Below are 56,768 nucleotides of genomic sequence, written 5' to 3' on the forward strand. Positions count from 1 at the left end.
TCGACCAACATGCCGTCCTTTTCCATGGCATGATCTGCCAGGACCACACCCGGCAAGGCCAGCGCTACCGCAGAGATCAGGGCCATCCAGCTCAGCGTATGTCGTGTCATTGGATATACCTCTTGTTGTTTTGAGATATTGAAGCGTAGTCCAGTAACAACATGTTGCTGCCAGGTCCCCAGGCTGTCACACGACTGCAATAATTCCGTTATCTAATGCGGCGCAAGACACTTCAATGACAGGAGCTTTGAGCATGGTTGGCAGAAACATTCTGATCGTCGATGACGAAGCGCCCATTCGCGAGATGATCGCCGTGGCATTGGAAATGGCCGGCTATGACTGCCTCGAGGCGGAGAACTCGCAACAGGCCCATGCGATCATCGTTGATCGCAAACCGGACCTGATCCTGCTCGACTGGATGCTGCCCGGCACGTCGGGTATCGAGTTGGCCAGGCGCCTGAAGCGTGATGAGCTGACCGGCGATATCCCGATCATCATGCTCACGGCCAAGGGCGAGGAAGACAACAAGATCCAGGGCCTGGAAGTGGGTGCAGACGATTACATCACCAAACCCTTTTCGCCTCGCGAACTGGTCGCCCGTCTCAAGGCCGTACTGCGCCGTGCAGGCCCCAGCGACGGCGAAGCACCGATCGAGGTCGGCGGGCTGTTGCTCGACCCGATCAGCCACCGGGTTACGATAGACGGCAGGCCCGCCGAAATGGGGCCGACCGAATATCGTCTGCTGCAGTTTTTCATGACCCACCAGGAGCGCGCCTACACCCGTGGCCAGTTGCTCGATCAGGTCTGGGGCGGCAACGTCTATGTCGAGGAGCGCACGGTGGACGTGCATATCCGCCGCCTGCGCAAGGCGCTCGGCGAGGCCTATGAGAACCTCGTGCAAACCGTGCGCGGCACCGGTTATCGCTTTTCCACCAAAAGCTGATCGGCCGCTACTGGCCATGCAATCGAAAGGACGCGTTGTTAATTGAACCAGAACTGGCACGGCACCCTGATTCGCCACATGCTGATTCTACTCACGGCCTGCCTGGTGGTGGGGCTGATCAGTGGCTATTACGGCTGGAGCCTGGCCATCGGCCTGGGCATTTATCTGGCCTGGACCCTCAAGCAACTCCTGCGCCTGCATGAATGGCTCAGGCTGCACAAGCCGGACGATGCACCACCCGATGGCTATGGCCTGTGGGGTGATGTGTTCGACAGCATCTACCACCTGCAGCGGCGCGACCAGCGCGTGCGTGGCCGTCTGCAAGCCGTCATCGATCGCGTCCAGGAGTCCACGGCGGCGCTGAAAGACGCTGTGATCATGCTCGACAGCGACGGCAACCTGGAATGGTGGAACCGCGCCGCAGAGACCCTGCTCGGCTTGAAAACTCCGCAGGACAGCGGCCAACCGGTGACCAACCTGGTGCGCCATCCTCGCTTCAAGGAGTATTTCGAGCAGGAGAACTACCTCGAGCCGCTGGAAATCCCCTCGCCGATCAACAACCACCTGCGCGTGCAGTTGCACATCACCCGCTATGGCAACAACGAACACCTGATGCTGGTGCGTGACGTCACGCGCATTCATCAGCTCGAACAGATGCGCAAGGATTTCGTCGCCAACGTCTCTCACGAACTGCGCACGCCGCTGACGGTGATCGCCGGCTATCTGGAGACCTTGCTCGACAATGTCGAAGACGTGAACCCCCGCTGGGTTCGTGCGCTGCAACAGATGCAACAGCAAGGCGGACGCATGCAGACGCTGCTCAATGACCTGTTGCTGTTGGCCAAGCTCGAAGCCACCGACTATCCCTCGGACAACCAGCCCGTCTCGGTCGATGCCCTGCTGCAGTCAATCAGGAGCGATGCCCAGGCCCTGTCCGGGCAACGCAACCAGCGCATCACGCTGGAAGCCGATGCCAACATCCGGCTCAAGGGCAGCGAAACCGAGCTACGCAGCGCTTTTTCCAACCTGATCTTCAATGCGGTCAAATACACCCCCGCCGAGGGCCAGATCCGCGTCCGCTGGTGGGCAGACGAACAGGGGGCTCACCTGAGCGTGCAGGACTCGGGCATCGGTATCGACGCCAAGCACTTGCCGCGCCTGACCGAACGTTTCTACCGGGTCGACTCCAGCCGTGCGTCGAATACCGGCGGTACCGGCCTGGGCCTGGCCATCGTCAAACATGTCCTGCTTCGCCATCGCGCTCATCTGGAAGTCAGCAGCGTTCTGGGCCACGGCAGCACCTTCACCTGCCATTTCGCACCGGTGCAAATCGCTGCGCACAAGGTCGCAAGCAGTACCGACTGATCCGAGTGCGCGCCAACGGCTACTAGGCAATTGGCTGCGCAGCCGCTACATTGGAGGACTTGTGCCTGCATTTCAGGCGCCGCAACAACCCTTATTTCAAAAGACGGAACCCGTAAAACTCCATCATGGACCCTTCCCCTGGCTTTAACCTCGCGTCACTGTTCGCCGATTTCGGCATGATTCTTTTCGCTCTACTGCTGGTACTGCTCAACGGCTTTTTCGTGGCCGCCGAGTTCGCCATGGTCAAACTGCGCTCGACCCGCGTCGAGTCGATCGCCGAACAGCATGGCTGGCGCGGGCAGATCCTGCGCACCGTGCACAATCAACTGGACGCTTACCTCTCGGCCTGCCAACTGGGTATCACCCTCGCCTCCCTGGGCCTTGGCTGGGTCGGCGAGCCTGCATTCGCGCACTTGCTCGAACCCCTGCTCGAAACAGTGGGCGTGCAATCGCCTGAAGTGGTCAAGGCCGTCTCGTTCTTCAGCGCCTTCTTCGTGATTTCCTACCTGCACATCGTTGTCGGTGAGCTGGCACCCAAGTCATGGGCCATTCGCAAGCCCGAGCTGTTGTCGCTATGGACGGCCGTACCGCTGTACCTGTTCTACTGGCTCATGTACCCGGCAATCTGGTTGCTCAATGCCAGTGCCAACGCCATCCTGCGTATTGCCGGGCAAGGTGAACCCGGCCCACATCACGACCATCATTACAGTCGTGAAGAGCTCAAGCTGATCCTGCACTCCAGCCGCGGCCAGGACCCCAGCGACCAGGGCATGCGCGTGCTGGCATCGGCCGTGGAGATGGGCGAACTGGAAGTGGTCGACTGGGCCAACTCGCGTGAAGACCTGGTGAGCCTGGACTTCAACGCGCCGCTCAAGGAAATTCTGGCGATGTTCCGTCGTCACAAGTTCAGCCGCTATCCGGTCTACGATGCCGAGCGTGGCGAATTTGTCGGCCTGCTGCACATCAAGGACTTGTTGCTGGAGCTGGCAGCCCTCGATCACCTGCCCGAATCTTTCAATCTGGCCGAACTGACCCGCCCACTGGAGCGCGTCTCCAAGCACATGCCGCTGTCGCGCCTGCTCGAGCAGTTCCGCAAGGGTGGTGCACATTTCGCCCTGGTCGAGGAGGCCGACGGCAAAGTCATCGGTTACCTGACCATGGAAGACGTGCTGGAAGTACTGGTCGGCGATATCCAGGACGAACACCGCAAGGCCGAGCGCGGTATCCTCGCCTACCAGCCAGGCAAGCTGCTGGTGCGGGGTGACACGCCGTTGTTCAAGGTCGAACGCCTGCTGGGTATCAACCTGGACCACATCGAGGCCGAAACCCTTGCCGGGCTGGTCTACGAAACCCTTAAACGGGTACCGGAAGAGGAAGAGGTGCTGGAAGTCGAAGGCCTGCGCATCATCATCAAGAAGATGAAAGGCCCGAAGATCATCCTGGCCAAGGTGCTCAAGCTCGACTGACGCCTCTATTCGCCGCCCAGGGCGAAATTGGGCAGGCCACTGACGGGCTGGTTGAACTGGTAGGGAATCGACTCCAGGGCCAGCCCGACATTGCGCTGCACCACGAAATGCAAGTGTGGGCCGCTGCTGTTGCCCGTATTGCCCGAGCGTGCCAGCGCGGCTCCCAGGCCTACTCGCTCACCTTCCCTGACCACCACGGAGTCGCGCATCAGGTGCAGGTAGACCCCCATGGTGCCGTCATCGTGCATGACTCGAACGAAGTTGCCCGAGGGGTCCGTACCGCGACCGGATTGGCCATTCTTGACCTTGACCACCACCCCTGCCCGCGCCGCGATGATCGGCGTGCCCTCGGGCATGGCGATGTCCATTGCATACCGGCCCTTGGGTCCGAAGTGGCTATAACGTCCATTGGGGCCCTGGCTGAGCCGAAAAGGACCACCCTGCCACGGCAACGGATAACGATAAGCGCGTGGCTTGGCCGCCGGGTCTCCGAGCGCGTAACGGAATTGGTGGGTGTAGCTCAAAGGCTCGCCCGGTTGTTCTGCTTCGAATTCGGCCAGTAGCAGGCTGCTGCGCGCCGGCAAGACCCGGCGTAGGACCTCTGGCTGGGCGCCGCGGATGTTTTTCAGCCGCTCGAAACGCAATTCGACTTCAACCGGGGCGTACAGCTCATTGCGCGCTGAAAACCGTGCCTGGTGCTTTTGCCTGCTGATGTCCAGGTGAACCTGGCGCTCGAGGCGCTCGACCATATGATCGCGAAAGACAAAAACCTTCGCACCCGGCGCCGGCCGGTCGGAGTAGGAAACCACGCCGTTGGAGTCGGTGTATTTGTAGATGGTCATGGCCAGGGTCGAGCTGGAGGCCATGGCCAGGCCACAGAGAAACAATGAACGCACAAGCATTGGCAGCGGCTGTATGTATGAGAAAGCTGCGCCAAGCCTAGCAGGTGACACAGTATTCAAAGGGCCACCGCTGCCGAAGGCTTTCGCAGTGGCGCAGCAGGCGCAAGATCTTGAGATCGCCGGGGAGCCCCTGCGGGACTCCAGCGCAGCCTGACGGCAGCTACGGCAACGCTGATCTCAGGCCCCTGGAATGAAATGCTTCTGCGCCGTACCACGGGCGATCAGCCGCGACAGATAGTCGAGCTTCTGCGCATCCTGGTCGACGAAGCGGAAGGTCAGCTGCAACCAGTCGCTATCGGGTTTTGGTTCGTAGGCGACGATGGCGTGCAGGTACCCGTTGAGGCGAGCGACTTCAGCGTTTTCGCCTTGCTCCAGATCCAGCACGGCGCCTTCAAGAACCTGTGGCAGCACTTCGTTGCGACGGATCACCAGCAATGCTTCCTTGAGGCTGAGGGCCTTGATCACGCATTGCTGATTGCCGCTGGACAGTCGCAGCTGCCCTTGTCCGCGACCGCCGGGTGCCTGTGCCGTAGGTTTTGGTGCCTGCGCCTGCACGGGCTTGGCCATTGGCGCGGCAGCAGCTGGTCTCACGACATCGGTCTTGCCGCCCGTCAGCGCGCTCAAGGAATCGTTGGCGAACGCCGAAGTACGCGCAGGCGCCCCGGTCATCAGCGAGTCGAGCTTTCCGACCTTGCTCAGGGCTTTCTTGACCTTGGTCAGCAGTTGTTCATTGGTGAAGGGCTTGCCGATAAAGTCGGAAACGCCTGCCTGGATCGCCTGAACAACGTTCTCCTTGTCACCACGGCTGGTCACCATGATGAAGGGCATCGCCTTGAGGTTGTCCTGCTCACGGCACCAGCTCAGCAGCTCCAGACCGGACATTTCCGGCATCTCCCAGTCACACAGGACCAGGTCGAACGCCTCGCGCATCAGCAAGCCCTGAGCCTTGCGACCGTTGACCGCATCTTCGATGACGACGCCAGGAAACGCGTTACGCAGACACTTTTTCACCAGGTCGCGAATAAACGGGGCGTCATCCACAACCAGCACACTGACTTTACTCATCGACCGCTCCTGAAAATTCCCGGCAAGCATAGCGCCGACTGATGGCCATTTGCCAAATCTTGGGCCACGCCGGGACTTTTTTTCGTACGCGGGGTGCCTCCAATGCAAGTGCCACAAACGAAAACGCCCGGCCAAGGGCCGGGCGTTTATTCTCGGGCAGTCTTACTTATCGTCCGTTTTTTTCAGAACATTAGCGCTATCGGCCGTTCCCTCGACTTCTTCTTTCATCCGCGCCAACCCCAGGTGGCGGACGTCAGTGCCGCGCACCAGATAAATCACCAGCTCGGCAATATTGCGCGCATGGTCGCCAATACGCTCCAGCGAACGCAGCGCCCAGATCACACTCAGCACCCGCGAGATCGAACGCGGGTCTTCCATCATGTACGTGACCAGTTCACGCAGGGCCGTCTTGTATTCGCGGTCGATGGTTTTGTCGTACTGGGCCACCGACAAGGCCAGTTCAGCGTCGAAACGGGCAAAGGCATCCAAGGCATCGCGGACCATGTTGCGCACCTGGTCGCCGATGTGGCGAACCTCGACGTAACCGCGCGGCGATTCACCTTCTTCGCACAACTGGATGGCCCGACGCGCGATTTTGGTGGACTCGTCGCCAATGCGCTCAAGGTCGATGACCGACTTGGAAATGCTGATGATCAAGCGCAGGTCGGACGCCGCTGGCTGGCGCCTGGCGAGAATGCGCACACACTCTTCGTCGATGTTGCGCTCCATCTGGTTGATCTGATCGTCGACTTCGCGCACTTGTTGAGCCAGGCCCGAGTCGGCCTCGATCAATGCAGTGACCGCGTCATTGACCTGCTTTTCGACCAGGCCACCCATCGCCAGGAGGTGGCTGCGCACTTCCTCGAGTTCAGCGTTGAACTGCGCAGAGATGTGATGCGTGAGACTGTCTTTGCTAATCATGCTTGGAGTCCTTGGAGCGTCCGGTGAGGTGCGGTCGACCGCAGCGTTGATTCATTTCCAGCCGGCGACTAGCCGTAACGACCGGTGATGTAGTCTTCAGTCTGCTTCTTCGCCGGGTTGGTGAACAGCGTATCGGTGTCACCAAACTCGATCAGCTTGCCCATGTACATGAACGCCGTGTAGTCGGAAACCCGCGCGGCCTGTTGCATGTTATGGGTTACGATGACGATGGTGAACTTGGACTTCAGCTCGTAGATCAGCTCTTCGACTTTCAGGGTCGAGATCGGGTCGAGCGCCGAGCACGGCTCATCGAGCAGCAGGACTTCGGGCTCCACGGCGATGGTACGGGCAATGACCAGACGTTGTTGCTGACCACCGGACAGGCCCAGTGCCGATTCATGCAGGCGATCCTTGACCTCCTCCCACAGCGCCGCGCCCTTGAGCGCCCACTCCACGGCTTCGTCGAGTACGCGCTTCTTGTTGATGCCCTGGATGCGCAGCCCGTAGACCACATTCTCATAGATGGTCTTGGGGAACGGGTTGGGCTTCTGGAACACCATGCCGACGCGACGACGCAGTTCGGCGACATCCTCTCCCTTGCGGTAGATGTTGTTGCCGTACAGATTGATGGCGCCATCCACGCGGCAGCCGTCGACCAGATCGTTCATGCGATTGAAGGTACGCAGCAGGGTCGACTTGCCGCAGCCGGACGGGCCGATGAAGGCGGTCACGCGCTGCTTGGGGATGTTCATGCTGACGTCGAACAACGCCTGTTTGTCGCCGTAGTACAGGCTCAGGCCGGGGACTTCGATGGCCACGGTCTCCTGCGCCAGGCTCAGGCTTTGCTTGTCGCGACCCAGGGCAGACATGTTGATGCCGTGGGTATGGCTTTCTTGCTGCATGGGATACTCCATACGCTAACAATTCGTTTCAGTGCGCTGGCCTCGTGGTCGGGCCAGCGGTTAACCCGGTATTGGGGCTGCAATCAGCTGTCCAGCGCCTTGTACTTCTCGCGCAGGTGGTTACGGATCGCAACCGCCGACAGGTTGAGCAAGGCAATCACCAGCACCAGCAGCAACGCCGTGGCGTATACCAGTGGCCGCGCGGCTTCGACGTTCGGGCTCTGGAAGCCGACGTCATAGATATGGAAGCCCAGGTGCATGATCTTCTGGTCCAGGTGCAGATACGGGTAGTTACCATCCACTGGCAGCGATGGCGCCAGTTTCACCACGCCCACCAGCATCAGCGGTGCTACCTCGCCGGCAGCACGGGCTACCGCCAGGATCATGCCGGTCATCATCGCCGGGCTGGCCATCGGCAGCACGATCTTCCACAGCGTTTCGGCCTTGGTCGCGCCGAGCGCCAACGAACCTTCGCGCACGGTACGAGGAATCCGCGCCAGGCCTTCTTCAGTGGCCACGATCACCACAGGCACCGCCAGCAGCGCCAGCGTCAGGGATGCCCAGAGCAGCCCTGGCGTGCCAAAGGTCGGCGCCGGCAATGCTTCGGGGAAGAACAGGCGGTCGAGCGAACCACCCAGCACGTAGACAAAGAACCCCAGGCCGAACACCCCGTAAACGATGGCCGGAACGCCTGCCAGGTTGTTCACGGCAATCCGGATCAAGCGCGTGACCGGGCCCTGCCGCGCATACTCGCGCAAGTAGACCGCTGCCAACACGCCGAACGGCGTGACAATCATCGCCATGATCAGGGTCATCATCACGGTGCCGAAAATCGCCGGGAAGATCCCGCCTTCGGTGTTCGCTTCACGTGGATCGTCGCTGAGGAATTCCCAGACCTTTTTGAAGTAGAAGCCAACCTTGGTCAGGCTGCTCATGGCATTGGGCTGATAGGCGTGCACCACCTTGCCGATGCTGATCTCGATTTCTTTGCCGTTGGCATCACGGGCGGTCATGCTGTCGCGGTTGAACTGTGCGTGCAGGTCAGTCAGACGCGCTTCGATGTCCTTGTAACGAGCATCGAGCTCGGCACGCTCTGCATCCATGTCGGCTTGCGCGGCGGCGCTGAGCTGGCCACTGAGCTCCAGCTTGCGGGCTTGCAGACGCAGGCGTTCAAGCCCGGCGTTGATGGCGCCGATGTCGGCCTTTTCCAGGGACTTCAGTTGCGCGGCTAGCTTGTTGACCCGCTCGACACGCGCTTGCAGCTCAGGCCAGGCCGCGCTGCCTTCGGCGACGACCTTGCCATCTTCCTTGACGTTGACCAGGTAGCCATAGAAGTTGCCCCACTCGCGACGCTCCACGGCCATCAGTTCCGGCGGCGTGGTCTGGTCGGTCAGCCACTCGCCGACGATCCAGGTGAAGTCGTTGCCGTTCAGGTCACGGTTGCCGACCTTGATCAGCTCGCGGGTCATGAACTCCGGGCCATCGTCCGGCACCGGCAGGCCTGCGCTCTTCAAGCGCTCACGCGGCACTTGCTCCTTCTGCACCACTTCACCGACGACCACATGGTTGGCCTGGCCCGGGATGCCGTAGTTGGCATGGACCAGGTCCGCCGGCCAGAAGTGACCCAGACCGCGCACGGCGATCACCGCCAGCAGACCGATAGTCATGATGACGGCGATGGACACCGCACCACCACTGATCCAGACGCCTGGGGCGCCGCTCTTGAACCAGCCTTTCAGGGAGTTCTGTTTCACAGACTTCTACCTTTCTTAAAGCGACGAGTATTTCTTGCGCAGACGCTGACGGATCAGTTCTGCGAGGGTGTTCATGACGAAGGTAAACAGCAGCAGAACCAGCGCCGAGAGGAACAGCACGCGGTAGTGGCTGCCGCCGACTTCCGACTCAGGCATTTCCACCGCGACGTTGGCCGCCAGGGTCCGCAGGCCTTCGAACAGGTTCATCTCCATGACCGGCGTGTTACCGGTGGCCATCAGCACAATCATGGTTTCACCCACGGCACGGCCCATGCCGATCATCAATGCCGAGAAGATCCCGGGGCTTGCGGTGAGAAGCACCACCCGCGTCATGGTCTGCCAAGGCGTGGCGCCCAGCGCCAGCGAACCCAGGGTCAGGCCGCGCGGCACACTGAAGACGGCGTCTTCGGCAATCGAGTAGATGTTCGGGATGACCGCGAAGCCCATGGCCAAGCCGACCACCAGGGCGTTGCGCTGGTCGTAGGTGATACCCAGGTCGTGGGAGATCCACAGGCGCATGTCACCGCCGAAGAACCAGGTTTCCATGTACGGGCTCATGTACAGCGACAGCCAGCCCACGAACAGGATAACCGGGATCAGGATGGCGCTCTCCCAGCCGTCCGGTACCCGCAGGCGCAGCGACTCGGGCAGGCGGCTCCAGGCGAAACCGGCGACCAGGATGCCGATCGGCATCAGGATCAGCAGGCTGAAGATGCCCGGCAAATGACCTTCGACATACGGCGCCAGGAACAGGCCGGCGAAGAAGCCGAGGATCACCGTCGGCATCGCCTCCATCAATTCGACCACCGGCTTGACCTTGCGGCGCATGCCCGGTGCCATGAAGTAGGCGGTGTAGATAGCGGCGGCGACCGCCAGCGGTGCGGCAAGCAGCATGGCGTAGAACGCGGCTTTCAGCGTACCGAAGGTCAGCGGCGAAAGGCTCAGCTTGGGTTCGAAGTCAGTGTTGGCGGCAGTCGATTGCCAGACGTATTTCGGCTCGTCGTAGTTCTCGTACCAGACCTTGCTCCACAACGCACTCCAGGAAACCTCCGGGTGCGGGTTATCGAGCAGCAGCGGTTGGAGTTTGCCGCCAGCCTCGACGATGATCCGGTTAGCCCGTGGCGACAGGCCGAAGAGGCCTGAACCTTCGACCACAGGCTCAACCAACAGCGTACGGTGGGCAGTACTGTGGAACACCCCCAGCTTGCCCGAGGCATCCAGTGCGACGAAGCCCTTGCGGCGCTCCTCAGCAGTGATCTCGACGATCGGCGTGGTTCCCAGCTGGAAGCTGCGGATCAGTTTCAGACGCTGCTCGCCATCCGGGTCGCGAGCCATGAACCATTGCGCCAGGCCACCCTGGGAATCACCAAAAATCAGCGAAATGCCACCGACCAATTGGCTACTGGCGGTCACTTCGGCTTCGCCGTTTTCAAGCAGCTTGTAACGACCATTCAGGCTTTTTTCACGCAGGCTGAAAACGTCGGCCTGGGCGCGACCGTTCACCACATACAGCCACTGCTGGCGTGGATCGATGAAGATCGCCTTGACCGGCTCGGTCATTTGCGGCAAGTCGATGCGGCTCTGCTCGCTGGTGACCTCGCCGGTCATCATGTTCTCTTCGCGGCTCAGCGAAAGCACGTGCAGGTGCGCACCGGTCGAGCCTGCGATAACCAGTGTCGAATCGGTAGCGTTGAGGCTCACGTGTTCAAGCGCACTGCCCTGCTCGTTCAGCGTGATCGGCGTTTCGCCATAAGGGTATTCAACAGCCGGCGAGATGGTCTTCTTGCCATCCGGGTAGGTGACCTTATAAGTATGGCGGAACACCAGTGCCTGGCCGTTGGACAGACCGATGGCCACCAGCGGGCTGCCCGGCTGGTCTTCGGCAATGGACGACACGCTTGCACCGGCCGGGATCGGCAGGCTGACACGGCTCAACTCGGCGCCATTCTCGATATTGAAAAACAGTGCCTGGCCCTTGTCGGAAACCCGCATGCCGACCTGGTTCTGCTCTTCGAGGGAGATCAACAAGGGCTTGCCGGCATCCTGCATCCAGGCCGGCGAAATAGCTTCCTCTGCCGTCAGGTCCGCGCCCTTGAACAGGGGCATGACTACATAGGCCAGGAAGAAGAAGATCAAGGTGATCGCGGCCAGGACGGCCAGGCCGCCCACCAGGACGTACCAGCGGGTCAGGCGATCCTTGAGCGCGCGTATACGGCGCTTGCGCTGCAGCTCAGGCGTATTGAAGTCAATTCGCTTGGGGGGAGAAGTCGAAGTCATTGTGGAGTTGGCCAGATCATTCATGCGCACACCCTAGCGATCCTGTATGACAGAAAGATGACAGTACAGTGACATAACAAATCCGCCGCCCGTACAAACCGGCAGCGGACAGAAAAATTGGGGCTGTAGGAGGGGCGGGCGGCGTTCCGCCCGGCCCGCTTCTACAGGAGTCCGGGGAATTCCCCCCGACTCAGGGTTTTACTTTTTTACGACTTCAGAGTCGCCTTCTTTCAGACCCAGGTCAGCCAGTGCCTTGGCGGCAACCTTGGCTGGCAGCGGGATGTAGCCGTCTTTCACAACCACTTCCTGACCCTGCTTGGACAGAACCAGCTTCAGGAACTCGGCTTCCAGCGGGGCCAGAGGCTTGTTCGGGGCCTTGTTGACGTAGACGTAGAGGAAACGCGACAGCGGGTATTTGCCGCTCAGGGCGTTTTCTTCGGTGTCTTCGATGAACTCGGTGCTGCCTTTCTTGGCCAGGGGAACGGTTTTCACGCTGGCGGTCTTGTAGCCGATGCCCGAGTAACCGATACCGTTCAGTGAACTGCTGATCGATTGCACGACCGAAGCCGAACCTGGTTGTTCGTTGACGTTAGGCTTGAAATCGCCTTTGCACAGGGCTTCTTCCTTGAAGTAGCCATAGGTGCCGGAAACCGAATTGCGACCGAACAGTTGCACCGGCTTGTTGGCCAGGTCACCGGTCACGCCCAGGTCACCCCAGGTTTTTACATCAGCTTTGGCGCCACACAGACGAGTCGAGGAGAAGATCGCATCGACTTGCTCCATGGTCAGGTGCTTGATCGGGTTGTCCTTGTGCACGAACACGGCCAGGGCATCCACGGCAACCGGGATGGCGGTCGGCTTGTAACCGTACTTCTGCTCGAAGGCAGCCAGTTCGGTGTCCTTCATCTTGCGGCTCATCGGGCCCAGGTTAGAGGTGCCTTCAGTCAGCGCAGGTGGCGCGGTGGCCGAACCTGCGGCCTGAATCTGGATGTTTACGTTCGGGTATTCTTTCTTGTAGGACTCGGCCCACAGAGTCATCAGGTTCGCCAGGGTGTCGGAACCAACGCTGGACAGGTTGCCCGATACACCAGTGGTCTTGGCGTAGCTCGGGATAGCAGGGTCAACAGCGGCAACTGCGTTGGCAGTCGCAACGCCAGCAGCGACAAACGTCATTGCCGCCATCAAACGCTTCAGTTTCATGCCTTACTCCTAGCAGATAGGTGTTAGTTGGATCGGGCCCAAGTATCTGCAGGCCGCATGACCACTCTATGAAAGGAATGTGACAATTAGATGAATGGCCATCACCGTACGTCGATGATGGCCTTCAGGCTCTGGCAGGAAGTGTCCAGCTAACAGCGGTATCAGCGCTTTTTTGCCAACAGATAAAGGCCAACCAGCAGCCCAATGCTACAGATACCGGCCACATAATAGGCCGGCCCCATCGGGCTGTATTTGAGCAGCAGCGTCACCATCATGGGCGTCAGACCACCGAAGATGGCGTACGCCAGGTTGTAGGAAAACGAGATCCCCGAAAAACGCACGACCGGTGGAAAGGCCCGAACCATCACGTACGGCACTGCGCCGACGATGCCGACGAACAGACCGGTCAGGGTGTACATCGGGAACAGCCAGTCCGGATGCGCCTGCAGGTTGTGGTAGAACACCCAGGAACTGAGCAGCAGGAACAGGCTGCCGGTGACGAACACCCGACCCGCACCAAAGCGATCGGCCAGGATCCCGGCGCCCACGCAACCCAGCGTGAGAAAGACGATGGCCAGGCTATTGGCCTGCAAGGCCACGGTCGGGGGGAAGCCATACACGGTTTGCAGAACGGTCGGTGTCATCAGGATGACTACGATGATCCCGGCCGACAGCAGCCAGGTCAGCAGCATCGACAGCACGATCGCGCCACGATGATCGCGCAGCACTGCACGCAACGGGATCTCTTCGGCCAGCGCCTTGCGCTGCTGCAGCTCGGCGAACACCGGCGTTTCATGCAGCCAGCGACGCAGGTAAACCGCCAGCAAACCGAAAACGCCACCCAGCAGGAAAGGAATACGCCAGGCGTAGTCCGCCACTTCTGTGGGGTTGTAGAGGCTGTTGATCAGGGTTGCGACCAACGAGCCCAACAGGATGCCGGCGGTCAACCCAGCCGTGAGGGTACCGCAGGCATAGCCGGTATGGCGTGCCGGCACGTGCTCGGAGACGAATACCCAGGCGCCCGGCACTTCGCCGCCGATAGCCGCACCCTGGATCACCCGCATCAGTAACAGCAGGATCGGGGCCCACAAGCCGATCTGTGCATATGTCGGCAGCAAACCCATGATCAGGGTTGGCACGGCCATCATGAAGATGCTCAGGGTGAACATCTTCTTGCGTCCCAGCAAGTCGCCAAAGTGAGCCATGACGATGCCACCCAGCGGCCGCGCCAGATAGCCGGCCGCGAAGATGCCGAAGGTCTGCATCAGACGCAGCCACTCCGGCATGTCCACAGGGAAAAACAGCTTGCCGACCACGGTGGCGAAGAATACGAAGATAATGAAATCGTAGAATTCCAGCGCTCCGCCGAGGGCAGAAAGCGACAGCGTCTTGTAATCGCTGCGGGTCAACGGGCGCGATGGCTGCGCAATACTCGAGGGCACAGAGGTCATGGAAAGGCATCTCTTATAGGCAATTCAAGCCCGAACAGCGCTGGTCCGGGCCCGGCAGGAGCTCGCACGATAGCAAATTGATTGAAAAAGGACATATATAGAAGCATTAGCCGGTCATAATAGAACTGAACGGTCGTCGCTAAGCGCATGGCTCGATATACTGGGCCAACTTAGGACATTTGCTGTAGAAATAGGTTGTCGCCCCACAAGGGGGGTTGTGCGAAAACGCCGCTAATCACATATAGCCGATTTCGCAGAGTTTCCCTTGGAGCGCCTTGCAAGCGAAAGCAGCGTATCATGTTCGTGCTGAATCGTTTTTTGAGGTGTCTATAAAACCGCGCCAACCAACGAAGAGTCATGGGTCAGAGGCACCCCAGGCATGATTGAACTCGAACAAGAAGATCCTATTCCACAAGGCGACCTGGCCTTGCAGATTACGGCGTTACCCCGTGAAACCAACGGTTTCGGCGACATCTTTGGCGGCTGGCTGGTCGCGCAGATGGACCTTGCCGGTACTGCCATGGCCAGCCGGGTCGCAGGTGGGCGTGTCGCCACCGTTGCCATCGACCGCATGGCTTTCCTGGTTCCGGTGGCCGTCGGCGCACAGCTTTCCTTCTATACTCAGACTCTGGAAATCGGCCGCAGCTCGATCCAGATGATGGTCGAGGTCTGGAGCGATGATCCTTTGTCCAGCGAATGGCGCAAGGTCACCGAAGCGGTTTTCGTGTTTGTCGCCATCGACGGCAGCGGCCGTACCCGCTCGGTTCCGCCTCGTCGCTGAGCGGCTTGCCCGGTAAACTCGGCGACCATCGCATGGTCAAAATCCATAATGGTCCTTGAACGAGATACCCGCATGTCCACGCCCAAAGTCGAGTTGGTCAAACTGAATGAACTGAACTGCTGGCGCATCAGCGATGGTCGCGCCCAGCTGGTCGTGGCCCAGCAAGGCGCACAAGTTCTCAGTTATCAGCGCGACGACAACGAACATCCACTGATCTGGCCAAACGACCAGGCGCTGTTCAACCAGGGTAAATCCGTGCGCGCCGGCGTCCCGGTGTGCTGGCCCTGGTTCGGCAACCTGGCGCGCAATCCGCAGTCGGTTCAAGGCATGCGGCGCCCCGGTACCGAGCCCGCCCCGGCTCATGGCCTGGTTCGCGGACGCGACTGGCAGCTGATGGAAATAGACAGTTCAGGCGACGAAATTCGTGTGGACTTCAGCCTGCCGGAAGCCCAGGGCGACTTACCTGGCTGGCCACATAACGTCGAACTGAGATTGAGCATCGCACTCGGCGAGCATCTGAAAATCAGCCTGACCAGCCTCAATCTCGGCAGCGAAACCGTGACCATCAGCCAGGCATTGCACAGCTATTTCGCGGTCAGCGATGTACGCCAGGTGAGTGTCGAAGGCGTGGCCGGGTTGCGCTATGTCGAAACCCTGGAGGACTGGCAGGAACGCACCCAGCAGGGCGATCTGCGATTTACCGGCGAGACCGACCGCATCTACCTGCAGACACCGGCCCAACTGAGTATCGTCGACCCGGCCTGGCAACGCCGGATTACCCTGACCAGCAGCGGCTCGAACAGCGCGGTGATCTGGAACCCGTGGGCAGAGCGTGCAGCGCAGTTCAGCGACATGGCTGACGATGGCTGGAAGGACATGCTCTGTATCGAGACGGCCAATGTGCTGGATGACATCGTCGAACTGAAGCCGGGTGCCAATCATACCCTGGGCCTGAGCCTTTCGAGCTCACCTCTTTAGGCCTCCGGCCATCGCTGGCAACCTACAAATCCGCGTCATTGACGATGCGGACTGTGCTGGCATCCATCGCATAGGCCGCATCGGCCAGGTCATTACTGACCTTTTCAACCTTCAAGTTGCCCATCACCCAAAGCGGCGTATAGATATCGTCCAGTTTCAACCCATGGGGATAGCGCACCAGCACCAGTTGATTGGGCGGCGGTGGCGGCACGTGGATGCACGCACCCGGATAGGGAACCAGGAAAAACAACGTGCTGTGCCCCTTGGCATCGGCTTCCAGCGGAACGGGGTAGCCACCCAGGCGAATATCCTTGCCATTCATGCCCGGCACGGTCTTGTTCGAATACATCACCGCAGGCAGGCCTTTACTCTGCTTCAGCCCCCCCTTGCCCGTGAAGGTACCATCGGCCTCGGGTGAGTTGTGATCGATTTCCGGCATCAGTTCGAGGGCTTTCTGGTCCGACTTTGGCATCAAGTCCAGCCAATCGGTTTCCGGCAGTTCGGCATTGGCCAGACTGCTGCACAACATCAGCGTTATCAGGAAGAAGCGGCGCATGACAATGCTCGACAATAATTAAGGCGTGGATTTCGCCGGGCATTCTAGCCCTCTCCGCGCGCGCAGCAGAGAGGGCTCTAGACTGTTCGTCAGTTTTTTCTGACCAGTCCGTAGATCACCAGCAAGACCACGGCACCGACGAGTGCTCCGATGAAACCCGCACCCTCCCCGGCCTGATAGATGCCCAGCGCCTGACCACCGTAGGTCGCTGCCAGCGAACCGCCGATGCCCAGCAATATGGTCATGATCCAACCCATGGGATCATCGCCAGGCTTCAGGAAGCGAGCCAACAAACCAACGATCAGGCCGATGAAGATGGTGCCGATAATGCCCATGAGATTCCCTCTGATTGAGTAGCCCTGCGCCAAAGCCTAGTCATTGCTTTGGCATCCCGCCATCAGAGAGCCTCGCCGGCGCATTGGTTCATCACGCCGGAACGAGGGAAGGTCAGGCCTGGATCAGGGCTTCAACCTGCTTGATCTGTTGTTGCAAAGTCGCCATGTCGGCGCAGCGCAAGGTGGCATGGCCCACTTTACGATCGACCTTGAATGCCTTGCCGTAATGATGCACATGGCAATCGTCGATCGTGATGACCTTGGCCAGCGGCGGGACTTCGCCGATGAAATTGAGCATTGCGCTCTCCCCCACCTTGGCGGTCGAACCCAACGGCAGACCGGCTACTGCACGCAGATGGTTCTCGAACTGGCTGCACTCGGCACCTTCGATGGTCCAGTGCCCGGAGTTGTGCACGCGTGGCGCGATCTCGTTGGCCTTCAGGCCACCATCGACTTCGAAGAATTCGAATGCCAGCACGCCGACATAGTCGAGTTGCTTGAGCACCCGGCCGGCATAGTCTTCGGCCAGGGCTTGCAGCGGATGCTCGCTGCTGGCCACGGACAGGCGCAGGATGCCGCTCTCGTGGGTGTTGTGCACCAACGGATAGAAACGGGTTTCGCCATCACGGGCACGCACCGCGATCAGCGAGACTTCGCCAGTGAACGGCACGAAGCCTTCCAGCAGGCAGGCAACGCTACCCAGTTCGGCGAAGGTACCGACAACATCGGCAGCCGTGCGCAGCACTTTCTGGCCTTTGCCGTCATAACCCAGGGTGCGGGTTTTCAGGACCGCTGGCAGACCGATACTGGCCACTGCAGCTTCCAGGTCGGCTTGCGACTGGATGTCGGCGAAGGCCGGGGTTGGAATACCCAGGTCCTTGAACATGCTCTTCTCGAACCAGCGGTCGCGGGCAATACGCAGCGCTTCGGCGCTTGGGTAGACCGGCACGAACTGGGACAGGAAGGCTACGGTCTCGGCCGGCACGCTTTCGAACTCGAAAGTGACCAGATCGACTTCGTCGGCCAGTTGCCGCAGATGATCCTGATCACCGTAATCGGCGCGCAGGTGCTCGCCCAGCGTCGCGGCACAGGCGTCCGGCGCAGGGTCGAGAAAAGCGAAGTTCATCCCTAGCGGAGTACCCGCCAGAGCCAACATGCGACCCAATTGGCCGCCACCGATTACACCGATCTTCATGCTTGAAACCTCAGGCCTGGCGCGGATCTGGATTTTCCAGAACGTTGTCTGTCTGCTCTGCGCGGAATTGCTTCAACACGGCATGGAATTGTGGATGCTTGGCACCCAGGATGCTTGCCGACAGCAGCGCAGCATTGATCGCACCCGCCTTGCCGATCGCCAGGGTCGCCACCGGAATCCCGGCGGGCATCTGCACGATCGAGAGCAACGAGTCGACGCCCGAGAGCATCGATGATTGCACCGGCACGCCGAGCACCGGCAGGTGGGTCTTGGCCGCACACATGCCTGGCAGGTGCGCAGCGCCACCGGCGCCGGCGATGATCACCTCGATGCCACGAGCCTCGGCTTCTTCGGCGTACTGGAACAGCAGGTCCGGGGTCCGGTGAGCAGAGACCACCTTGACCTCGTAGGGAATGCCGAGTTTTTCCAGCATGTCAGCGGTGTGGCTAAGGGTGGACCAATCGGACTTGGAGCCCATGATCACGCCAACCAGTGCGCTCATCGTTGTGCCTCTTCTCTTGGGCGCCCGCGGGCGCGTCAAAAAACAACAAGCCACGCGGGGCTACCGGCGTGGCTTGTTATGCGAATTCTGATCCGGCCAGGTCGGCCAGAGGCCGCGCAGTATACCGCAAAGCTACGTGCCGGGCCCAGCCCGGTATACCGTCTGTCACCTTGAGCGCCAGCGCATCCCGGCGCCCCTGCTGGCCACTGCAAAGAACGTACTTTCAGGCTTCGTCATTCCTACAGGACTGCGCTCTTATTAGCACTGCATCTGTCTACCCGTTCTGAATAACAGCGCAAGCTGTACCAAGTCTAATTCCTGGCGAAGGCCTCTAGAACTCGATAACCCCTGGCCTTCCATACTTAGACAAGGAAATCAATTGATGATGTTTAACAACTATCGCCTGCCCTTATTGGCATTGCTTCTGTCATTCCCCCCGCTGAGCAACGCCGAAGTTTTCCCCGCGCACATGGACCCAGTGCTGGCAATGCCGATAAACAACCCCGGTCCCGCTGTACGAGCCAGCCGGCTGGAGCCAATCAAGGTAACGGTGTTCCTGCATGACGATATTCCAGCAAATACGCGGGCCAGTATCAACGACAGCTACTTTTCGGCATGGCGCACCGAAATGGAATCCATCACAGGCCGAAAGGTTGAAATAAAATATATTGCCAACCAGGCACCCTTCAATAACCTTAAATATCAAAATGTCGCTCTTGACCCTTTGCTCCAGCAACTGGGATCCGATGTATACGAATACATTCGTCGGAACAATATAGAGATCAGCTCGTACCGCACGAACAAATTTCTCCTGCTCACGAAAAACAGCCTCAATGCCTCGAATGCCGGCGTCGCCTATCTGGGCGGTACCACTGCTATCGCATCAATGGCAACGTACACGTCCCCCGCCCACGAATTGGGCCATCTTCTCAATGGCACCCATGAACGATCGGCTGTTCTCTACAATGGCTGGTGGTGCGAGTCATATATCTTCCCGACTCGAATTGCATTTCGCTCCAATTGCTATCGCTACAGCGATGGAAACCGCGAGGCCATTGCTGCCTACATCAGCGATGCCCCCTGAGCCTTGAATCACAGCAGAGTTCGATCCGGACTCTGCTCAAGATTTTTCAAGCCCTGCTGCTGTTTCCAGTTTGCGCCACAACAGGCGGACATTAGCCTTGCGCACCAGCGCACAACGGTACAACCGGATTTCCAACGGCACATGCCACTGCGGGCCACCACAGATCACCAGTTCCCCACGGGCCAACTCGGCACGCGCACTGAGCTGAGGCACCCAGGCGATCCCCAGCCCTTCGAGCGCCATGCTCTTGAGACTGTCGGCCATTGCGGTTTCATAAACCGTGGTAAATCGCAGGTTACGCTGGCGCAACAACAGATTTACCGAACGCCCGAGAAAGGCCCCTGCACTGTAGGCCAACAACGGCACACTGCCCTCGCCTTCCAGGTCGAACAGGGGCTTGCCGTCGGCATCGGCGGCACAGACCGGGAGCATTTCGGTATGGCCCAGGTGCAATGAAGGAAAAATCTCCGAATCCATCTGCAAGGCAGCATCCGGGTCGTAGAACGCGAGCATCAGATCGCAACCACCCTCGCGCAAGGCGTGCACGGCATCGCCAACGTTGGTCGCGACCAGGCGCGTAGCGATATTCAGCCCCTCATTGCGCAACTGGGCGATCCAGCGCGGAAAGAAGCCGAGGGCCAGCGAGTGGGCTGCTGCCACCTGCATGACCTCGCCCTGCCCGCCTTCCAGATGGTGAAGGTGGCGCAAGACCTCACCCAACTGCTCGACCACTGTGCGCGCAGTCACCAGGAAAAGCTGGCCGGCAGCGGTCAGCTCGATCGGTGTACGCGAACGGTTGACCAGAGTCAGACCCAGCGCTGCTTCAAGGCTGCGGATCCGCCGGCTGAAGGCCGGCTGGGTGACGAAGCGGCGCTCGGCCGCCTGAGAAAAACTACGGGTTGCAGCCAAGGCGCTGAAATCTTCCAGCCACTTGCTTTCAAGGTTCATGAAGTCCTCCGGGGACCGGCCAAACGGCTTCACACGTTCTATTCAAATTTGGCGTCACACTAACATTATGCCGTTTATGCATAGGGCAGTGTGTAACAGCATTGGCCCGAAATTCTCCGCAGGCCTAGCATTGGCAGCATTCCGGCACAGGCCGGGCCCTTACTGAGAATATCTCTATCATGTCCTCCGCTGCATCATTGCGCATCGAAAAAGACCTGCTTGGCGCTCTCGAAGTCCCCGCTGAAGCGTACTACGGCATCCAGACCCTGCGAGCGGTGAATAACTTCCGCCTCTCCGGCGTTCCGATCTCGCACTACCCCAAGCTGGTCGTGGCCCTGGCCATGGTCAAGCAAGCCGCTGCCGACGCCAACCGTCAGCTCGGCCACCTCAGCGATGCCAAGCATGCCGCCATCAGCGAAGCCTGTGCACGCCTGATCCGCGGTGACTTCCATGAGCAGTTCGTGGTCGACATGATTCAAGGCGGCGCTGGCACTTCGACCAACATGAATGCCAACGAAGTCATCGCCAACATCGCGCTGGAGGCCATGGGCCACAGCAAGGGCGAATACCAGTACCTGCACCCGAACAATGACGTGAACATGGCACAGTCGACCAACGACGCCTACCCGACGGCTATCCGCCTGGGTCTGCTGCTCGGTCACGACGCCCTGCTCGCCAGCCTCGACAGCCTGATCCAGGCCTTCGCCGCCAAAGGTGAAGAGTTCAGCCACGTCCTGAAGATGGGCCGTACCCAACTGCAAGACGCAGTGCCGATGACCCTCGGCCAGGAATTCCGCGCGTTCGCCACCACGCTGACCGAAGACCTTCAGCGTCTGCGCACCCTCGCGCCGGAAGTTCTCACTGAAGTGAACCTGGGCGGTACTGCCATCGGTACCGGCATCAACGCCGACCCTGGCTACCAGCACCTGGCTGTTTCGCGCCTGGCAACCATCAGCGGCCAGCCGCTGGTACCGGCTGCCGACCTGATCGAAGCCACCTCCGACATGGGCGCTTTCGTGCTGTTCTCCGGCATGCTCAAGCGTACTGCGGTCAAGCTGTCGAAGATCTGCAACGACCTGCGCCTGCTCTCCAGCGGTCCGCGTACCGGCATCAACGAAATCAACCTGCCAGCGCGTCAGCCGGGCAGCTCGATCATGCCAGGCAAGGTCAACCCGGTGATCCCGGAAGCGGTCAACCAGGTCGCCTTTGAAATCATCGGCAACGATTTGGCCCTGACCATCGCTGCTGAAGGCGGCCAGTTGCAACTGAACGTGATGGAGCCGCTGATCGCCTACAAGATCTTCGACTCGATCGGCCTGCTGCAACGCGCCATGGATATGCTGCGCGAACACTGCATCGTCGGCATCACTGCCAATGAACAACGTTGCCGTGAACTGGTCGAACACTCGATCGGCCTGGTTACTGCGCTGAACCCGTACATCGGTTACGAAAACGCCACCCGTATCGCCCGTATCGCCCTCGAGAGCGGTCGCGGGGTGCTGGAACTGGTACGCGAGGAAGGCCTGCTCGACGACGCGATGCTCGCCGACATCCTGCGCCCGGAAAACATGATTGCTCCACGCTTGGTGCCTCTGAAGGCCTAAGCCGCAAAACGCTCACCAGGTCGAGGGACTAGACACCTCTCACCTTTTGAGGGCCCAGGGAAGATTCCCGGGGCCCTTTTTTTTTTGCCCTGAGTATCTGCGACATGGCTGCTGCAGGAGCGGACCAGGCCGCGAACGGGCGCGCAGCGGCCGCATTCTGTTGATGCATAACTTTGGATCGGGAACCGGGACCGCTTTGCGGCCCTTCGCGGCCGGGTCCGCTCCTACAGCGCGACCCCATCGGGTTACTTATCGCCTTCCTCTAAATAAAGATAGAAACCGCGTTGTTTTACATACAAAACAAAGTGGCACTTTGATCTCATTTCTGCGTTACCTAAAAAAGCACTCTTTCTTCGCGATTGCGCAAGTTGCGTCCAGGGAATGTGCAGTTTCGTGTCACAGAAGAAACCGTGTTTCATATATAAAACACAACTAAAACAAGCGTTTTTATGTAACCAATTAATAAATAAAGCATTTTTTATTTAATCAACGTATTTCCATATCTGGCATTGTTCATGCACTAAACGACGTATCACCTATAAAACAGACCAGAGACCTTCCCAATGGCTGTGAAAGAGATGTACGCAATCGCCCCACAATGGAATACACCAGCGCTCAAGGAAGATCTCGAGCCGACAGAAATTGAGTTCCGTCAAGTCGGCAAATGCTTCCCGGCAAAGGGGAAGTCAGAAGCGCCTTTCGCCATCCGTGACGTGAATTTCAAGATTCGCCGCGGCGAAGTGGTTTCGATCATCGGCCCATCCGGCTGCGGCAAAAGCACCATCCTGAACATGGGCTCGGGTCTTTATCGTCCCAGCGAAGGCGAAGTCTTCGTGGGTGGCGAAGCCGTCACCGGCCCCGTGCGCAAAGTGGCGTTCATGCTGCAGAAAGACCTGCTGATGCCATGGCGCAGTATTCGTCGCAACGTCGAGCTGGGCCTGGAGATCCAGGGCATGCCTGCCGCCAAGCGCCAGCCAATCGCCGAAGATCTACTCAAGCGCTGCCATCTGCAAGGCTTTGCCGACCACTACCCCTTCCAGCTGTCAGGTGGCATGCGTCAACGCGCTGCCCTGGCCCGCACCCTGGCCATCGATCCGCAAGTGCTGTTCCTCGACGAGCCATTCTCGGCTCTGGATGCCCAGACCAAGATGATCCTGCAACAGGACATGGCACGGATGCTCTTTGAAGAGAAGAAAACCGCGCTGTTCATCACTCACGACCTGGTCGAGGCGATTGCAATGTCCGATCGCCTTCTGGTCATGAGCGCCCGCCCCGGCACCATCATCGAAGAAATCACCGTCGACCTGCCATTCCGGGAGAACCCCCTGGAACGTCGCAAGCTGCCGGAAATCGGTCCTCTGGCCGGTCGCCTGATGGAACTGCTGAAAGTCGGCGAAGACACCGAACTGCATTGATCAACGCCTCACGGCTCATCAACGGATTCAGGAGTACGCATGTTCAAGACTCTCTTTCAACGATTCGGTCAGGCCTCGTTGGTCGCCCTCGGCTTGAGCCTGGCGCTCAATGCCCAGGCTCAGCCGACCAACGTGACCTACTTGCTGCCTGCTCCACCGAACTCCCCGGCCTTCGCCCCGTGGATCATCGCCAAGGAAAAGGGCTACTACGCCAGCAAGGACCTGAACCTGGAGTTCATCGCTGCCAAGGGCGGTGTCGATGTGGCCAAGCAGGTCGGCGCCGGTAACGCCATGCTCGGCGGTGCCCTCGGCGACACCCCGATCGTGGTGCGGGCCAATGGCATTCCGGTGCGCGCCGTTGCTGTGTTGGGTGCTGGTGGCGTGACCATGGTCGCAACCAATGCCGCCGAGAACATCAACTCGATCAGCGACCTCAAGGGCAAGACCATGACCGTGATGTCCTATTCGGACACCACCTACTACGCGTTGCTTGCCTCGCTGCGCAAGGCCGGCCTGAGCAAGACCGATGTCAATGTCCAGGCTGCCGGCCCAGCGGGTGTCTGGCAGCTGTTCTCGGCAAACAAGGCCCAGGCCATGGCCGGCGTACCGGATTGGGTCGTCAATGCCGAAGAGGCCGGGCTGCAGATCAAGCTGATTCCCCAGGAGCAGATTTTCGAAAGCATGGCCCAGGCCATCATCGCCTCGGACGATGCCATCAAGAACCACCCCGAGGTGATTCGCGGCGTGGTCCAGGCCACGTTGCAGGGCATGCAAGACATCATCCAGGACCCGCATGCCGCCGCCGTGACCTTCGCCAAGGCCGTACCGGCCTATGCCGGCAAGGAAGCTTCGCTGGAGAAGACCTTCAAGCTCTACGTGGAACACGTTTATGCCAACCAGAGCGTGTTGGGCCGTATCGATCCGGCGCGGCTGGACAAGGTCCGCAAGTTCTACGTGAGCGAAGGCATCGTCGCCAAGGAGCCTGCGCTGGACGAGCTCTATACCAACCAATTCATCGAAACCACGACGGCCGCTCAATAGTCGCTGGTAACAACAAGGTACTGACACGATGAAAAGCCTGAATAACTCCATGCTCGGCAGCATGGCCCTGCTGATCCTGTTTCTGCTGCTCTGGCAATGGGGCCCCGGCCTGCTCGGCATGCCCGAGTTCGTCATGCCGCAACTGACCCGCGTCGCCGAAGAAAGCGTGGTGATGTGGCAATCGAGTGGCCTGCTCCAGCACACCCTGATCACCGCCTTCGAAATTATCGTCGGCTTTGGTCTCGGCGCCTTGCTGGGCGTAGTCATCGGCGTGTCGCTGGGCCTCTCGCCTTCGGCCGAAGCCATTCTCTCGCCTTACATCCTGGCGCTGCAGATCGCACCGAAGGTCGCCTTCGCCCCGCTGTTCGTGATGTGGCTGGGCTACACCATCTACCCGAAGATCCTCATTGCCATCCTGATCGTGTTCTTCCCGGTAATGATCAACGTGCTCTCGGCGATCCGTACCGTGGACCCGGACATGATCAACCTGGTCCGCACCATGAACGCCAGCCGCTGGCAGATCTTCCGCCTGGTGGAACTCCCTTCGGCCATGGCCGCGCTGTTCTCCGGCCTGCGTATCGCGTCGACCCTCGCCGTGATCGGCGTCACCGTTGGCGAATTGGTCGGCGGCAACCAGGGCCTGGGCTTCCTGCTGGTCGATTCCGAAGGTCAGGGCAATACCGCCGGGGTCTTCGTCGCCATCGTCATGCTCACCTTGATCGGCGTGTTGGCCTACGGCGCGGTGGTCTGGGCCGAGAAACGCGTCCTGCACTACATGCCCAAAGCCATGCTGAGTACCCAATGATGAGCCACTTCAATCGTCTCCTCGAAGGCCGTCGCGTGCTGGTGACCGGTGGCGCCCGCGGCCTGGGCCATGCATTCGCCCAGGCCCTTGGCCAGGCCGGTGCCCGGGTGGTGATCGCCGACATACTGGACGAGCGTGTACAAACGACCGCCGCCGAACTGGCCGCACAAGGCCTGGATGTCAGCGGTATCGCCCTGGACCTGGGCAACCCCGACGCCATCAGCGCCTGCGTTGCCGAAGCGGTCGAGCGCCTGGGCGGGCTCGACGGGCTGGTCAACAACGCTTCGATCACCAACTCCGGCGGCAAGACCTGCGAAGAGCTGGACATCGACACCTGGGACCAGGTCATGCAAGTCAACGTGCGCGGCACCTGGCTGATGACCCGCGCTTGTCTGCCGGCACTGCGCGCCAGCGGCAAGGGCGCGGTCGTCAACCTGGCCTCGGACACACCGCTGTGGGGCGCGCCAAACCTGCTGGCCTACGTCGCCAGCAAGGGCGCGATCATCGCCATGACCCGCAGCCTGGCCCGCGAACTGGGCAGCGACAACATCACGGTCAACGCGATCGCACCGGGCCTGGTCCTGGTCGAGGCGACAGCCTACGTACCCGAGGCGCGCCATCGCCTGTACACCGAACAACGGGCGATTCAACGCCCGCAACTTCCCGAGGACGTCAGCGGAGCGGTGGTGTTCGCCCTCTCTGACTTGGCCCGATTCATCACTGGACAAACCTTGCCGGTCAACGGCGGGTTCGTCATGCCTTGATCTGGAGACAGCCATGACTGATTTATCTGCACAGCAAGACACCCCGAAAAGCTGGGAACGGCCCGCCGGCAGCAGCCTCGAAGGCTGGATGCAAACCCGTATCGCCCGTTACGAAACGCGCAAATACGACTGGAACGCGTTGAAATTCCAGGCCGACTACGACCCGAAATTCCGCCGCGCGCAAATGCGCTACATCGGCACCGGTGGTACCGGCGTGAGCACCGACATGAACACTATCCCGTCGGAGAACTTCACCTTTTCGACCATGGTCATCCCGGCCGGCCACGAAGGACCACCGCACTTGCATACCGACGTCGAAGAAGTTTTCTTCGTCCTGCGCGGCAAGCTCAAGGTGATCATCGAGAAGGATGGCGAGCGTTTTGAAACCATCCTCACCGACCGTGACGTGATTTCCGTGCCGCCAGGGGTGTACCGCGAAGAGATCAACATCGGCGACGAAGATGCGCTGATGTGCGTGATGCTGGGCGCCAAGAAGCCTGTGACCCCGACCTACCCGCCAGAGCACCCCCTGGCTTCGATCAAGCGCGGATAAGCCCATGCAGCCTGCCATCTTCAACCACGATCCTGCGCCCACGGCCAAACTCGAGGCGCTGCTCGACAGCCAGTTTGCCCAGCGCGAACTGGCAGTGGACGACGGCCGTCTGGCTATCCGTGAAGTCGGAACCGGCCCGGCCATCGTGCTGCTGCACGGGATCGGCTCGGGCGCGGCGTCATGGTTGCAGGTGGCTTTGGCGCTGAGCCAGGACGCCCGGGTGATCGCCTGGGATGCACCTGGCTATGGCGACTCCACGCCACTGGCCCATCCCGCACCTTCGGCCATGGATTACGCCGGGCGCCTGCTGCATATGCTCGACGCGCTGGGCATCGAAACCTGTGTGCTGGTCGGCCATTCGCTCGGCGCCCTGACGGCGACGGCATTGGCCAGCAGCCAGCCGCATCGCGTCAGCCGGCTGGTGTTGATCAGCCCGGCCCGTGGCTATGGCGACCCTGCGCGAGAAACCCAGCGCCAGCAGGTGCGCGCCAAGCGCCTGCAAACCCTGGAGTGCCTGGGCATCGCGCAAATGGCCCATGAACGTTGCGCCCATATGCTCTCCAGCCGCGCCAGCAGCAGTGCCCTGGCCTGGGTGCAGTGGAACATGTCGCGGCTCAATCCTGCTGGTTATCGCCAGGCCATCGAGCTGCTCTGCGGCGATGACCTGCTACGCCATGCACCGCTGTCAGTGCCTTGCGAAGTGCACTGTGGCGAAGCGGACGCGATTACCGCCCCTGAAGCCTGCCATGGCCTGGCCAAGTCACTGGCGGCGAGCTTCAGCCTGATTCCCGATGCCGGGCATGCCAGCCCCATCGAACAACCCATTGTGGTGGCTGGGCGCCTGGCCCATGCCCTCAAAGAATCCCTGACAGGTAGCGCGCTATGAATGATTCGGATCTGTTGAAAGACACTCAGGACAAATACATCGTGCCGGGCCTGGAGCGCGGCCTGCTGTTGCTTTGCGAGTTCAGCCGGCAAAACCGCACACTGACCGCCCCCGAACTGGCGCGGCGCCTGGAGCTGCCGCGCTCGACCATTTTCCGCTTGCTGACCACCCTGGAAACCATGGGTTTCGTCACCCGCAGCGGCAATGAGTACCGGCTGGGCATGTCCGTGTTGCGCCTGGGCTTCGAATACCTCGCCTCGCTGGAGCTGACCGAACTGGGCCAGCCATTGTTGGCGCGCCTGTGCGACCGCCTCAACTACCCGAGCAACCTGGTGGTGCGCGATGGCCGCTCGATCGTCTATGTGGCCAAGGTCTCGCCGCCCTCGGTGTTTTCCAGCGCCGTCAATGTCGGCACGCGCCTGCCCGCCCATGCCACCGTGCTGGGCAGGATTCTGCTCGAGGACCTGACGCTGGCCGAACTGCGCGACTTGTACCCCGAAGATCACCTGGAACAGTACTCGCCGTGCACACCGAAAACCGTGCTCGAGCTGTTCGACCTGGTGCAGGGCGACCGTCAACGCGGCTTCGTCAGCGGTGAAGGGTTCTTCGAGTCGGCCATCTCTACCGTAGCGGCGCCGGTACGCGATCACACCAGCCGGATCGTCGCCGCTCTGGGCGTGACCATCCCCACCGTGCAGATCGGCCATGTGAACTTCGAAGAGCTGCTCTCGCAGGTGCGCCGCAGCGCCGACGAATTGTCGCGCCTGCTCAACTACACCCCCAACGTCGGCCACAACCGCGTCACTGCGTTGATGAGGGATTGAGATGAACTTCTATCAACTTCAGGGCAGCACCGCCATCGTCACCGGCGGTTCTTCCGGGATCGGCCTGGCCTGTGTCGAGTTGCTGCTCGAGGCAGGTGCCGCCGTGGCCTTCTGCGGTCGCGACAGTGATCGCCTGCGCAGCGCCGAAGCGCGCCTGCGTGAACGTTTTCCGCAGGCACGCATGCTAGCCCAGGTCTGCGATGTGCTCGACCAGGCCTCCGTCGACGCTTTCGCCCAAGCCAGCCTGAGCACGCTCGGCCCTGCCCGCGTCCTGATCAATAACGCAGGTCAAGGTCGCGTCTCGACCTTCGCCGACACCACCGACGCGGCCTGGACCGAAGAACTCCAATTGAAGTTCTTCTCGGTGATCTACCCGGTGCGCGCCTTCATGGCACAGCTGCAAAGCCAGCCGGGCGCGGCCATCGTCTGCGTCAACTCGCTATTGGCCAGCCAGCCGGAGCCGCACATGGTCGCCACGTCGGCCGCCCGCGCCGGGCTCAAGAACCTGGTGCGCTCGATGGCCACCGAATTTGCCGCCAAGGATATCCGGGTCAACGGCATTCTCATCGGCCTGGTCGAGTCCGGCCAATGGCGCCGGCGCTTCGAGGCCCGTGAAGAACGCGACCTCGACTGGTCGCAATGGACCGCGCAACTGGCGCAACGCAAGCACATTCCCCTGGGTCGCCTGGGCCTGCCGATTGAAGCGGCTCGCGCAATCCTGTTTCTGGCTTCGCCTCTGTCGGCTTACACCACAGGCAGCCATATCGATGTTTCTGGAGGCCTGTCCCGCCATGCGTAACGAAAACACTGTCACCGTTGGCGCTGCCATCACCGCGTTTCTTGAGCAATGCGAAGTCAAGGCTGCCTTCGGCGTGATTTCCATTCACAACATGCCGATCCTCGACGCCTTCGCCGTACGCGGCAATATCCGCTTCGTCATGGCCCGCGGTGAAGCCGGTGCCACCAATATGGCCGATGCCTACGCTCGCACCACCGGTGGCCTGGGCGTGTGCCTGACCTCCACCGGCACTGCTGCCGGTAACGCTGCCGGCGCCATGGTCGAAGCATTGACCGCCGGTACGCCGTTGCTGCACATCACCGGCCAGATCGAAACGCCTTATCTGGATCAGGACTTCGCCTACATTCACGAAGCCCGCGATCAACTGACCATGCTCAAGGCCGTGTCCAAGGCAGCATTCCGGGTGCGCAGCGTGGAAACCGCGCTGAGCACCATGAAGCTCGCAGTTCAAACCGCACTGACGGCACCGACCGGGCCGGTGAGCGTGGAAATTCCAATTGACATCCAGTCCACCTTCATCCCGATGCCTACCGACCTGTCGCCGCTGCCGGTACCTGTCGCGGTGCCGGCACCCGAGGCGCTCGACCTGGTCGCTGAACGCCTGGCCGGGGCCAAGCGCCCCTTGCTGTGGCTCGGTGGCGGTGCACGTCATGCCGGCCCTCAGGTCAAGCGGCTACTGGAGATGGGTGTAGGCGTGATCACCTCGACTCAAGGTCGTGGCGTGGTCAATGAAGACGATGAACGCTGCCTCGGCGCGTTTTCGCAGAACAAACTGGTCGAAGGCTTCCTGCAAACCTGCGATGCCCTGGTCGTTGCCGGCTCGCGCCTGCGCAGCAACGAGACCTTCAAATATGCCCTGAAACTGCCGCGCACCACCTTGCGCATCGACGCCAACCCGGCGATCGAAGGCCGCAGCTATTCCAGCGAGCTGTTCATCTGCGGTGACGCTGCCCTGGCCCTTGAGGGGCTGGCCGACCGACTTGAAGGCCGCCTGCAAACCGACCCGAACTTTCTCACGGAGCTGAAGGATGTTCGCGAAAAATCCCGCAAGCAATTGATCGCCGACCTTGGCCCTTACTCGGCGATGGTCGAGCAGCTGCAGGCACTCACCGGCCGCGATTTCTCCTGGGTCCGCGACGTGACGCTGTCCAACAGTATCTGGGGCAACCGCCTGCTCAATCTTTACCACCCGCGTTCCGGGGTTCATGCACTGGGCGGCGGTATCGGCCAAGGCCTGGCAATGGGCATCGGTGCGGCAGTGGCTGCCGCTGAAACCGCGCCGCAGCGCAAGGTCTTCGCCCTCGCTGGCGATGGCGGCTTCATCCTCAACCTGGGTGAGCTGGCGACCCTGGTCCAGGAAAAGGCCAATGTCGTGATCCTGCTGATGAACGACCAACGCTACGGCGTGATCCGCAACATCCAGGACGCCATCTATGGCGCCCGGCATGCCTATGTAGAGCTGCATACACCGGACTATACCCAGCTCGCCGAGTCCATGGGCCTGCGTCACGGCCTGGTCAGCGACTTGAAGGATTTCGGTCGTGTGCTCGATGGCGCCTTGAGCGAAGCCGGGCCGTTCCTGCTGGAGGTCGACATGCTCAGCGTCGGTGGCTTTGCCACCCAGTTCGCCGGCCCGCCCAACAGCGAAACCAAAGCTCAGAAAGCCACTGCCTGAGGACTGCGCCATGTTGCATATCACCATGATCGGCTGCGGTGCCATTGGCGTCGGCGTGCTCGAACTGCTGGAGAAAGACCCGCAGCTTTGCGTTGACCACGTCATCGCCTCGGCCGGGTCCGAGGACCTGGTCCGGCAGCGCCTGTCCAGTTTCAGGCAGCCACCCCAGGTGCTGACCGCGTTGCCGGCCGATGCCCATCCCGACCTGTTGGTCGAATGCGCCGGCCACCGCGCCATCGAAGAGCATGTATTGCCCGCGTTGGAGCGTGGCATCGCCTGCCTGATCGTTTCGGTCGGCGCGCTTTCGGAGGTTGGCCTGGTCGAGCGCCTGGAGGCGGCCGCCGCACGCGGCAACACCCACATCGAACTGTTGCCCGGCGCCATCGGTGGTATCGATGCGCTGTCGGCAGCCAAGGTCGGCGGCCTCGACGCCGTGAATTATATCGGCCGCAAGCCGGCACGGGCCTGGAAGAACACTCCGGGCGAACTGGTCTGCGATCTGGATGCCATCACCGAAGCCACGGTGATTTTCCAGGGCAGCGCCCGTGAAGCCGCACGCCTGTATCCGAAGAACGCCAATGTCGCCGCGACCCTGTCATTGGCCGGCCTGGGCCTGGACCGTACCCAGGTCACGCTGATCGCCGACCCGTTGAGCGACGAGAACGTCCATCAGTTCGAGGCACGTGGTGCGTTCGGCGGCTTTGAGTTGAGCTTGCGTGGCAAGCCGCTGCAGGCCAACCCGAAAACCTCGGCCCTGACCGTCTACAGCGTGGTCCGTGCCTTGGGCAACCACGCTCACGCCATTTCAATCTAGGGGCAGCCGATGAATCTCGAACAGACTTTACCCCTGTGTATTGCCGGCACTTGGCGGCTGGGCCGTGGCGAGCGTTACGCCACGCGCTACCCCGCCAGCGGCGAACCGGTGGCCTGGCTCAATTCCGCCAGCCTCGAAGATGTCGAAGACGCCGTGCAAGGTGCCCATCACGCTTTCCTGCACAGCGGCTGGGCACAGCGCAAACCGCATGAGCGGGCCAGCGTCCTGTACCGCATTGCCGAGCTGATCCGCGAGCGCAGCGAAGAGTTGGCGCAACTGCAACGCCAGGACAACGGCAAACCGATCGGCGAAACCCGTGCACTGGTTGCCAGCGCCGCCGGCACCTTCCAGTTCTTCGCCGCAGCCTGCGAAACACTGGAAGAAACCATCACCCCGTCGCGCGGTGATTTCGTGACCATGAGCGTCTACGAACCCATGGGTGTGGTCGCGGCCATTACACCGTGGAACTCACCTATAGCCAGCGAAGCGCAGAAAGTGGCTCCGGCCCTGGCGGCAGGCAACGCGGTGGTGATCAAGCCGGCGGAAATCACCCCGCTGATGGCCCTGCAACTGGCCCGGATCTGCGAAGACGCGGGCTTGCCGCGTGGCCTGCTCAGTGTATTGCCGGGCAAAGGCTCGGTACTTGGCGACGCCCTGACCCAGCACCCGCTGATCAAGCGCGTGTCGTTCACCGGTGGCACCAAAACCGGCAAGCACATCGCCCACATCGCCGCCGACAAGATGATGCCGGTGTCGCTGGAACTGGGTGGCAAATCGCCGACCATCGTATTGGACGACGCCGACCTGGACCATGCCGTGGCCGGCGTGCTCTACGGCATCTTCAGCTCCTCCGGCGAAGCCTGCATTGCTGGTTCACGCCTGTTTGTCGCCCGTGCACTGTACGAGCCCTTCATGGAACGGCTGGTGGCCGGCGCCGCGCAACTGCGCCTGGGCGACCCGGCCGACGAGCACACCCAGATGGGCCCGCTGATCAGTGCCGGCCATCGCGAGTCGGTGGAGCGCTACGTCGCACTCGGCCTCGCCGAAGGCGGTCGCCTGCGTCTGGGTGGCCAACGTCCGAGCGGTGGCATTTTCGACCAGGGCTACTTCTACCCACCGACCATCATCGAAGGCCTGAGCAACCACCAGCAAACCTGCCAGGAAGAAATCTTCGGGCCCGTGCTGGTAGCCATGCCCTTCGACGACGAAGCCGAACTGATCGAACAGGCCAATGACAGCCTGTACGCCCTCGCCGCAGGGATCTGGAGCCGTGATTACAAGCGCGCCTGGGCCCTGGGCCGGAAGATCCAGGCTGGCACGGTCTGGATCAACACCTACAAGCAGTTCTCGATTTCCACACCGTTCGGTGGCTGGCGCGACAGCGGCCTGGGCCGTGAAAAAGGCCGGCTGGGCATCCTGCAGTACATGGAACAGAAGAGCCTCTACTGGGGCATGAATGAACAACCACTGGCCTGGGCCAGCGGGCATCGGGAGGTAGCGCCATGAGCGTTCTAGGCATTGATGAAGTCACCTACGGCGTTGAAGACCTGGACACCTGTGCCCGCTTCTTCAGCGACTGGGGCCTGAGCAAGATCAGCGAGCAGGCCGACGAGGTGATCTTCGAAACCCTCAACGGCTGCCGCGTAGTGCTGGCCGACCTGAACAAAGCCGGCCTGCCGCCGGCCATCGAGCCCGGCTCGACCGTGCGTGAGGTGGTCTGGGGCGTCGAAAGCGAAGCCGATCTGAAGCTTTACAGCGAGCGTATCGCCAACGACCCCGGCTTCGTTGAAGTCGACGGCCGCATTGGCTGCACCGATCCGAACGGCCTGGCGATTCGTCTGCAAGTCACTCGCAAGCGCCCGCTGGACATCGAGTGCAGCGGCCATAACACCTGGCAGACCAAGGGCCGTATCAACAAGCCGGCCCCGGTCTATGAACGTGCCACGCCGATCGAAGTCGGCCACGTGGTGTTCTTCGTCAAGGATGTGAATGCCTGCGAGGCCTTCTATCACGAACGCTTCGGCTTCCAGGCCTCGGACCGCTATCCGGATCGCGGCGCCTTTCTGCGCACCGCCGAAGAAGGCGGCCACCATGATCTGTTCATGCTGCAACTGCCCGCACCACGTGCCGGCCTCAACCATGTCGCCTTCACCGTACGCGATGTGCATGAGGTGTTCGGCGGCGGCATGCACGTTTCCCGCTGCGGCTGGGCCACGGAGATCGGCCCGGGGCGCCATCCGGTGTCTTCGGCGTTCTTCTGGTACTTCAAGAATCCGGCCGGCGGGCTGGTCGAGTACTACGCCGACGAAGACCAATTGACCGGCGAGTGGCAACCCCGTGAATTCGAACCGGGCCCCACGGTGTTTGCCGAGTGGGCGATTGCCGGCGGGATCGATGGCAATACCCGTCGCCAGCAAAATGTCGAAGCACCGCAAGGCAAGTTCCTCACTGACAAACCCAAGGGTTAGGCCATGAGCGAATCGATGCTGCTGACGGTCGTGCTCAAGCATGACCAGTCGAAGAACCTGGAGGACATCCAGGCCCACATGAAAAAAATGGGCTGGTGGGAGAGCTTTCCGCTGCAAGGCGTCGAGGTGGTGTCCTGGACCGTGGCCATGGGCCTGGGCCAGATCGTCACCCTGCGCCTGCCGCCGAGCCTGCTGGCCAAGGTCAATGTTGAACTGGAGCGCTCCGCCTGGGGCGTGTTCCGCACCGAATGCTACCCGACTTACGACTTTGTCCCGGTCCGCGAAATGATCCGCGAACGGGTCCGCAATGGAGGTCAATGATATGAGCGACACCGAGCGTTTTCTGGAACCACATCAGGCTCGCAAGCGGCCCAACACCCAGTTCGAAGAGTTGCTCGGCGACTCCATCGAGCGGGCCTACGGCAATGGCATCACCGAGTTGCCCGCGTTGCTTGCACACCTGAATCTCGTGGGCCCGCCCTGCCCGCTGACCACCGGAGAGTGGACCGAAGATTCCTACAAAACCCTGATGGCTCGGCTGGGCGAATGACCCGCCGGAGGTAGAAGAATATGATTACGCAAGTCACCGTCGACCCTGTTGAGAACCACCTTGCCAATGGCCTGAAGAACCTCTGGTTCCCGGTCCTGCCTTCGGACCTGCTCAGCGACAAACCGGTCTCGATCCGCCGCCTGGGCTACAAGATCGCCCTGTGGCGCGACAACGACGGCAGTGTCCACGCCCTCGAAGACCACTGCCCGCACCGCGGCGCGCCACTGTCCCAGGGGCCGGTACTGGGCGACCGCCTGCAGTGCCCTTATCACGGCGTGGAAGTACGCTGCGACGGCACCGTGACCAAGGTTCCCGGCAGCCCGGGTTGCAAGCTCGAAGGTAGCCGTCCGACCCGCATGTTCCATACCCGTGAGGCCGCCGGCGCGATCTTCCTGTACAACGCCGCCGACCCGCACCTGGACACCCCGCCGGAGCTGGTCCTCCCAGAACAGCTGACCTCGCCCGAATGGAGCAGTTTCGTCTGCTACACCGAGTGGAAAGGCGACTACCGCTATGTGCTCGACAACGTCATGGACCCGATGCACGGCACCTACCTGCACAAGATGTCGCACTCCATGAGCGAGGGCGAAGCCACCGCCAGGTTCGTCACCCGTGACACCGACAACGGTTTCTTCTTCGAGAAGGAAGGCCAGCGTGGCGTGAACTTCGACTGGACCGAGTTCCTCGACAACGGTTGCCACTGGCTGCGCCTGGAAATCCCCTATCCGAAAACCGGTGGCCCTGGAGGCAACTTCACCATCATCGGCAGCTACACCCCCAGCAGCCGCTCGTTGTCAGCAGTGTTCCACTGGCGTTGCCGCCCATTGACCGGCTGGCAACGCGATACCTGGCGCTTCCTCTACAAGAACCGCCTTGAAGCGCGTCACTGGGCAGTGCTGGAACAGGACCGGGTGCTGCTCGAGTTCATGGAACCCGATGCCAACCAGCGTGAGAACCTTTACCAGCACGACTTGGGCGTGGTGCGCCTGCGCCGTTACCTCAAAGGCAAGGCGAAAGAACAGCTGGAACTGATCGACGCGAAGCAGCTTCCATGAATACCGTCGTACAGCGAATCAAGGCACCCACCTTGACCGAACTGGCGACGGCCAGCTGGTCGAACGCGTTGCTGATCGGTAACGACGTGGTGATGTCCGGCATGACCGGGCATCCCGCCACTCGCCAGGCCGCTGAAGCGGGTGCGCCGCTGGACGCCTATGCCCAGACGCTCGTGGTTCTGAACAAGGCCCGGGCGCTGGTCGAAGCTGCCGGCGGGCACATAGGCAACATCTACCGGCTTACGGTGTATGTCACCCGCATTGCCGACAAGGATGAAGTGGGTCGCGCACGTCGCGACTTCTTCGAAGGTTTCGCTATTTACCCTACCTCCACCCTGGTTGAAGTGAGCGCGCTGGTGTTCCCTGAACTGGTGGTGGAAATCGAAGCCAGCGCCCGGCTCGATCTTGACTTGCGCACTGCGCAGACGAGGTGATCCATGTCCAATTCCTCCACCATCACCGCGCTGGTGCATACCCTGCGCTACGAAGCCGAAGGCATTATCAGTGTCGAACTGCGGCCCTATGGCGACACGGTGTTCGCGCCGTTCGAAGCCGGTTCGCATATCGACCTGCATTTGCCCAACGGGCTGGTTCGCAGCTATTCGCTGCTCAATTCGCCGAGCGACCAGGGCCGTTACGTAGTGGGTATCCTGCGTGATCGCAACAGCCGTGGCGGCTCGGAATACGTGCACGGGCAACTGCGCGTCGGCATTCAACTGTCGATCTCGCAACCGCGCAATAACTTCCATCTCGACCTCAATGCCAAACATAGCGTGCTGGTAGCCGGTGGCATCGGCATCACGCCGATCTACTGCATGTTCCGCCAACTGCTGGCCCTGGGCAGGTCCGCCGAGTTGATCTACTGCGCTCGCTCGCGCAAGGAAGCCGCGTTGCTGGAGCAGCTCAGCGGGTTGGATGCCAAGGTGGTGTATCACTTCAACGACGAGAAAGGCCTGGCGCCGGATCTGGCCACCTACCTGGCCGACCAGCCAGGCGATACTCACTTTTACTGCTGCGGGCCGACGCCGATGCTCGACGCTTTCGAAAGCACCTGCGAAAGCCTGGGCTATCCGCATGCGCACATCGAACGCTTCACCGCTGCCGAGCTGCCACCTTCGGAGGATGCACAGAGCAGTTATAGCGTCGAGTTGAGGAAGTCCGGCAAGACCCTGTCGGTCGAGCCTGGCTTGAACCTGCTCGATGTCCTGCTCGAAGCCGGCTGCGACATTGAGTACAGCTGCCGCGAAGGCGTCTGCGGTTCTTGCGAAACCAAAGTGGTCGATGGCGATATCGACCACCGCGACGGCGTACTGACCAAGGCCGAACGTGCCGCCAATAAATCAATGATGGTCTGCGTATCCGGTTGCAAGAGTCGCCGACTGGTACTTGATATATAACTTCCGCTCGTATTTACGCGCATGATTGGCCGACATTGATGTCGGCCTTTTTTATATTCGACAGTTAATTTAAAAGCCTGCTAATTATTTATCGGTGAAACACGACGAATGCTCCGGCAACGCCCGCTGTGCAATAACGACGCACGACGAGTGTGCAAGATTGTTACCTTCAGTCAGCGACGTTTCACGGACGGTACAAGCTCACCCGTTTCAAATATAAATAATTGTTTTATATGGGATTTATTAACAAAATCTCAATACAACAAGCCTGGCACAGTTTCTGCTAATTCAATAGTGCGTTCACACGCAAGACAGTGTGTTACCTATAAAACAATAACGCCAACTATCCATTCAAAGCAGCGGCACCTGATGCAACCCCGTTAATTGCCCGGTTTGAGGCGAACGGACAAGTGTTGCCGATTGCTTTTACCGTTTAACGCAGCAGGGGTGTTCTAGATGAAGAAGTACGTCGTATGCCTGGGTCTGATGGTCAGTAGTTGCACCAGCTTCGCCTCTGAACCAGGCCCCGCTGCACCGGACCAGCCGGCCGTCAGTAAAAAACCCCTTCCGCATATCGCCTTGCGCAGTGACGATGGCCAGAGCGCCCTGGATATCGGCGGTGCACTGCGCATGAATTACCGCGACGAACATTGGGACACCACCGAGAACAATGGCCGGTTCCTGTTCGATACCTTCCGCCTGGATGTACAGGCCAGCCACAAGAGCCTGTTCAGCGATGTCGGCTACTGGTTTCAGGATGACGGCAAACATGCAATCGACCGTGGCTTTGTCGGCTATCGCTTCAACAGCAACTCGAACCTGCAACTGGGTGCTCCGTTCAAACCCTTCGGCCTGGAACCTTATCCACAGTTCGGCTGGAGTTACCACATTCCCTTCTTCATGGGCTATGGCGTCAGCGCCGGCAGCGGCCTGAAGTACAGCTACAAAGACAAGGACTGGGACCTCCAGCTGGGCTACTTCCCGCGCATGCTGCCCTCGGACATTCGCTACTCGCCTGAGGTCGGTCGCTTCGCCGACCTCAAGGACAACGCCATCGCGTTCACCCAGTCGCGCCAGGACAACGAAAAGCGCAACCAGGTCAATGCCCGCGTCGCTCGGACCTTCGTCGGTGATGGCTGGAAGACCGAAATCGGCGCTTCATTGGCTGCAGCCGAGCTGTACAACGCCACCACCAAGGATGACGGCGACTATTGGGCCGGTGGTATTCATGCGGTGATCAATGCCGGCCCCTGGACCGTGACCACCCAGGGCATCCGCTACGAATACGATCCGAAAAACCCGGCAGGGGTCAGCGATGATTCGGTGCTGATGGGTGGCAACGGCCTGACGCCGGCCTTCCTGATCGCCTCCAAGGCCACTATTGCCTCGCTCAACGTCGGCTACGACATCTTCACGCCAAGCCTTGGCCAGTTGAAGAAGATAAAAGTTTACAACGACTACAGCCGGATGATGAAAGACAAGAGCGGCTGGGACGACTCGCAGATGTTCACCGTCGGTGCACAGTTCCTCGCCATGCCGATCATGGCCTGGGTCGACTTCACCTGGGCGAAAAACGCCAACCCCTTCGGCGGTGCCGAGAATGGTACCGGGTGGACCAGCACATCCTCGGTCGGCAGCAACGATTGGTACTACCGGACCAACATCAACATTGGCTACTACTTCTAAATCCCTACCTGAATCCGAACCGCCCGGCACCTGCCGGGCGTTTTGCCGAGGATGTGTCAGATGTATGCATGGGTTGCCCGCCGACTGGGCGATTTGTCTCTGAGCAAGAAAATGTCACTGGGCTTTGGTCTCGTCCTGGCCTTGACCGTCCTGATATCGGCGGCGGGGCTCTTCAGCATCGACGCGATGGTCCGTAACAGCGACGAGCTGCTGCTGAGCGGGCAGCTCAACGAAAAGTTCATCCAGAGCCGGGTCGAGCGACAGAACTACAGCATTGGCCTCGACACAAACGCGACCCAGCCAGTCGAAGCGGGTATCGATGGCATTATCGGCCTGACTCGCCAACTCAAGGCCTTGCTTGGCGATGCGGACAGCCAGCAACGCCTTGAGGAAATCGAACAGGCCACCCTGCGCTACCGCCAGGCCTTCAGCGAATGGGTGAGCGCTCGTCTTGCCCGCGATGAAGCCCGCTTGCAAGGTATCCGCGCCGGAGAAGCAGGCCTGAGCAGCTTCGATCACCTCAACCGGCAGTACTTTACCGAGCTGGAACAGACCTACGACCTGCATGCGATGCTCGACCAGATTGGCGACGTAGCGTCCCTGCGCTCGCAGTTCATGCAGCTTCGTTTGCTTGCGCTCAATTACACCCGCCTGGAAACCGAGGACGCGGCCCAAGCGGTATTCAAGGGGCTGGCCCAGGTCCGCAGCAATACGCAGAAGCTCCAGGGCCAACTGCCGGACCTGAGCAGTAAAACCCTTGATGACACGCTCAAGGCTTTGTACGCCTTCGAAACCGCCCTGAAGAGGGTCCACGCTACCACCCAACGCATGGCCCAGGCGCAACAGACCATCGTCGCCAGCGCCGAACGCATGCAAAGCCTCAACCAACGACTGCACGAAACACACCTGGCCTTGCGTAACAGCATCGCTGCCAGCGTTACCCGGCAATTGTTGCTGGTCACCGCTCTGGCCATCGTGTGTGGCTTGCTGTTGGCATGGTGCATGACCCTGGCCACTGTCCGGCCGTTGCGCGAAACCTTGAAACTGGCCAAACGGATTGCCGACGGCGACCTGAGCCAGGACCTTGCCAGCGATCGCCACGACGAGATCGGGCAACTGCAGCAGGCCATGCACGTGATGAACATCAACCTGCGCCAGCTGGTTGGACGCATCGGCCAAGGCATCGAGCAGATCGCCAGCGCCGCCGAACAGTTATCCACAGCCACGGAACAGACCCGTATCCGCGCCCTCAATCAGCAACAGGAAACCGCCCAGGTCGCCACGGCGATTCACCAGATGAGCTCGACCGTGCAGGAGGTTGCGCAAAATGCCGAACAGGCTGCCGAATCGGCACAACTCGCCGAGCGCGAATCCGGCCAGGGACGCCATGTTGTCGCGCAAGCGGTGAGCAGTATCGAGAGCATGGCCAGTGAAGCGTCCACCACCGCTCAGGTCATGGCCGACCTGCAACAGGAAAGCCGGCAGATCGGCAGCATGCTCGAAGTCATCCAGTCGATCGCCCAGCAGACCAATCTGCTGGCCTTGAATGCAGCCATCGAAGCGGCTCGCGCCGGTGAGGCCGGCCGCGGTTTCGCCGTGGTTGCCGACGAGGTTCGCGCCCTGGCGCAGCGCACGCAGAACTCCACCAGCGATATCGAAAGCCTGATCGCCAACCTCCAGGATAAAGCCGAAAAAGCGGCCGACAGCCTGCACCAAAGCCACACTCGCACCCACCATAGCGTCGATCTGGCCCATGATGCCGGGAGTGCACTCGATGGCATCAGCCGGGCTGTGAGCTCTATCCAGGCCATGAATCTGCAAATCGCCGCGGCCACTGAACAACAAAGCGCTGCGGTGGAGGAAATCAATCGCGGCGTCATCAACGTCTGTGAGGATGCCCGGCACAGCGCCCTGGCCAGCGAACAGATCGCCGCCTCCAGCAGTGATCTGGCGCGTCTGGGGCAAGAGCTCAAAGACTTGATCGGTCACTTTCGAGTCTCGGGCTCACGCTGACGGTCCCGACTGTTATCCTGTTGTTGGCGCGTACCGAACCGCCGCAGATCAAGGAGAAGGGGCAATGACCCGCGTCACATCGCAACCTGCCAGACACATCATGGTGCTCTACACCGGCGGCACCATCGGCATGCAGGCCAGCGCCAGCGGCCTGGCACCAGCTTCAGGGTTTGAACAACGGATGCGCGAGCAATTCGCAGGGCAGCAGCTGCCGCAATGGCGCTTTCACGAGCTGCTGCCGCTGATCGACAGCGCCAACATGACCCCCCTCTACTGGCAACGCCTGCGCGAAGCGGTCATCCAAGCCATCGACGAGGGGTGCGACGCGGTACTGGTTCTGCATGGCACCGACTCCCTGGCCTACAGTGCGGCGGCCATGAGCTTCCAGTTGCTGGGGCTCAAAGCACCGGTGGTGTTCACCGGCTCCATGTTGCCCGCCGGGGTGCCTGACAGCGATGCCTGGGAGAACGTCAATGGTGCGTTGCAGGCATTGACCGAAGGCCTGGCAAATGGCGTGCACCTGTTCTTTCACGGCGAAATGCTGATGCCCACCCGCTGTGCAAAAATTCGCAGCTTTGGCCGTCATCCGTTTGCAGCGCTGAACCGCAAAGGCGGTGCAGCGTCGGCGCAAAACCTGCCGCCATCGCTCGATTACCGTCTGACAAAACGCTTGGCCGACGTTGCCGTGCTGCCATTGGTCCCGGGGTTTGGCGCGCAGCCACTCGAAGCCGTCATCGACAGCGGTATTCAGGCGTTGGTGCTGGAGTGCTTCGGCAGTGGCACCGGGCCTTGTGACAATCCGGAATTCCTGGCGGCCTTGAAAAAGGCCCAGGATCGCGGCGTGATTGTGGTGGCTATTACTCAGTGCCATGAAGGTGGGGTTGAGTTGGATATCTATGAGGCGGGGAGCCGCTTGCGTGAAGTCGGGGTGCTTTCCGGTGGTGGCATGACGCGTGAGGCGGCGTTTGGGAAGTTGCATGCGTTGCTGGGTGCAGGTTTGGCTCAGGATGAGATTCGCCGGCTGGTGGAGCTGGATCTTTGCGGGGAGTTACGCTGAACCTTTGGGCCTCATCGCGGGCAGCGCTCGCAACACCCCCGGCACATAAATTGCTGCCTTCCAGCAGCCCCCACGCTGGATACCGAGCATGCTCCACTCACACCTGACCACTCTCAACGCCGTCTCCCTGGTGCTCAACATCTTCAAGGCCGAAGGTCTTTCCAGCGAAGCGCTGCTGGCGGGCAGCGGCATCAGCGAAGCGGACCTTGGCCTGGCCGATCCGCGCATCACCACTAGCCAGGAAATGCAGGTCTGCGCCAACGCTGTAGCCCTGCGCCGGGAAATCGGACTGGAGCTTGGGCGGCGCCTGCATGTTTCTTCTTACGGCATGCTCGGTTATGCCCTGCTTTCGAGTGCCACCTTAGGTGACGCTTTGCGCTTGGCCCTGCAATACCCCGCGCTGCTGGGAACACTTTTCCACCTGCAACTGATCGAGGATGGCGAACGGATCTGGCTGAGCGCCAGCGATTATCGTGATCGGCCAAACCTGGCAGTGTTCAACGGTGAACTCTGCCTGACCTCGATGAAAATCATCTGCGATGACATGCTTGGCCATCCCTTGCCGCTGGTTGCAGCACGCTTCGCCCACCCGGCGCCGGATTATTACCTGAGCTACGCCGAAACCTTCGACTGCCCCGTGCAATTCGAAGCAGCGGACCACGCTTTCGCCTTTGACAGAAAATGGCTCGATCAGCCCCTGCCACTGGCCGACATAGTGACGCATCGGGCGATGGCAGAACGTTGCCGACGCCAGAACACCGAGTTCAACGGTCGCCAGAGTTGGCTTGGGCGGATACGCCAGTTGTTGATGACCCAGTTGGACGCCGCCCCGGGGCTCGACGGCCTGGCACGGCAAATGAACTGTTCGGCGCGGACATTGCGCCGACACCTGCATGATCTGGGCACCAGCTACCAGGAACTGCTGGACGAGCTACGCTTCGAACGGGCCAAGCAATTGCTGGCCGAAGATCAACTGCCCATCTATCGCATTGCCGAAACCTTGGGCTTCAGCGAAACCGCCAGCTTCCGTCATGCCTTTTTGCGCTGGAGCGGCGTCGCACCCAGCCATTACCGTGCCTGAACAGGGCATCGAACTGCAAAAAGGGCGAAATATGGACAGTCAGTTTGGCCACATCGATCCCCTTTTGGCCGTTCCTGCCGTTCTCTCCAAGGCCCTCACGCATCAACAATGAGCCCTGTCTGAGCCTTCGGAGAATAAGAACATGCTGACGATTTACTCGGATGATCATCACCTGCATCACGGTCGGTGCGAACTGATGGACGGGCAATTGATGCCCTGCTTCGAAATGCCCTCACGCGCCGATCATGTCTTGCAACGCGTCAAGGACCGCAACCTCGGCCCGGTGCAAGCACCACGGGATTTTGGCCGAGCACCGCTGCAACGCATCCACAGTGCCGAGTACCTGGACTTTTTCCAGGGCGCCTGGGCGCGCTGGAGTGAACTCAATCGCGATGGCGACCTGTTGCCCTTCACCTGGCCAGCCCGGACATTGCGCACGCTGAAACCGAAAAGCCTGCTGGGTGAACTCGGCTATTACAGCTTCGATGGTGGCGCGCCCATCACCGCCGGCACCTGGCAAGCAGCCTACAGTGCCGCGCAGGTCGCATTGACTGCCCAGGCCGAGATCCAGGCCGGTGCGCACAGCGCCTTCGCCCTTTGCCGACCACCAGGGCACCATGCCGCCAGCGACCTCATGGGTGGTTACTGCTACCTGAACAACGCCGCCATTGCAGCCCAGGCCTTTCTCGATCAAGGCCATTCGAAGGTGGCAATCCTTGACGTGGACTATCACCACGGCAACGGTACTCAAGCGATTTTCTACGACCGCAGCGATGTGTTTTTTGCCTCCATCCATGGCCACCCGGAAGCGGAATTCCCGTTCTTCCTCGGCTATGCCGACGAACAGGGTGAAGGTGCAGGTGAGGGTTTCAACGTCAACTACCCGCTGGCGGCCGGCAGCGGCTGGGATACCTGGAGCGCCGCACTGGACCAGGCCTGCCAGCGAATCGAAGCCTATGCGCCAGATGTGCTGGTGATCTCCCTGGGAGTCGACACTTTCAAGGACGATCCCATCTCGCAGTTCAAGCTCGACAGCCCGGATTACCTGCGCATGGGCCAGCGTATCGCCAGGCTCGGCAAGCCGACCCTGTTTGTGATGGAGGGTGGCTATGCGGTGGAGGAGATCGGCATCAACGCGGTGAACGTACTCGAAGGTTTCGAAGGCGCCCAACAGGAAGCTCATGCATGAATAGACTCAAGCATCTTCTCGCTCCGATGCTGTGTACCGCCGCCCTGCTCACGGGCGCGGTCCAGGCTGAAGATCAACGCACCCTGCGCGTTTACAACTGGTTCGACTACATCACCCCGCAAACCCTGGTGGACTTCCAGAAAGACACCCAGGTCAAACTGATCTACGACATTTTCGACACCAACGAAGCCCTCGAAGCCAAGCTGCTGACCGGCAACTCCGGCTACGACGTGGTGGTGCCGTCCAATGTGTTCCTGGCCAAACAGATCGAGGCAGGCGTGTTCCAGCCGATCGATCGCAGCAAGATCCCCAACTGGGAACATCTGGATCCTAAGTTGATGAAGCTGATCGAGGCCAATGACCCCGGCAACAAATTCGGCGTGCCTTACATGTACGGCACGGTATTGATCGGCTTCAACCCGGACAAGGTCAAGGCCGTGCTCGGCGACAACGCACCGGTTGACAGCTGGGACCTGATCTTCAAGGAAGAGAACATCAGCAAGCTCAAGCAGTGCGGTGTCGCCCTGCTCGACTCGCCCTCCGAAATCCTGCCGCTGGCGCTCAGCTACCTTGGCCTGCCGCCCAACAGCAGCAAACCGGCCGACTACAAGCAAGCCGAAGCGCTGATGATGAAGATTCGTCCGCACATCACTTACTTTCACTCTTCCAAGTACATGGCTGACATCGCCAACGGCGATATCTGCGTTGCCGTCGGCTATTCCGGCAGTTTCTCCCAGGCCGCCAATCGTGCCAAGGAGGCCAAGAACGGTGTGATCGTGGACATGCGCCTGCCCAAGGAAGGTGCGCCGATCTGGTTCGACATGCTGGCCGTTCCAAAAGGTGCGGCGAACCAGGAAGACGCCCACACCTTTATCAACTACCTGTTGCAACCGAAAGTGATCGCGCCGATCAGCGATTTCGTCGGCTATCCCAACCCCAACAAGGACGCGACCGAACTGGTCAGCCCGGCCATCCGCAACAATCCGAACCTGTACCCGACCGAAGAGGCCATGGCCAAGCTCTACACCCTGCAGCCATTGCCCCGCGATGCCGAGCGTGCGCGGACTCGGGCCTGGACCAGGATCAAGTCCGGGACGTGATTGAAGGTCCTGCGGACCTTTCGCTGGCAAGCTTGCGGTGCCAATGACGTGGTCTGTCTGGATTCACGCGGTGACATCATCGCGGGCAAGCCCGCTCCCGGGATCGGTGGGTCCTGTGGGAGCGGGCTTGCCCGCGATCGGCCGCGCAGCGGTCGCATTACTCGACCCAAGCTTTGCGCAAACGCGCCGTCGCCGCAGTGATCTCCGCTTCAGCCACCGCAGCAAAGCCCAACACCAGCCCGGCTCGGTTATCCACAGGCTCGCGCGAGTCCGGTAACCAGTAGTCACTCAAGGCATTGATCTCAACACCAACGCCCTCAGCCAATTCGATCAACTCACATTCCCGCGCGAAACTATCCACAGGCACCATCAAGTGCAGGCCGGCTGCCACGTTGGGTAATGCCCCACAGCCAGGGATATCCACAGGCCAACCGGCCAGTAGCGCATTACGCCGACTCAAGGCCGCCCGACGCATCCGCCGGATATGTCGTTGAAAGTGCCCGGCGGCCATGAATTCGGCCATCACTACCTGCGTGCCAACCTCGGAATGGCGAACATCCAGTGCCCGCCGTTGAGAGAAGGCTGGTACCAGTTGCCGCGGCAATACCAGATAGCCGAGGCGCATCGCCGGAAAGGCGATTTTGCCGAACGTACCGACATACAGCACCCGTCCCTGCCGATCCAGCGCAGCCAGCGGTGCCAGCGGCGCCCCGCTGTAGCGGTACTCGCCATCATAGTCGTCCTCGACGATCCAGCCCTGGCTGCGCTCGGCCCAGGCCAGCAGCTCCAGGCGCCTGGCCAGGCTCATGGTCACTCCGGTCGGGTATTGATGTGAGGGCGTGACATAGGCCAGGCGGCAGTTCTCGATGTTCGCCAGCTCAGTGCAATCGAGCCCGTCGTTATCCACAGCCACCCCCTGCACCTGTGCCCCGGCGATTGCGAAGGCATTTCCGGCTGCTCGATAGCCTGGGTTTTCCACAGTCACCACATCGCCAGGCTCAAGCAGCAACTGTGCACAAAGGCTGATTGCCTGCTGTGCACCACTGGTGATCACAATTTGTTCAGCGCTACAGGAAAGACCGCGTGAGCCGCGCAAATAAGCTGCAATCAACTCCCTGAGACGAGGGTCGCCGGCAGGCTCGCCATAGCCCAGTTGCTGCAAGTCCGGTTTTCGCCAGAAACCCGCCTGCAGCTTGGCCCAGACGTCGAATGGGAACAGATCGAACGCAGGCACGCCCACCCGAAAAGCTCTGGGCGGACCGCTTTTGGGAGGGGGTAAAGAATAGTGCTGGAGTCGTTCCATGGCGCTATTGTGGATAATTTTACTGGATGTAAGCACAGTAAAATTGATGCCATTTGTGGATAAGGCTGTGGGTAAGCCTGTTGGTAACGCTGTGGATACTTTTGTGGATAGTTTTGCCAACGATGACACTGTTTGTGACAGTTGCGCTACATAGGTGCCATCGCCAACCCGCCCCTCAATAAAGCCCTCGGCATAAAGTTGGTCGTAGGCACGCACCACGCTGTTACGCGATATCGCTAACATCGTTGCCAGATCGCGGGTAGCAGGAAGTCGGGTACCACCGCCCAACCGCCCATCCAGCACACGAGCACGCAAGGCCTGGTAAAGCTGGCGACTCAAACCCTGACGCCGGTCCAGCTGAATGCCGGCAGGGTCGAAAGGCAGCGGAACGAGGTTCTCGGCCATGGATTGGTCCTACAAAACTTGCAGTTAATGGATCTTACAACAGTCCAATAGCCTGCCTAGGATATGACCAACCGCCAAGGAAAATCAGTCATGTACCTACCGTCTGCATTCAAGGATATCGACCTGCTCCGTCTGCATGAGCAAATTCAGCAATCTCGCCTGGCCATCCTCGTCACCAACGGCGAGCACGGCCTGCAAGCCAGCCATCTGCCACTACTGCTTAACCCGGAACAGGGGCCCAACGGCACCCTCTACGGCCACTTGGCCAAGGCCAACCCGCACTGGCGGGACCTTGCCGGCGGTGCCGAAGCGATGGTGATTTTTGCCGGTGCCGACGCCTACGTCAGCCCCGGCTTTTATCCAGCCAAGGCCGAGCACGGCAAAGTGGTGCCGACCTGGAATTACCTGGCGGTGCATGCCTATGGCCAGGCCGAGGTGTTCACCGATGCCCAGCGCTTGCGCAACCTGGTCAGCGCCTTGACCGAGCGTCATGAAAGCGGTCGGGCCCAACCCTGGGCGGTGGAAGATGCGCCTGCCGACTACATTGAAGGCATGCTCAAGGCCATTGTCGGTTTCGCCCTGCCGATCGATCGCCTGGAGGGCAAGCGCAAGCTCAGCCAGAACTGCTCGGCCGCCGACATCGCCGGTGTGCGCGAAGGCCTGACCAATAGCCCGGATTCAAAAGACCAACAACTCGCCCAGCTCATGGGTCAGGCATAAAGGAGCCAACCAATGTCAGCAGTAGAGATCCGCCCGGTCACCGCACAGGATCAGGCCGCCTGGCTGCCCTTGTGGCATGCCTATCAGCGTTTCTACAACACGCAGATCGCCGAAGAGGTCAGCTCCGTCACCTGGCAGCGCATGCTCGACCCTACCGAGCCGATCAACGCAGCGCTGGCCTGGTTCAACGGCCAGGCGGTGGGCATGGTGCATTGGATCTATCATCGTTCATGTTGGACCGTGGAAAACGCCTGCTACCTGCAGGACCTGATCGTCAGCGAAACGCATCGTGGCACAGGGATGGGTCGCCAACTGATCGAGTTCGTCTATGACCAGGCACGGGTGGCCGGCTGCGCCAAGGTCCACTGGCTGACCCATGAGACCAATGCCGCGGGCATACGGTTGTATGAGCGTATCGCCGAACGGCCAGGTTTCATCCAATTTCGCAAACTGTTGTAAGGCTCGAGGAACCCACCATGTCGACCCGCATAGTCCAGTGGCAACCAGCGAAGCCCCCTCGCCCCACACTGTTGACCGGGCGCTATATACGCCTGGAAAAACTCGACCCCAGGCGCCACGGCGAAGACCTGTGGCAAGCCCTGGAAGGGCCGGACGCCGACCCTGCGCTCTGGGATTACCTGCCCTACGGCCCCTTCAAGGACCGCGAAGGTTTCGATGACTGGCTCGACAGCAACGGCGCCAGCGCCGACCCGCTGTTCTATGCCGTTATCGATCTACCCAGCGGCCAGACCCAAGGGCTGCTTAGCCTCATGTCGATCGTGCCGGCCCATGGCCGCATCGAAATCGGTCACATAGCCTTCGGCGCTGCCATGCAACGCACCCCCAAAGGCACCGAAGCGGTCTACCTGCTGAGCAAGCTGGCCTTCGAACTGGGCAACCGCCGCCTGGAATGGAAATGCAACAACGCCAATGCCCGCTCCAAGCGCGCGGCAGAGCGGTTCGGCTTCACGTTTGAAGGGGTGTTCCGCAACCATATGGTGGTCAAGGGCTGCAATCGCGACACGGCCTGGTATTCCATTACCGATGAGGAATGGCCGGCGGTTGGGGCGGCGTTTGAGCGGTGGTTGGCGGCGGAAAACCAGACCGCGTCAGGACAGGTCAGGACGCTGGAGCAGTGTCGTGCGTCGGCGTAACAGCTCGCCGGTCGATCATATCCAGCGCATCGCTGGCATCCTGAAGCAACAAGCAAGCGGCCTGAGCCAGGCGTGATCATTCCAAGTTTGCAAGCCAACCACATGCAAACTACTGGCGCTAAGCGCTACCCGACAAGGCCTGTAATTCGCGCTGTTAAACCGTTCTGATCATTTACAGATAAATCACTCGAGTTGCTCGGAAATTTCCCATATCACCATAAACCCGCCCCCTGTATTAAACCCCTTTGCTCGCAAACAAATGGCAAAGGAGACATGCAATGCCGACCCCCGCCTACATGACCATCGAAGGCACACACCAAGGATCGATCAGCGCCGGAGCATCCACCCAGGCGTCGGTGGGTAATCGCTACCAGAATGGTCACGAGAACCAGATACTGCTCCAGGCCGTGGACCACACCGTATTCGTACCCTCCGGAGCCAACTCCGGCCATCGGCGCCATACCCCTTTGGTCGTCACCAAAGGGATCGACAAATCCTCGCCCCTGATCAATATCGCCCTGAGTACCGGCGAACCCTTGACCCTGTGCCGCCTCGAGTTCTATCGCACCGCAGCCCCGGGGGCGCAGGAACTCTTCTATTCGATGGAACTGCACGATGCCGTCATCGTTCACGCCCAACTCGTCCTGCCCAATTGCCTGGATGCAGACAACGCTGAATTCACCCTCATGGAAGTCGTGCACTTCGCCTACCGCAAAATTACCTGGGTCCATGAAGTCTGCGGCACCACGGGTATCGATCAGTGGAACAGTTGACCCGTTGACAGATCACGCAAAGAGGCCTGTGAACCATGAAGCTGATCCATCGCAACCAGCTGCGCCCGGAAGAGCGCCCCTACATCTACCCGACCGCCGAGGCGGTCGCCCTGGTCAAGCACGCGCTCAATTTTCGCCAGGACATCAACGGGCTCAAGGGCCTGCGCCGCACCTCGATGCTCAATTACGACCCGGAGGTGCTCAAGCAAGTCCAACGCGGCGAATGGCTGCTGATCAAGCGCGATGCGAAGGCGTTTGACTGGTGGCCGTTCGAGGCAGCAGCTGCCGAAGGCCGAGCCCGAATGGCCTTTCTCGACTACATCAAGTCCGTCCCGCCCCCCAAGGGGGCTGCACCATCAGGTTTCCATATCGTGCAACGACCAATGAGCCTGGGCACACTGCAGCTCGAGTTTTTCCCCGATCCTTTCTCCGAGCACGCCAGAGACTTTTTCCAGTTCAACCCGCACCTCAAAGCTGAACTCAAGCCCGGCCAGCTCGTTATCATTGCCGACCCGCACTACCCTATGTGTCGCCATGAACACGAACAACTCCTGCAAGCTGCCGCCACCGTCGATGCAGCACTGGAAGACCTCAGCATCGAAGAGGCTTCGTTCATGGTCAAACACCATGACGAGATCGGGTCCTTCCTGACCCAGGGCGCCACTGCAGTCGGCATCGGCGAAACCATGTTCGCGAGGCACCTGAACACCATGAAAGCAACCCTCGAAGACCTCGAACAACTGCACCAACGCACTTACCAGCAGCACGGCCACCTGCAAACCCCGGAATTCTTCGCCGAGCGCAAACGCCTGCTCTCTCAACTCGATAGCAGTCTGGGTCCGCTGGTGCGCAAAAGCACCGGCCTGCCCGACCACCCCAAACTGAAAAGCGCCCTCGGCATCTCCAGCCGTAGCCTGGTCCATCATTGGGACAAAGCCGGGGCACCAGGTCAAATACCGGGTTATGCCACGCATATCGACGGGGTGAGCAAGGCCGCTCGGTACATCAGGGCTGGCGGGTGGATTGGCGTAGGCCTCGGCGCTTCGGCGTCGGTAATGAAGGTGGAGGAGACTTGCCGGGTGGGGAGGGAGGATGAATGTCGGCAGGTGAAGTTTAGCGAGAGTGGGAAATTTGGTGGTGGATTGGCGGGTGGCGCAATTGGTGGAGGGGCTGCCGGGATTAAAGCCGCAGGGGTACTGTGTAGTGGTCTAATGAAACCGGACACCCATTTAGGCGAGAATGCTCGCCAGATCGAGGTGTCAAATGACCAAACAACGCCGTTCCTTTTCCGCTGAATTCAAACGCGAGGCTGCCGACCTCGTGCTCAAGCAAAACTACAGCTACATCGAAGCCAGTCGTTCACTCGGCGTCGGCGAGTCGGCACTACGCCGCTGGGTTGAGCAGGTTCAGAAGGAGCGCCAAGGTGTCACCCCGCTAAGCAAAGCGCTGACCCCGGAGCAGCAGAAAATCCAGGAACTGGAAGTCCGGATCGCCCGCCTTGAACGGGAAAAATCGATACTAAAAAAGGCTACCGCGCTCTTGATGTCGGAAGATCACGAGCGTACGCGCTGATCAATCAGCTTAGCGTCCACGAGCCGATTGATTGGCTGTGCAAAGTGTTTGAAGTCACCCGCTCGTGTTACTACGCCCAGCGTCTCAGGCGCCGGACTCCTGATATTGAGCGGCTTCGGCTGCGCAGTCGGGTCAATGAACTGTTCACAGAAAGTCGTAGTGCTGCGGGCAGCCGCAGCATCTTGTCGATCATGCGTGAAGACGGCGAGCAACTGGGGCGATTTAAGGTACGCAGCTTGATGCGTGAGCTTGACCTCGTGAGCAAACAGCCAGGTTCTCATGCCTATAAACGAGCGACGGTCGAACGGTTGGATATCCCGAACATCTTGAATCGGGAGTTCGATGTCTCGGCCCCCAACCAAGTGTGGTGCGGCGACATCACCTACATTTGGGCCCAAGGGAAATGGCATTATCTGGCTGTTGTGCTAGATCTTTGCGCGCGCCGGATAGTGGGTTGGGCATTGTCGGAAAAGCCGGACGCCGAGCTGGTTATCAAGGCACTGGATATGGCCTATGAGCAACGAGGAAGACCTCAGGGCCTGCTGTTTCACTCGGATCAAGGGTCGCAGTATGGGAGTCGTTTATTTCGCCAGCGGCTGTGGCGTTATCGCATGCGCCAGAGCATGAGCCGCCGGGGTAATTGCTGGGACAATGCGCCGATGGAGCGTGTGTTTCGCAGCGTGAAAACTGAATGGATACCGACCATGGGCTACCGAACTGCTCAAGAAGCCCAGCGCGATATCAGCCATTTCTTGATGCATCGGTACAACTGGATTCGCCCCCATCAATTCAACGGTGGGCTGGCGCCAGCTCAGGCCGAAGAAAAACTTAACGTCGTGTCCGGGATTAGTTGACCACTACACTGTGCCCAGCATTTACAGCCGCGGGAGGTGTGGGGGGACTCATCTGTGGCATCGTTGTTGTTGGGATTGGAGCTACAGCGGGCGGAATGTTTGGGGAGGAAGGCGGGGAAATATTAGGTAAAACAGTTTATGAATGGACCAAATAATAATGCTCAGCGCCGAGGAAATTTACAGCATATGCTGGGCTTTAGTTTTTTTCTTAATACTCATTACCATAATCGCATGGATTCATACAACATACACAAAAAAACATGAAATAATCAAACATCTTTCAAATTGCAAGTTGATCGGATACCAAGACCCCTCCGAAATCAAGGGTATGATTGAACACATTATTTTAATGGGGAACGTTTCAAACTTGCTTTCCTTTCCTAACATATTTATTAGACGGGGGGATGCAGATCCAGTCGACATAAAAAATTTTCCGAAGGTGCTGAAGCGTAGAATTTCTATTATCTATAACTCCGGATGCATGCTTTTTATCTTCATGATAGCTCTATGGAGCGTGGGCAAGTATATGTACTGGATCAAATAGAACGGCACCTCCATCGTTTCCTTCACCACTCGCTGCGAGCGAGACCCTTGCATTGATTAAGGAAACAACCATGCATATGCTTAAAGTGAAATTCTTTGCCGGTTTTGTCGCTATTGCGATCCTTATAGGCGTATTTTTTAGCGCCTGGTATACCGTGGATGAGACTGAACGTGGGGTACTGCTGCGCAATGGCGCCCTTGTTGGAGTGATTGAACCCGGCCTGGCGTTCAAAATCCCGCTCATTGAGACAGTAAAATCCATCTCCGTGCAGAGTCAGGCAACGACCTACCGAGCCCTTACCGCGTACAGCAAGGACCAACAGACCGCCACGCTGAATGTCTCGGTTTCATGGCATGTAGAGCCCAGCGAAGTCGCCAAGGTTTACACCCAGTATCAGGACCTGGAGGGTCTCGTCTCCAGGTTGATCAGCCGACAGGTTCCGACGCAGGTTGAGAATGTCTTCGGGCAATACAATGCGGTAACTGCAGTGCAGCAGCGCGGAAAGTTTGTGACGGATGTATCCAAAGCGATCAAGGATGCCGTTGCAGGCCCTGTCGTTATCGATAGTGTTCAAGTTGAAAACATCGATTTCAGCGACGACTATGAGCGCTCTATCGCACTACGTATGAAAGCAGAAGTTGAAGTGAAAACCCGCGAGCAAATGCTGGCTACCGAACAGGTTCAGGCGCAAATCCGTATTACACAAGCACAGGCGGAAGCTGACTCCAAAGTCGCTCAGGCAAGAGCCGATGCCGAGGCAACCCGACTGCGTGGCGATGCAGAAGCGGATGCGATCAAGGCAAGAGCCCAGGCGTTGGCGAGCAACCAGAATCTGGTTGAACTGACGAAGGCCGAGCGTTGGAATGGTGTATTACCCTCCACCGTTCTGCCCAATGGCACATTGCCTTTCTTAGATGCCAGGAAGTGATGGCCCTTCATGGGGTCGAGTAAACGAACGCGAGGATCACGCAAAAAAAAAAAGGGGAGCATTTGCTCCCCAGAGGTAAATCGTTACAACCGAAGCCCGTATCAGCCCTCGATTTCGATCAGGATCTCACCCGGATTGACGCGGTCGCCTTTGGCCACATGAATGGCGGTGACCTTGCCGGCGATCGGTGCCTGCACTTCGGTCTCCATCTTCATCGCTTCGGTGATCAGCACGGCCTGGCCAGCCTTGACCACATCGCCTTCCTTGACCAGAACATCGACGATGTTGCCGGGCATGGTGGTGCTGATGTGACCTGGCTCGCTGGCCTGCTTGCGCTTGCCGATGCCGCCGCCGACGAATTCGTTGAGCGGTTCGAACACCACCTCTTCAGGCATGCCGTCGATGGACAGGTAGAAGTGACGCTTGCCTTCGGCCTTGACGCCGACGCCGGTGATGTCGACGCGGTAGGTTTCACCGTGCACATCGATGACGAATTCGGTCGGTACGCCTTCGCCTCCGGCCGGGCTGACACCGCCCGCTTCCGGAATCGGCAGCAGCACTTCAGGCGCCAGGGTGCCGGCTTCACGCTCTTCAAGGAACTTGCGCCCGATGTCCGGGAACATGGCGTAGGTCAGCACGTCCTCTTCGGATTTGGCCAGGTTGCCGATGTCGGTGCGCAGCTTGGTCATTTCCGGCTTGAGCAGGTCGGCAGGACGCACGTCGATCACGTCTTCGCTGCCGATGGCCTGACGGCGCAGATTCTCGTTGACCACGCCCGGCGCCTTGCCGTAACCGCCTTGCAGGTACAGCTTCACTTCGTTGGTGATGGTCTTGTAGCGCTCGCCGGCCAGTACGTTGAAGAACGCCTGGGTACCGACGATCTGCGAAGTCGGGGTCACCAGCGGCGGGAAGCCCAAGTCTTCACGCACCCGCGGGATTTCCGCCAGCACTTCACTCATGCGGTTCAGGGCGCCCTGCTCTTTGAGCTGGTTGGCCAGGTTGGAGATCATCCCACCAGGTACCTGGTTGACCTGCACGCGGGTGTCGACAGCGGTGAACTCACTCTCGAACTGGTGATACTTCTTGCGCACGGCATAGAAGTACAGGCCGATCTCTTGCAACAGCTCCAGATCCAGGCCGGTGTCGAACTCGCTGCCTTTAAGCGCTGCAACCATCGACTCGGTACCCGGATGGCTGGTGCCCCAGGCGAAGCTGGAGATCGCGGTATCGATATGATCGGCGCCGTTTTCAATGCCCTTGAGCTGGCACATGGCGGCCAGGCCAGCGGTATCGTGAGAGTGGATAAACACCGGCAGCGATTGCTCGGCCTTCAGTGCCCTGACCAACTCACCGGTGGCGTATGGGGTCAGCAGCCCGGCCATGTCCTTGATCGCGATCGAGTCACAACCCATGGCTTCCATTTGCTTGGCCTGGGCCACGAACGCTTCGATGGTGTGCACCGGGCTGGTGGTGTAGGCGATGGTGCCTTGGGCGTGCTTGCCGGCGGCTTTGACGGCCTCGATGGCTACGCGCAGGTTACGCACGTCGTTCATGGCGTCGAAGATACGGAACACGTCGATGCCATTGACCGCCGCCTTGGCGACAAACGCCCTGACCACGTCATCGCTGTAGTGACGATAGCCGAGCAGGTTCTGCCCACGCAGGAGCATTTGCAGACGGGTGTTGGGCAGTGCGGCGCGCAGTTTACGCAGGCGCTCCCACGGGTCTTCCTTGAGGAAGCGCACGCAGGCGTCGAAGGTCGCGCCGCCCCAGACTTCCAACGACCAGTAGCCGACCTTGTCGAGCTTTTCGCAGATCGGCAGCATGTCTTCGGTGCGCATGCGGGTCGCCAACAGGGACTGGTGGGCGTCGCGCAGGATTGTGTCGGTAACGTGGATTTTCTTGGTCATGATGGTATTCCTCACAGGCCTGCGTGGGCGGCGATGGCGGCGGCGATGGCCAGGGCCAGCTCTTCGGGTTTGCGCTTGATCGAGTAGTTGGTCAGTTCAGGATGGCTTTCGACGAAGCTGGTATTGAACTGGCCGCTACGGAATTCCGGATTGCGCAGGATTTCCTGGTAGTAGGCGGCAGTGGTCTTGACCCCTTGCACGCGCATGTCATCCAGGGCCCGCAAACCGCGATCCATGGCTTCTTCCCAGGTCAACGCCCACACCACCAGTTTCAGGCACATGGAGTCGTAGTACGGCGGAATGGTGTAGCCGGTGTAGATTGCCGTATCGGTTCGCACGCCAGGACCGCCGGGCGCGTAATAGCGAGTGATCTTGCCGAAGCTCGGCAGGAAGTTGTTTTTCGGGTCTTCGGCGTTGATCCGGAACTGCAGGGCAAAGCCGCGGTGCTGGATATCTTCCTGCTTCACCGATAGCGGCAGCCCGGACGCGATGCGGATCTGCTCACGGACGATATCGATGCCGGTGATTTCCTCGGTGATGGTGTGTTCGACCTGCACCCGGGTGTTCATTTCCATGAAGTACACTTCGCCATCGGCGAGCAGGAACTCCACGGTACCGGCGTTCTCGTAGCCCACTGCCTTGGCCGCGCGCACGGACAGATCGCCGATGTAGGCGCGCTGTTCCGGGGTCAGCTGCGGGCTCGGGGCGATTTCGATCAGCTTCTGGTTACGACGCTGGATCGAGCAATCGCGCTCGAACAGGTGCACCACATTGCCAAAGCTGTCGCCGAGAATCTGCGCTTCGATGTGTTTCGGGTTGACGATGCACTTTTCCAGGAACACTTCGGCCGAACCAAACGCCTTGGTTGCTTCGGAAATAACCCGAGGGAATGCCTGTTCCAGTTCTTCGCGGCTGTTGCAGCGACGAATGCCGCGACCGCCACCACCGGAGGTGGCCTTGAGCATGACCGGATAACCGATCCGTTCACCTTCGCTCAGGGCTTCTTCAATATCGGCGACGTTGCCTTCAGTGCCAGGCGTAACCGGTACGCCGGCCTTGATCATGCTGCGGCGCGCCTCGGTCTTGTCGCCCATGCGGCGGATGACTTCGGCAGCCGGCCCGATGAACTTGACTCCACGCTCGGCACAGATAACCGCCAGCTCGGCGTTTTCCGAGAGGAAGCCATAACCGGGATGCAGCGCAT

The 56,768-nt window shown here is 60.1% G+C and carries 54 protein-coding genes and 1 pseudogene (2 of these 55 running past the window's edge); 38 read left to right on the forward strand and 17 right to left on the reverse strand.

What is annotated here, in order from left to right; all coding sequences use genetic code 11:
* A protein-coding gene (locus NVV94_RS26180; protein WP_258445159.1) for a hypothetical protein crosses the window boundary here: on the reverse strand, positions 1 to 110 show its 5' end (the start). It extends 265 nt beyond the left edge of the window; the window shows 110 of its 375 coding nt (coding positions 1-110); it begins with the start codon at positions 108 to 110; its stop codon lies beyond the left edge, outside the window.
* A 143-nt stretch (positions 111 to 253) separates the two neighbouring features.
* Between NVV94_RS26180 and phoB the strand changes: the two genes are divergently transcribed.
* The 3 genes from phoB to NVV94_RS26195 all read left to right on the forward strand — a co-directional run bounded on the left by phoB (position 254) and on the right by NVV94_RS26195 (position 3,774).
* Positions 254 to 943 (forward strand): phosphate regulon transcriptional regulator PhoB, encoded by a 690-nt coding sequence (gene phoB, locus NVV94_RS26185; protein ID WP_196932054.1) that lies wholly within the window; start codon positions 254 to 256, stop codon positions 941 to 943.
* 78 nt (positions 944 to 1,021) lie between these two features.
* Positions 1,022 to 2,308: a phosphate regulon sensor histidine kinase PhoR gene (gene phoR / locus NVV94_RS26190; RefSeq protein WP_258447829.1), complete on the forward strand. Its 1,287-nt coding sequence runs from the start codon at positions 1,022 to 1,024 to the stop codon at positions 2,306 to 2,308.
* 125 nt (positions 2,309 to 2,433) lie between these two features.
* Positions 2,434 to 3,774: a hemolysin family protein gene (locus NVV94_RS26195; protein ID WP_258445160.1), complete on the forward strand. Its 1,341-nt coding sequence runs from the start codon at positions 2,434 to 2,436 to the stop codon at positions 3,772 to 3,774.
* Positions 3,775 to 3,779: 5 nt separating this feature from the next.
* Here NVV94_RS26195 and NVV94_RS26200 read toward each other — a convergent pair whose 3' ends face one another.
* The 8 genes from NVV94_RS26200 to NVV94_RS26235 all read right to left on the reverse strand — a co-directional run bounded on the left by NVV94_RS26200 (position 3,780) and on the right by NVV94_RS26235 (position 14,246).
* Positions 3,780 to 4,676 (reverse strand): peptidoglycan DD-metalloendopeptidase family protein, encoded by an 897-nt coding sequence (locus NVV94_RS26200; protein WP_258445161.1) that lies wholly within the window; start codon positions 4,674 to 4,676, stop codon positions 3,780 to 3,782.
* Between the two features lie 177 nt (positions 4,677 to 4,853).
* Positions 4,854 to 5,741, reverse strand: coding sequence for a response regulator (locus tag NVV94_RS26205; protein WP_258445162.1), 888 nt, complete (start codon positions 5,739 to 5,741; stop codon positions 4,854 to 4,856).
* Between the two features lie 162 nt (positions 5,742 to 5,903).
* Positions 5,904 to 6,662, reverse strand: a complete 759-nt coding sequence (phoU, locus tag NVV94_RS26210; RefSeq protein WP_258445163.1) for a phosphate signaling complex protein PhoU — start codon at positions 6,660 to 6,662, stop codon at positions 5,904 to 5,906.
* A gap of 68 nt (positions 6,663 to 6,730) precedes the next feature.
* Complete coding sequence (pstB, locus tag NVV94_RS26215; protein WP_258445164.1) at positions 6,731 to 7,564, reverse strand: phosphate ABC transporter ATP-binding protein PstB; 834 nt, start codon at positions 7,562 to 7,564, stop codon at positions 6,731 to 6,733.
* 83 nt (positions 7,565 to 7,647) lie between these two features.
* Positions 7,648 to 9,318: a phosphate ABC transporter permease PstA gene (gene pstA / locus NVV94_RS26220; protein ID WP_258445165.1), complete on the reverse strand. Its 1,671-nt coding sequence runs from the start codon at positions 9,316 to 9,318 to the stop codon at positions 7,648 to 7,650.
* Between the two features lie 15 nt (positions 9,319 to 9,333).
* Positions 9,334 to 11,367: an ABC transporter permease subunit gene (locus tag NVV94_RS26225; RefSeq protein WP_258447830.1), complete on the reverse strand. Its 2,034-nt coding sequence runs from the start codon at positions 11,365 to 11,367 to the stop codon at positions 9,334 to 9,336.
* A gap of 426 nt (positions 11,368 to 11,793) precedes the next feature.
* Positions 11,794 to 12,795, reverse strand: a complete 1,002-nt coding sequence (locus NVV94_RS26230; RefSeq protein WP_258445166.1) for a phosphate ABC transporter substrate-binding protein PstS — start codon at positions 12,793 to 12,795, stop codon at positions 11,794 to 11,796.
* Positions 12,796 to 12,956: 161 nt separating this feature from the next.
* Positions 12,957 to 14,246: an MFS transporter gene (locus NVV94_RS26235; RefSeq protein WP_258445167.1), complete on the reverse strand. Its 1,290-nt coding sequence runs from the start codon at positions 14,244 to 14,246 to the stop codon at positions 12,957 to 12,959.
* 379 nt (positions 14,247 to 14,625) lie between these two features.
* Between NVV94_RS26235 and NVV94_RS26240 the strand changes: the two genes are divergently transcribed.
* Together NVV94_RS26240 and NVV94_RS26245 are read left to right on the forward strand one after the other, a co-directional pair.
* On the forward strand, positions 14,626 to 15,027 hold the full coding sequence (locus tag NVV94_RS26240) for an acyl-CoA thioesterase (protein WP_009402429.1): 402 nt from the start codon (positions 14,626 to 14,628) through the stop codon (positions 15,025 to 15,027).
* 72 nt (positions 15,028 to 15,099) lie between these two features.
* Positions 15,100 to 16,005: a D-hexose-6-phosphate mutarotase gene (locus NVV94_RS26245; RefSeq protein ID WP_258445168.1), complete on the forward strand. Its 906-nt coding sequence runs from the start codon at positions 15,100 to 15,102 to the stop codon at positions 16,003 to 16,005.
* 22 nt (positions 16,006 to 16,027) lie between these two features.
* On the opposite strand, the gene NVV94_RS26250 is transcribed toward NVV94_RS26245, so the two are convergent.
* The 4 genes from NVV94_RS26250 to purE all read right to left on the reverse strand — a co-directional run bounded on the left by NVV94_RS26250 (position 16,028) and on the right by purE (position 18,593).
* Positions 16,028 to 16,561 carry a DUF3299 domain-containing protein gene (locus NVV94_RS26250; RefSeq protein ID WP_258445169.1) on the reverse strand — a complete coding sequence of 178 codons (534 nt, stop codon included), beginning with the start codon at positions 16,559 to 16,561 and terminating at the stop codon, positions 16,028 to 16,030.
* A gap of 89 nt (positions 16,562 to 16,650) precedes the next feature.
* A complete protein-coding gene (locus tag NVV94_RS26255) occupies positions 16,651 to 16,896 on the reverse strand; it encodes a GlsB/YeaQ/YmgE family stress response membrane protein (RefSeq protein WP_258445170.1) in 246 nt (81 codons plus the stop codon).
* Positions 16,897 to 17,008: 112 nt separating this feature from the next.
* Complete coding sequence (locus tag NVV94_RS26260) at positions 17,009 to 18,091, reverse strand: 5-(carboxyamino)imidazole ribonucleotide synthase (RefSeq protein WP_258445171.1); 1,083 nt, start codon at positions 18,089 to 18,091, stop codon at positions 17,009 to 17,011.
* Positions 18,092 to 18,101: 10 nt separating this feature from the next.
* A complete protein-coding gene (gene purE / locus NVV94_RS26265) occupies positions 18,102 to 18,593 on the reverse strand; it encodes a 5-(carboxyamino)imidazole ribonucleotide mutase (RefSeq protein ID WP_258445172.1) in 492 nt (163 codons plus the stop codon).
* 382 nt (positions 18,594 to 18,975) lie between these two features.
* On the opposite strand from purE, the gene NVV94_RS26270 reads away from it, so the two are divergent.
* Positions 18,976 to 19,677, forward strand: a complete 702-nt coding sequence (locus NVV94_RS26270) for a hypothetical protein (protein ID WP_258445173.1) — start codon at positions 18,976 to 18,978, stop codon at positions 19,675 to 19,677.
* Between the two features lie 36 nt (positions 19,678 to 19,713).
* Here NVV94_RS26270 and NVV94_RS26275 read toward each other — a convergent pair whose 3' ends face one another.
* Positions 19,714 to 20,625 carry a LysR substrate-binding domain-containing protein gene (locus NVV94_RS26275; protein WP_258445174.1) on the reverse strand — a complete coding sequence of 304 codons (912 nt, stop codon included), beginning with the start codon at positions 20,623 to 20,625 and terminating at the stop codon, positions 19,714 to 19,716.
* Positions 20,626 to 20,804: 179 nt separating this feature from the next.
* Here NVV94_RS26275 and aspA point away from each other — a divergent pair, with 179 nt between their 5' ends.
* The 25 genes and pseudogenes from aspA (at position 20,805) to NVV94_RS26395 (ending at position 45,401) form a co-directional block, all read left to right on the forward strand.
* Positions 20,805 to 22,229, forward strand: coding sequence for an aspartate ammonia-lyase (gene aspA, locus NVV94_RS26280; RefSeq protein ID WP_258445175.1), 1,425 nt, complete (start codon positions 20,805 to 20,807; stop codon positions 22,227 to 22,229).
* Between the two features lie 578 nt (positions 22,230 to 22,807).
* On the forward strand, positions 22,808 to 23,644 hold the full coding sequence (locus tag NVV94_RS26285; RefSeq protein WP_258447831.1) for an ABC transporter ATP-binding protein: 837 nt from the start codon (positions 22,808 to 22,810) through the stop codon (positions 23,642 to 23,644).
* Between the two features lie 39 nt (positions 23,645 to 23,683).
* Positions 23,684 to 24,685 (forward strand): ABC transporter substrate-binding protein, encoded by a 1,002-nt coding sequence (locus NVV94_RS26290; protein WP_258445176.1) that lies wholly within the window; start codon positions 23,684 to 23,686, stop codon positions 24,683 to 24,685.
* 28 nt (positions 24,686 to 24,713) lie between these two features.
* Positions 24,714 to 25,490, forward strand: coding sequence for an ABC transporter permease (locus NVV94_RS26295; protein WP_258445177.1), 777 nt, complete (start codon positions 24,714 to 24,716; stop codon positions 25,488 to 25,490).
* Complete coding sequence (locus NVV94_RS26300) at positions 25,487 to 26,254, forward strand: SDR family oxidoreductase (RefSeq protein ID WP_408733438.1); 768 nt, start codon at positions 25,487 to 25,489, stop codon at positions 26,252 to 26,254. The genes NVV94_RS26295 and NVV94_RS26300 overlap by 4 nt, the downstream gene beginning before the upstream one ends.
* Positions 26,255 to 26,267: 13 nt before the next feature.
* Entirely contained in the window at positions 26,268 to 26,807 is a 540-nt protein-coding gene (locus NVV94_RS26305) for a cupin domain-containing protein (protein ID WP_258445178.1), read from the forward strand.
* 4 nt (positions 26,808 to 26,811) lie between these two features.
* Positions 26,812 to 27,693 (forward strand): alpha/beta fold hydrolase, encoded by an 882-nt coding sequence (locus NVV94_RS26310; protein ID WP_258445179.1) that lies wholly within the window; start codon positions 26,812 to 26,814, stop codon positions 27,691 to 27,693.
* Positions 27,690 to 28,517, forward strand: a complete 828-nt coding sequence (locus NVV94_RS26315; protein WP_258445180.1) for an IclR family transcriptional regulator — start codon at positions 27,690 to 27,692, stop codon at positions 28,515 to 28,517. Before NVV94_RS26310 ends, NVV94_RS26315 begins: the two co-directional genes overlap by 4 nt.
* 1 nt (position 28,518) lies before the next feature.
* A complete protein-coding gene (locus NVV94_RS26320) occupies positions 28,519 to 29,316 on the forward strand; it encodes an SDR family oxidoreductase (RefSeq protein WP_258445181.1) in 798 nt (265 codons plus the stop codon).
* Entirely contained in the window at positions 29,309 to 30,991 is a 1,683-nt protein-coding gene (locus tag NVV94_RS26325) for a thiamine pyrophosphate-binding protein (RefSeq protein WP_258445182.1), read from the forward strand. Before NVV94_RS26320 ends, NVV94_RS26325 begins: the two co-directional genes overlap by 8 nt.
* 10 nt (positions 30,992 to 31,001) lie before the next feature.
* Positions 31,002 to 31,805, forward strand: coding sequence for an aspartate dehydrogenase (locus NVV94_RS26330; protein ID WP_258445183.1), 804 nt, complete (start codon positions 31,002 to 31,004; stop codon positions 31,803 to 31,805).
* A 9-nt stretch (positions 31,806 to 31,814) separates the two neighbouring features.
* Positions 31,815 to 33,311 carry an aldehyde dehydrogenase gene (locus tag NVV94_RS26335; RefSeq protein WP_258445184.1) on the forward strand — a complete coding sequence of 499 codons (1,497 nt, stop codon included), beginning with the start codon at positions 31,815 to 31,817 and terminating at the stop codon, positions 33,309 to 33,311.
* A complete protein-coding gene (locus tag NVV94_RS26340) occupies positions 33,308 to 34,273 on the forward strand; it encodes a VOC family protein (RefSeq protein WP_258445185.1) in 966 nt (321 codons plus the stop codon). The genes NVV94_RS26335 and NVV94_RS26340 overlap by 4 nt, the downstream gene beginning before the upstream one ends.
* Positions 34,274 to 34,276: 3 nt before the next feature.
* Positions 34,277 to 34,594 carry a hypothetical protein gene (locus tag NVV94_RS26345; RefSeq protein WP_258445186.1) on the forward strand — a complete coding sequence of 106 codons (318 nt, stop codon included), beginning with the start codon at positions 34,277 to 34,279 and terminating at the stop codon, positions 34,592 to 34,594.
* Position 34,595: 1 nt separating this feature from the next.
* Complete coding sequence (locus NVV94_RS26350) at positions 34,596 to 34,823, forward strand: recombinase-like helix-turn-helix domain-containing protein (RefSeq protein ID WP_258445187.1); 228 nt, start codon at positions 34,596 to 34,598, stop codon at positions 34,821 to 34,823.
* A gap of 20 nt (positions 34,824 to 34,843) precedes the next feature.
* The gene (locus NVV94_RS26355; protein ID WP_258445188.1) at positions 34,844 to 35,878 is read left to right on the forward strand and encodes an aromatic ring-hydroxylating dioxygenase subunit alpha; all 1,035 of its coding nucleotides are present in this window, start codon (positions 34,844 to 34,846) and stop codon (positions 35,876 to 35,878) included.
* Complete coding sequence (locus NVV94_RS26360; protein WP_258445189.1) at positions 35,875 to 36,312, forward strand: Rid family hydrolase; 438 nt, start codon at positions 35,875 to 35,877, stop codon at positions 36,310 to 36,312. The genes NVV94_RS26355 and NVV94_RS26360 overlap by 4 nt, the downstream gene beginning before the upstream one ends.
* Before the next feature lie 3 nt (positions 36,313 to 36,315).
* Complete coding sequence (locus NVV94_RS26365; RefSeq protein WP_258445190.1) at positions 36,316 to 37,275, forward strand: PDR/VanB family oxidoreductase; 960 nt, start codon at positions 36,316 to 36,318, stop codon at positions 37,273 to 37,275.
* 456 nt (positions 37,276 to 37,731) lie between these two features.
* Positions 37,732 to 38,961, forward strand: a complete 1,230-nt coding sequence (locus NVV94_RS26370) for a hypothetical protein (RefSeq protein ID WP_258445191.1) — start codon at positions 37,732 to 37,734, stop codon at positions 38,959 to 38,961.
* Positions 38,962 to 39,147: 186 nt separating this feature from the next.
* Positions 39,148 to 40,041: pseudogene (locus tag NVV94_RS27055) on the forward strand (methyl-accepting chemotaxis protein); the annotation flags it as partial.
* A gap of 216 nt (positions 40,042 to 40,257) precedes the next feature.
* On the forward strand, positions 40,258 to 40,974 hold the full coding sequence (locus NVV94_RS27060; RefSeq protein WP_408733531.1) for a methyl-accepting chemotaxis protein: 717 nt from the start codon (positions 40,258 to 40,260) through the stop codon (positions 40,972 to 40,974).
* Between the two features lie 64 nt (positions 40,975 to 41,038).
* The gene (locus NVV94_RS26380) at positions 41,039 to 42,031 is read left to right on the forward strand and encodes an asparaginase (RefSeq protein WP_258445193.1); all 993 of its coding nucleotides are present in this window, start codon (positions 41,039 to 41,041) and stop codon (positions 42,029 to 42,031) included.
* Positions 42,032 to 42,119: 88 nt separating this feature from the next.
* A complete protein-coding gene (locus NVV94_RS26385; RefSeq protein ID WP_258445194.1) occupies positions 42,120 to 43,112 on the forward strand; it encodes an AraC family transcriptional regulator in 993 nt (330 codons plus the stop codon).
* Between the two features lie 142 nt (positions 43,113 to 43,254).
* Complete coding sequence (locus NVV94_RS26390; RefSeq protein WP_258445195.1) at positions 43,255 to 44,301, forward strand: histone deacetylase family protein; 1,047 nt, start codon at positions 43,255 to 43,257, stop codon at positions 44,299 to 44,301.
* Positions 44,298 to 45,401 (forward strand): polyamine ABC transporter substrate-binding protein, encoded by a 1,104-nt coding sequence (locus NVV94_RS26395; RefSeq protein ID WP_258445196.1) that lies wholly within the window; start codon positions 44,298 to 44,300, stop codon positions 45,399 to 45,401. The genes NVV94_RS26390 and NVV94_RS26395 overlap by 4 nt, the downstream gene beginning before the upstream one ends.
* A gap of 157 nt (positions 45,402 to 45,558) precedes the next feature.
* Here the strand turns inward: NVV94_RS26395 and NVV94_RS26400 are convergent, their stop codons facing one another.
* On the reverse strand, positions 45,559 to 47,109 hold the full coding sequence (locus NVV94_RS26400) for a PLP-dependent aminotransferase family protein (RefSeq protein WP_258445197.1): 1,551 nt from the start codon (positions 47,107 to 47,109) through the stop codon (positions 45,559 to 45,561).
* Positions 47,110 to 47,199: 90 nt separating this feature from the next.
* Here NVV94_RS26400 and NVV94_RS26405 point away from each other — a divergent pair, with 90 nt between their 5' ends.
* From NVV94_RS26405 to NVV94_RS26435, 7 genes are all read left to right on the forward strand, one after another.
* Positions 47,200 to 47,829 carry an FMN-binding negative transcriptional regulator gene (locus tag NVV94_RS26405; protein ID WP_258445198.1) on the forward strand — a complete coding sequence of 210 codons (630 nt, stop codon included), beginning with the start codon at positions 47,200 to 47,202 and terminating at the stop codon, positions 47,827 to 47,829.
* 12 nt (positions 47,830 to 47,841) lie between these two features.
* On the forward strand, positions 47,842 to 48,288 hold the full coding sequence (locus NVV94_RS26410; RefSeq protein ID WP_258445199.1) for a GNAT family N-acetyltransferase: 447 nt from the start codon (positions 47,842 to 47,844) through the stop codon (positions 48,286 to 48,288).
* Positions 48,289 to 48,305: 17 nt separating this feature from the next.
* Positions 48,306 to 48,983 carry a GNAT family N-acetyltransferase gene (locus NVV94_RS26415; RefSeq protein ID WP_258445200.1) on the forward strand — a complete coding sequence of 226 codons (678 nt, stop codon included), beginning with the start codon at positions 48,306 to 48,308 and terminating at the stop codon, positions 48,981 to 48,983.
* Positions 48,984 to 49,261: 278 nt separating this feature from the next.
* On the forward strand, positions 49,262 to 49,756 hold the full coding sequence (locus NVV94_RS26420; RefSeq protein WP_258445201.1) for an Hcp family type VI secretion system effector: 495 nt from the start codon (positions 49,262 to 49,264) through the stop codon (positions 49,754 to 49,756).
* A 35-nt stretch (positions 49,757 to 49,791) separates the two neighbouring features.
* Positions 49,792 to 51,051, forward strand: coding sequence for a hypothetical protein (locus tag NVV94_RS26425; RefSeq protein WP_258445202.1), 1,260 nt, complete (start codon positions 49,792 to 49,794; stop codon positions 51,049 to 51,051).
* Positions 51,020 to 52,182, forward strand: a protein-coding gene (locus NVV94_RS26430) for an IS3 family transposase (protein ID WP_258443255.1) whose coding sequence is annotated in 2 segments (ribosomal slippage) — positions 51,020 to 51,275 and positions 51,275 to 52,182 — 1,164 coding nt in all. Because the reading frame shifts where the segments join, the coding sequence is not laid out codon by codon here. The genes NVV94_RS26425 and NVV94_RS26430 overlap by 32 nt, the downstream gene beginning before the upstream one ends.
* 614 nt (positions 52,183 to 52,796) lie before the next feature.
* Positions 52,797 to 53,654, forward strand: a complete 858-nt coding sequence (locus NVV94_RS26435; RefSeq protein WP_408733439.1) for an SPFH domain-containing protein — start codon at positions 52,797 to 52,799, stop codon at positions 53,652 to 53,654.
* Positions 53,655 to 53,755: 101 nt separating this feature from the next.
* Here NVV94_RS26435 and oadA read toward each other — a convergent pair whose 3' ends face one another.
* Positions 53,756 to 55,564, reverse strand: a complete 1,809-nt coding sequence (gene oadA, locus NVV94_RS26440; RefSeq protein ID WP_258445203.1) for a sodium-extruding oxaloacetate decarboxylase subunit alpha — start codon at positions 55,562 to 55,564, stop codon at positions 53,756 to 53,758.
* An 11-nt stretch (positions 55,565 to 55,575) separates the two neighbouring features.
* Positions 55,576 to 56,768, reverse strand: the 3' portion of a protein-coding gene (locus NVV94_RS26445; RefSeq protein ID WP_258445204.1) for an acetyl-CoA carboxylase biotin carboxylase subunit. It continues 223 nt past the right edge of the window; 1,193 of the gene's 1,416 nt are visible here — the last part of the coding sequence; its start codon lies off the right edge, out of view; it ends in the stop codon at positions 55,576 to 55,578.

This window comes from Pseudomonas sp. LS1212 (assembly GCF_024741815.1).
Lineage (GTDB): Bacteria > Pseudomonadota > Gammaproteobacteria > Pseudomonadales > Pseudomonadaceae > Aquipseudomonas.

Bases quoted from the DNA above. Each gene is read 5' to 3' on its own strand.
- NVV94_RS26360 (WP_258445189.1), top strand. From the start codon at position 35,875: ATGAATACCGTCGTACAGCGAATCAAGGCACCCACCTTGACCGAACTG.
- NVV94_RS26390 (WP_258445195.1), top strand. From the start codon at position 43,255: ATGCTGACGATTTACTCGGATGATCATCACCTGCATCACGGTCGGTGC.
- NVV94_RS26250 (WP_258445169.1), bottom strand. From the start codon at position 16,561: ATGCGCCGCTTCTTCCTGATAACGCTGATGTTGTGCAGCAGTCTGGCC.
- NVV94_RS26300 (WP_408733438.1), top strand. From the start codon at position 25,487: ATGATGAGCCACTTCAATCGTCTCCTCGAAGGCCGTCGCGTGCTGGTG.
- NVV94_RS26380 (WP_258445193.1), top strand. From the start codon at position 41,039: ATGACCCGCGTCACATCGCAACCTGCCAGACACATCATGGTGCTCTAC.
- NVV94_RS26240 (WP_009402429.1), top strand. From the start codon at position 14,626: ATGATTGAACTCGAACAAGAAGATCCTATTCCACAAGGCGACCTGGCC.
- NVV94_RS26315 (WP_258445180.1), top strand. From the start codon at position 27,690: ATGAATGATTCGGATCTGTTGAAAGACACTCAGGACAAATACATCGTG.
- NVV94_RS26365 (WP_258445190.1), top strand. From the start codon at position 36,316: ATGTCCAATTCCTCCACCATCACCGCGCTGGTGCATACCCTGCGCTAC.
- NVV94_RS26415 (WP_258445200.1), top strand. From the start codon at position 48,306: ATGTCGACCCGCATAGTCCAGTGGCAACCAGCGAAGCCCCCTCGCCCC.
- NVV94_RS26200 (WP_258445161.1), bottom strand. From the start codon at position 4,676: ATGCTTGTGCGTTCATTGTTTCTCTGTGGCCTGGCCATGGCCTCCAGC.
- NVV94_RS26320 (WP_258445181.1), top strand. From the start codon at position 28,519: ATGAACTTCTATCAACTTCAGGGCAGCACCGCCATCGTCACCGGCGGT.
- oadA (WP_258445203.1), bottom strand. From the start codon at position 55,564: ATGACCAAGAAAATCCACGTTACCGACACAATCCTGCGCGACGCCCAC.
- NVV94_RS26245 (WP_258445168.1), top strand. From the start codon at position 15,100: ATGTCCACGCCCAAAGTCGAGTTGGTCAAACTGAATGAACTGAACTGC.
- NVV94_RS26405 (WP_258445198.1), top strand. From the start codon at position 47,200: ATGTACCTACCGTCTGCATTCAAGGATATCGACCTGCTCCGTCTGCAT.
- NVV94_RS26205 (WP_258445162.1), bottom strand. From the start codon at position 5,741: ATGAGTAAAGTCAGTGTGCTGGTTGTGGATGACGCCCCGTTTATTCGC.
- NVV94_RS26340 (WP_258445185.1), top strand. From the start codon at position 33,308: ATGAGCGTTCTAGGCATTGATGAAGTCACCTACGGCGTTGAAGACCTG.
- NVV94_RS26275 (WP_258445174.1), bottom strand. From the start codon at position 20,625: ATGAACCTTGAAAGCAAGTGGCTGGAAGATTTCAGCGCCTTGGCTGCA.
- NVV94_RS26290 (WP_258445176.1), top strand. From the start codon at position 23,684: ATGTTCAAGACTCTCTTTCAACGATTCGGTCAGGCCTCGTTGGTCGCC.
- NVV94_RS26345 (WP_258445186.1), top strand. From the start codon at position 34,277: ATGAGCGAATCGATGCTGCTGACGGTCGTGCTCAAGCATGACCAGTCG.
- NVV94_RS26350 (WP_258445187.1), top strand. From the start codon at position 34,596: ATGAGCGACACCGAGCGTTTTCTGGAACCACATCAGGCTCGCAAGCGG.
- NVV94_RS26305 (WP_258445178.1), top strand. From the start codon at position 26,268: ATGACTGATTTATCTGCACAGCAAGACACCCCGAAAAGCTGGGAACGG.
- NVV94_RS26230 (WP_258445166.1), bottom strand. From the start codon at position 12,795: ATGAAACTGAAGCGTTTGATGGCGGCAATGACGTTTGTCGCTGCTGGC.
- NVV94_RS26435 (WP_408733439.1), top strand. From the start codon at position 52,797: ATGCATATGCTTAAAGTGAAATTCTTTGCCGGTTTTGTCGCTATTGCG.
- NVV94_RS26310 (WP_258445179.1), top strand. From the start codon at position 26,812: ATGCAGCCTGCCATCTTCAACCACGATCCTGCGCCCACGGCCAAACTC.
- NVV94_RS26270 (WP_258445173.1), top strand. From the start codon at position 18,976: ATGATGTTTAACAACTATCGCCTGCCCTTATTGGCATTGCTTCTGTCA.
- phoU (WP_258445163.1), bottom strand. From the start codon at position 6,662: ATGATTAGCAAAGACAGTCTCACGCATCACATCTCTGCGCAGTTCAAC.
- NVV94_RS26255 (WP_258445170.1), bottom strand. From the start codon at position 16,896: ATGGGCATTATCGGCACCATCTTCATCGGCCTGATCGTTGGTTTGTTG.
- NVV94_RS26330 (WP_258445183.1), top strand. From the start codon at position 31,002: ATGTTGCATATCACCATGATCGGCTGCGGTGCCATTGGCGTCGGCGTG.
- NVV94_RS26325 (WP_258445182.1), top strand. From the start codon at position 29,309: ATGCGTAACGAAAACACTGTCACCGTTGGCGCTGCCATCACCGCGTTT.
- NVV94_RS26420 (WP_258445201.1), top strand. From the start codon at position 49,262: ATGCCGACCCCCGCCTACATGACCATCGAAGGCACACACCAAGGATCG.
- NVV94_RS26335 (WP_258445184.1), top strand. From the start codon at position 31,815: ATGAATCTCGAACAGACTTTACCCCTGTGTATTGCCGGCACTTGGCGG.
- NVV94_RS26235 (WP_258445167.1), bottom strand. From the start codon at position 14,246: ATGACCTCTGTGCCCTCGAGTATTGCGCAGCCATCGCGCCCGTTGACC.
- NVV94_RS26410 (WP_258445199.1), top strand. From the start codon at position 47,842: ATGTCAGCAGTAGAGATCCGCCCGGTCACCGCACAGGATCAGGCCGCC.
- NVV94_RS26425 (WP_258445202.1), top strand. From the start codon at position 49,792: ATGAAGCTGATCCATCGCAACCAGCTGCGCCCGGAAGAGCGCCCCTAC.
- phoR (WP_258447829.1), top strand. From the start codon at position 1,022: ATGCTGATTCTACTCACGGCCTGCCTGGTGGTGGGGCTGATCAGTGGC.
- NVV94_RS26295 (WP_258445177.1), top strand. From the start codon at position 24,714: ATGAAAAGCCTGAATAACTCCATGCTCGGCAGCATGGCCCTGCTGATC.
- NVV94_RS27060 (WP_408733531.1), top strand. From the start codon at position 40,258: ATGAGCTCGACCGTGCAGGAGGTTGCGCAAAATGCCGAACAGGCTGCC.
- NVV94_RS26260 (WP_258445171.1), bottom strand. From the start codon at position 18,091: ATGAAGATCGGTGTAATCGGTGGCGGCCAATTGGGTCGCATGTTGGCT.
- NVV94_RS26400 (WP_258445197.1), bottom strand. From the start codon at position 47,109: ATGGCCGAGAACCTCGTTCCGCTGCCTTTCGACCCTGCCGGCATTCAG.
- NVV94_RS26195 (WP_258445160.1), top strand. From the start codon at position 2,434: ATGGACCCTTCCCCTGGCTTTAACCTCGCGTCACTGTTCGCCGATTTC.
- NVV94_RS26285 (WP_258447831.1), top strand. From the start codon at position 22,808: ATGTACGCAATCGCCCCACAATGGAATACACCAGCGCTCAAGGAAGAT.
- aspA (WP_258445175.1), top strand. From the start codon at position 20,805: ATGTCCTCCGCTGCATCATTGCGCATCGAAAAAGACCTGCTTGGCGCT.
- NVV94_RS26370 (WP_258445191.1), top strand. From the start codon at position 37,732: ATGAAGAAGTACGTCGTATGCCTGGGTCTGATGGTCAGTAGTTGCACC.
- NVV94_RS26385 (WP_258445194.1), top strand. From the start codon at position 42,120: ATGCTCCACTCACACCTGACCACTCTCAACGCCGTCTCCCTGGTGCTC.
- pstB (WP_258445164.1), bottom strand. From the start codon at position 7,564: ATGCAGCAAGAAAGCCATACCCACGGCATCAACATGTCTGCCCTGGGT.
- NVV94_RS26395 (WP_258445196.1), top strand. From the start codon at position 44,298: ATGAATAGACTCAAGCATCTTCTCGCTCCGATGCTGTGTACCGCCGCC.
- purE (WP_258445172.1), bottom strand. From the start codon at position 18,593: ATGAGCGCACTGGTTGGCGTGATCATGGGCTCCAAGTCCGATTGGTCC.
- NVV94_RS26355 (WP_258445188.1), top strand. From the start codon at position 34,844: ATGATTACGCAAGTCACCGTCGACCCTGTTGAGAACCACCTTGCCAAT.
- phoB (WP_196932054.1), top strand. From the start codon at position 254: ATGGTTGGCAGAAACATTCTGATCGTCGATGACGAAGCGCCCATTCGC.
- NVV94_RS26225 (WP_258447830.1), bottom strand. From the start codon at position 11,367: ATGCAGGATGCCGGCAAGCCCTTGTTGATCTCCCTCGAAGAGCAGAAC.